40 protein-coding genes and 2 pseudogenes are annotated in these 44176 nt (G+C 43.8%); 20 read left to right on the top strand and 22 right to left on the bottom strand.

The features are described from left to right. Positions 1-53: 53 nt before the first annotated feature. Positions 54-761, bottom strand: a complete 708-nt coding sequence (locus tag QUA44_RS24745) for a LuxR C-terminal-related transcriptional regulator (protein WP_333255207.1) — start codon at positions 759-761, stop codon at positions 54-56. 105 nt (positions 762-866) lie between these two features. Between QUA44_RS24745 and QUA44_RS24740 the strand changes: the two genes are divergently transcribed. Both QUA44_RS24740 and QUA44_RS24735 read left to right on the top strand, forming a co-directional pair. Next, a complete protein-coding gene (locus tag QUA44_RS24740) occupies positions 867-1700 on the top strand; it encodes a sulfurtransferase (protein WP_333255208.1) in 834 nt (277 codons plus the stop codon). Positions 1701-1735: 35 nt separating this feature from the next. Beyond that, positions 1736-2170 (top strand): MAPEG family protein, encoded by a 435-nt coding sequence (locus QUA44_RS24735; RefSeq protein WP_333255210.1) that lies wholly within the window; start codon positions 1736-1738, stop codon positions 2168-2170. Between the two features lie 180 nt (positions 2171-2350). On the opposite strand, the gene QUA44_RS24730 is transcribed toward QUA44_RS24735, so the two are convergent. After that, positions 2351-2617 carry a hypothetical protein gene (locus tag QUA44_RS24730; protein WP_333255212.1) on the bottom strand — a complete coding sequence of 89 codons (267 nt, stop codon included), beginning with the start codon at positions 2615-2617 and terminating at the stop codon, positions 2351-2353. A 143-nt stretch (positions 2618-2760) separates the two neighbouring features. Here QUA44_RS24730 and QUA44_RS24725 point away from each other — a divergent pair, with 143 nt between their 5' ends. Both QUA44_RS24725 and QUA44_RS24720 read left to right on the top strand, forming a co-directional pair. After that, on the top strand, positions 2761-3609 hold the full coding sequence (locus tag QUA44_RS24725) for a hypothetical protein (RefSeq protein ID WP_333255214.1): 849 nt from the start codon (positions 2761-2763) through the stop codon (positions 3607-3609). Between the two features lie 84 nt (positions 3610-3693). Next, positions 3694-4521 carry an ATP-binding protein gene (locus QUA44_RS24720; RefSeq protein WP_333255216.1) on the top strand — a complete coding sequence of 276 codons (828 nt, stop codon included), beginning with the start codon at positions 3694-3696 and terminating at the stop codon, positions 4519-4521. Positions 4522-4537: 16 nt separating this feature from the next. Here the strand turns inward: QUA44_RS24720 and QUA44_RS24715 are convergent, their stop codons facing one another. The 6 genes from QUA44_RS24715 to QUA44_RS24690 all read right to left on the bottom strand — a co-directional run bounded on the left by QUA44_RS24715 (position 4538) and on the right by QUA44_RS24690 (position 9368). Beyond that, on the bottom strand, positions 4538-5623 hold the full coding sequence (locus QUA44_RS24715; protein WP_333255218.1) for an MAE_28990/MAE_18760 family HEPN-like nuclease: 1086 nt from the start codon (positions 5621-5623) through the stop codon (positions 4538-4540). Positions 5624-5638: 15 nt separating this feature from the next. Then, positions 5639-6889, bottom strand: a complete 1251-nt coding sequence (locus QUA44_RS24710; RefSeq protein ID WP_333255220.1) for a DUF262 domain-containing protein — start codon at positions 6887-6889, stop codon at positions 5639-5641. Positions 6890-7016: 127 nt separating this feature from the next. After that, positions 7017-7493, bottom strand: coding sequence for a DUF2656 domain-containing protein (locus QUA44_RS24705; protein WP_333255222.1), 477 nt, complete (start codon positions 7491-7493; stop codon positions 7017-7019). Positions 7494-7501: 8 nt separating this feature from the next. Further along, positions 7502-8383 carry a HEAT repeat domain-containing protein gene (locus QUA44_RS24700; RefSeq protein ID WP_333255224.1) on the bottom strand — a complete coding sequence of 294 codons (882 nt, stop codon included), beginning with the start codon at positions 8381-8383 and terminating at the stop codon, positions 7502-7504. A gap of 9 nt (positions 8384-8392) precedes the next feature. Next, positions 8393-8656, bottom strand: coding sequence for a hypothetical protein (locus QUA44_RS24695; RefSeq protein ID WP_333255226.1), 264 nt, complete (start codon positions 8654-8656; stop codon positions 8393-8395). A gap of 127 nt (positions 8657-8783) precedes the next feature. After that, positions 8784-9368, bottom strand: a complete 585-nt coding sequence (locus QUA44_RS24690) for a phycobiliprotein lyase (protein ID WP_333255227.1) — start codon at positions 9366-9368, stop codon at positions 8784-8786. A gap of 140 nt (positions 9369-9508) precedes the next feature. Between QUA44_RS24690 and QUA44_RS24685 the strand changes: the two genes are divergently transcribed. Further along, complete coding sequence (locus tag QUA44_RS24685; protein WP_333255229.1) at positions 9509-10339, top strand: pentapeptide repeat-containing protein; 831 nt, start codon at positions 9509-9511, stop codon at positions 10337-10339. 2 nt (positions 10340-10341) lie between these two features. Here QUA44_RS24685 and QUA44_RS24680 read toward each other — a convergent pair whose 3' ends face one another. Then, positions 10342-11094, bottom strand: a complete 753-nt coding sequence (locus QUA44_RS24680; RefSeq protein ID WP_333255231.1) for a phycoerythrobilin:ferredoxin oxidoreductase — start codon at positions 11092-11094, stop codon at positions 10342-10344. Positions 11095-11101: 7 nt separating this feature from the next. Next, positions 11102-11836, bottom strand: coding sequence for a 15,16-dihydrobiliverdin:ferredoxin oxidoreductase (locus tag QUA44_RS24675; protein ID WP_333255232.1), 735 nt, complete (start codon positions 11834-11836; stop codon positions 11102-11104). 245 nt (positions 11837-12081) lie between these two features. Between QUA44_RS24675 and QUA44_RS24670 the strand changes: the two genes are divergently transcribed. Beyond that, positions 12082-12660: a phycobilisome protein gene (locus QUA44_RS24670; RefSeq protein WP_333255234.1), complete on the top strand. Its 579-nt coding sequence runs from the start codon at positions 12082-12084 to the stop codon at positions 12658-12660. Positions 12661-12691: 31 nt separating this feature from the next. Here QUA44_RS24670 and QUA44_RS24665 read toward each other — a convergent pair whose 3' ends face one another. The 6 genes from QUA44_RS24665 to QUA44_RS24640 all read right to left on the bottom strand — a co-directional run bounded on the left by QUA44_RS24665 (position 12692) and on the right by QUA44_RS24640 (position 18087). Next, the gene (locus QUA44_RS24665) at positions 12692-13348 is read right to left on the bottom strand and encodes a HEAT repeat domain-containing protein (protein WP_333255236.1); all 657 of its coding nucleotides are present in this window, start codon (positions 13346-13348) and stop codon (positions 12692-12694) included. Between the two features lie 555 nt (positions 13349-13903). After that, positions 13904-14671, bottom strand: a complete 768-nt coding sequence (locus QUA44_RS24660) for a phycobilisome rod-core linker polypeptide (RefSeq protein ID WP_333159585.1) — start codon at positions 14669-14671, stop codon at positions 13904-13906. 235 nt (positions 14672-14906) lie between these two features. Beyond that, positions 14907-15674, bottom strand: a complete 768-nt coding sequence (locus QUA44_RS24655) for a phycobilisome rod-core linker polypeptide (RefSeq protein ID WP_333255238.1) — start codon at positions 15672-15674, stop codon at positions 14907-14909. A gap of 111 nt (positions 15675-15785) precedes the next feature. Then, positions 15786-16670, bottom strand: coding sequence for a phycobilisome linker polypeptide (locus QUA44_RS24650; protein ID WP_333255239.1), 885 nt, complete (start codon positions 16668-16670; stop codon positions 15786-15788). Between the two features lie 227 nt (positions 16671-16897). Beyond that, positions 16898-17500, bottom strand: coding sequence for a chromophore lyase CpcT/CpeT (locus QUA44_RS24645; protein WP_333255241.1), 603 nt, complete (start codon positions 17498-17500; stop codon positions 16898-16900). Between the two features lie 50 nt (positions 17501-17550). Continuing rightward, complete coding sequence (locus QUA44_RS24640) at positions 17551-18087, bottom strand: phycobiliprotein lyase (RefSeq protein ID WP_333255243.1); 537 nt, start codon at positions 18085-18087, stop codon at positions 17551-17553. 234 nt (positions 18088-18321) lie between these two features. Between QUA44_RS24640 and cpeB the strand changes: the two genes are divergently transcribed. The 4 genes from cpeB (at position 18322) to QUA44_RS24620 (ending at position 21668) form a co-directional block, all read left to right on the top strand. Further along, positions 18322-18876, top strand: a complete 555-nt coding sequence (gene cpeB, locus QUA44_RS24635; RefSeq protein ID WP_333255245.1) for a C-phycoerythrin subunit beta — start codon at positions 18322-18324, stop codon at positions 18874-18876. A 76-nt stretch (positions 18877-18952) separates the two neighbouring features. Next, complete coding sequence (locus tag QUA44_RS24630; RefSeq protein WP_333173666.1) at positions 18953-19447, top strand: bleomycin hydrolase; 495 nt, start codon at positions 18953-18955, stop codon at positions 19445-19447. Positions 19448-19618: 171 nt separating this feature from the next. Further along, positions 19619-20908 (top strand): HEAT repeat domain-containing protein, encoded by a 1290-nt coding sequence (locus tag QUA44_RS24625; RefSeq protein ID WP_333255247.1) that lies wholly within the window; start codon positions 19619-19621, stop codon positions 20906-20908. Between the two features lie 145 nt (positions 20909-21053). After that, positions 21054-21668 carry a HEAT repeat domain-containing protein gene (locus QUA44_RS24620; protein ID WP_333255249.1) on the top strand — a complete coding sequence of 205 codons (615 nt, stop codon included), beginning with the start codon at positions 21054-21056 and terminating at the stop codon, positions 21666-21668. A 292-nt stretch (positions 21669-21960) separates the two neighbouring features. Here the strand turns inward: QUA44_RS24620 and QUA44_RS24615 are convergent. Next, positions 21961-22110, bottom strand: a pseudogene (locus QUA44_RS24615) (ArsR family transcriptional regulator); the annotation flags it as partial. 718 nt (positions 22111-22828) lie between these two features. On the opposite strand from QUA44_RS24615, the gene QUA44_RS24610 reads away from it, so the two are divergent. Both QUA44_RS24610 and QUA44_RS24605 read left to right on the top strand, forming a co-directional pair. Then, positions 22829-23152, top strand: a complete 324-nt coding sequence (locus QUA44_RS24610; RefSeq protein WP_333119678.1) for a hypothetical protein — start codon at positions 22829-22831, stop codon at positions 23150-23152. A gap of 22 nt (positions 23153-23174) precedes the next feature. Further along, positions 23175-23381: a hypothetical protein gene (locus QUA44_RS24605; protein WP_333255251.1), complete on the top strand. Its 207-nt coding sequence runs from the start codon at positions 23175-23177 to the stop codon at positions 23379-23381. A 400-nt stretch (positions 23382-23781) separates the two neighbouring features. Here the strand turns inward: QUA44_RS24605 and QUA44_RS24600 are convergent, their stop codons facing one another. Together QUA44_RS24600 and QUA44_RS24595 are read right to left on the bottom strand one after the other, a co-directional pair. After that, positions 23782-26289 carry an ATP-binding protein gene (locus QUA44_RS24600; protein WP_333255253.1) on the bottom strand — a complete coding sequence of 836 codons (2508 nt, stop codon included), beginning with the start codon at positions 26287-26289 and terminating at the stop codon, positions 23782-23784. Between the two features lie 460 nt (positions 26290-26749). Next, positions 26750-27496 carry a LuxR C-terminal-related transcriptional regulator gene (locus QUA44_RS24595; protein WP_333309982.1) on the bottom strand — a complete coding sequence of 249 codons (747 nt, stop codon included), beginning with the start codon at positions 27494-27496 and terminating at the stop codon, positions 26750-26752. A 184-nt stretch (positions 27497-27680) separates the two neighbouring features. Between QUA44_RS24595 and QUA44_RS24590 the strand changes: the two genes are divergently transcribed. The 3 genes from QUA44_RS24590 to QUA44_RS24580 all read left to right on the top strand — a co-directional run bounded on the left by QUA44_RS24590 (position 27681) and on the right by QUA44_RS24580 (position 30031). Then, positions 27681-28109 carry a DUF6220 domain-containing protein gene (locus QUA44_RS24590; RefSeq protein ID WP_333255257.1) on the top strand — a complete coding sequence of 143 codons (429 nt, stop codon included), beginning with the start codon at positions 27681-27683 and terminating at the stop codon, positions 28107-28109. A 9-nt stretch (positions 28110-28118) separates the two neighbouring features. Continuing rightward, positions 28119-28547, top strand: a complete 429-nt coding sequence (locus QUA44_RS24585; protein ID WP_333255259.1) for an MAPEG family protein — start codon at positions 28119-28121, stop codon at positions 28545-28547. A 515-nt stretch (positions 28548-29062) separates the two neighbouring features. Next, positions 29063-30031, top strand: coding sequence for an IS110 family transposase (locus QUA44_RS24580; protein WP_333255263.1), 969 nt, complete (start codon positions 29063-29065; stop codon positions 30029-30031). Between the two features lie 224 nt (positions 30032-30255). On the opposite strand, the gene QUA44_RS24575 is transcribed toward QUA44_RS24580, so the two are convergent. Next, on the bottom strand, positions 30256-31248 hold the full coding sequence (locus QUA44_RS24575; protein WP_333255265.1) for a Rieske 2Fe-2S domain-containing protein: 993 nt from the start codon (positions 31246-31248) through the stop codon (positions 30256-30258). A 52-nt stretch (positions 31249-31300) separates the two neighbouring features. Here QUA44_RS24575 and QUA44_RS24570 point away from each other — a divergent pair, with 52 nt between their 5' ends. Beyond that, positions 31301-32110: a TetR family transcriptional regulator gene (locus tag QUA44_RS24570; protein WP_445243697.1), complete on the top strand. Its 810-nt coding sequence runs from the start codon at positions 31301-31303 to the stop codon at positions 32108-32110. Positions 32111-32198: 88 nt separating this feature from the next. Here QUA44_RS24570 and QUA44_RS24560 read toward each other — a convergent pair. Further along, positions 32199-33307, bottom strand: a pseudogene (locus QUA44_RS24560) (IS630 family transposase). Between the two features lie 167 nt (positions 33308-33474). On the opposite strand from QUA44_RS24560, the gene QUA44_RS24555 reads away from it, so the two are divergent. From QUA44_RS24555 to QUA44_RS24545, 3 genes are all read left to right on the top strand, one after another. Further along, positions 33475-34821, top strand: coding sequence for an AAA family ATPase (locus QUA44_RS24555; RefSeq protein WP_333255267.1), 1347 nt, complete (start codon positions 33475-33477; stop codon positions 34819-34821). Beyond that, positions 34818-35504: an HNH endonuclease gene (locus QUA44_RS24550; protein ID WP_333255269.1), complete on the top strand. Its 687-nt coding sequence runs from the start codon at positions 34818-34820 to the stop codon at positions 35502-35504. Before QUA44_RS24555 ends, QUA44_RS24550 begins: the two co-directional genes overlap by 4 nt. 616 nt (positions 35505-36120) lie before the next feature. Next, the gene (locus QUA44_RS24545) at positions 36121-38151 is read left to right on the top strand and encodes a bifunctional serine/threonine-protein kinase/formylglycine-generating enzyme family protein (protein ID WP_333255271.1); all 2031 of its coding nucleotides are present in this window, start codon (positions 36121-36123) and stop codon (positions 38149-38151) included. 76 nt (positions 38152-38227) lie between these two features. Here the strand turns inward: QUA44_RS24545 and QUA44_RS24540 are convergent, their stop codons facing one another. Continuing rightward, complete coding sequence (locus tag QUA44_RS24540; protein WP_333255273.1) at positions 38228-40003, bottom strand: DMT family transporter; 1776 nt, start codon at positions 40001-40003, stop codon at positions 38228-38230. A gap of 667 nt (positions 40004-40670) precedes the next feature. Here QUA44_RS24540 and QUA44_RS24535 point away from each other — a divergent pair. Beyond that, positions 40671-44006 (top strand): amino acid adenylation domain-containing protein, encoded by a 3336-nt coding sequence (locus QUA44_RS24535; RefSeq protein WP_333255275.1) that lies wholly within the window; start codon positions 40671-40673, stop codon positions 44004-44006. The last annotated feature ends 170 nt before the right edge of the window (positions 44007-44176 follow it).

Below are 44176 nucleotides of genomic sequence, written 5' to 3'. Positions count from 1 at the left end.
CTTCGCTTACGCTGTGCTTATCTTAACGGGGAATTTTCCTTAAGTATTTCTGCTTAGTTCTCAACTGGGATGCTCCCCATTTTTACACTTGGCAAATGGTGTTTTGTCGCGGAAAGCTGTGCAACCATTTCTGCACGAGACGAAACTTCAAGCTTGCGGAACATTCGCTTCAAAGCTTGCTTCACCGAATTCTCAGTAATCCAAAGTTCCCTGCCGATTTCTGCGTTGGTTCGCCCCAAAGCAACCAATTCGGCAATTTGCAATTCACGAGGCGTTATGCGTGAGGTCTTGAAAGGTTGGTGTTGAAATCGCACGGTTGCAGCCCAAACAGACAAATGCAAACAGATCGCACTCAAATCGGCTAGATTTTCTGTATCAAAGGCGGGCATTGACCGATCGCGGGTGCAACCTACTGCACCCACTAATTGACCGCGACTGACAATCGGCCCCGCCATCACGTGCCAATGATCGGGTCGGGGACAAATTATTGTCCAAACCTTGGGAGACGCCACCAATGCTTCATGGACAGGAGCATGGCGCTCCGCTAAATAACGCACAACAGGATTATGTTCGATCGATAGCCCAATTTGCAGTGTTTTCTGAAGCTTACTATCTAACAACGGCAGTCGATCGAAGAAAAAGATTCCCGATCGTTTAGCTGCAAAATACTCACCGATTTTGGGCACGACTTGCGATCGCAAATCTTGTTCGTCCTTTACCCGGTCGATCGCTTCAAATAAAAGCTGTAAGGGACTTTTCATGGTCATGATTGCTTGATTGTCAAAAAGAGTACCCGATCGAGGACTGGGCAAGCCAATCTACCTATCCTAATCTTAGCTAAGCGTGCCAAAGATCGGAGAAAACCAATGTCCCAATATGCTCATCCTGAAGTTTTGGTCGATACGCAATGGCTCATGGATCATCTTAACGATCCAACCGTGCGGGTGATTGAAGTGGATATGAGTCCAGAACCGTACAAAAACGCTCATATTCCCGGTGCTGTGTTCTGGAATATCTTTACAGATTTGCTAATACCCGATTTCAGCATGAATCTCGATACAAATGCGATCGAAAAATTGCTTTCGCGATCGGGAATTTCCTCTGAAACAACTGCGATCGCCTATGGCAGCTATCCTAACACAGGAGCCTGGATTTTCTGGCTTTTGAAAACCTTTGGACATGACAAAGTGTATGTTCTCAACGGTGGATATCAGAAATGGGTTGCAGAAAGTCGCCCACTGGTATCGGAGTTATCCAACTTCGCACCCGCACAGTATCATGCGAAATCCCCCAATGCTAATTTGCGGGTGTTACAACCAGAGGTTCACGCATCTTTGAATCGGACGGATTGCGTGTTGCTAGATGTTCGCACCCCTGAAGAATATCGTGGCGAATTATTCATGATGAAGCCACCAGAAGGAACGGAACGCGCGGGTCATATTCCAGGGGCAGTAAATCTCGAACACATCCTAGCTCTGAATGAAGATGGAACTTTTAAGTCACCAGAATTGTTACACACCCTTTATGGCAGCCAGGGCATTACGGCTGATAAAGAAGTGTTTCCTTACTGTGCCATTGGAGGAAGATCGGCGTGTACCTGGTTTGTTTTAAAGTATTTACTAGGTTATCCCAATGTGCGAAATTACGACGGCTCGTGGAACGAGTGGAGCCGTCTACCAAATGTGCCTATCGAGCATTAACTACAATGTTCTACTAAGTTAATATCGAGGTAAAAATGACGCAAGATACAATTTTCAGTCCCTTCTTTGCAACAGTGTTTCTCACATTCCTCGTCTGGGTGTATATGTACATCCGCCGTATCAGTTTTATCACGAGTAGAAAGCTCACCCCGAAAGAACTTGCTGTACCGGGCGCACTGGCACAAATTTCGCCACCAAGCGTATCCAATCCATCGGATAACCTAAAAAACCTGTTCGAGATTCCGGTACTTTTCTATGCGCTTGTCCTATACCTGTTCATCACAAAGCAGGTGGATACAGTGTATGTGAACGCCGCGTGGGTCTTCGTTGTATTTCGCACCTTGCATAGCGCTGTCCATTGCACATTCAATCTCATCATACTTCGGTTCTACCTCTACCTATTTGCCACCCTCGCCGTGTGGTTCATCGCGATCCGCGCAGCACTTATCCACTTTGGCACAATTGATTAACCTCGCTCAAATGAGCTAGAAGTTATTAACAGTCAGCGAACAATGAGCGTGCAGCCGAAAGCCCGCCTTGTTTCTGCCTGTGTGTTCGGGGTTTTGCGGGGCCGTCTGCCACTGAACCGAGTCCTTAGCTCGCGATCGCAATACCCAATACTTTAAAAATACCCGTAGATCGATCGCCCTTCAATTCGGTGCGATCGCTCTTTTAGTTTCTAGCCTGATTATTCTGCCAAGAGTCCGATCTTTGTCAAGGGCGATCGCACGATCGCAAGTTTTGATTCGATCGGGTTCTTGTAGGCAAAAAACATAGCAAGAAAACCCCCCAATTAGGTTTAAAAATGCGGTTTGGGGAAATTCGTTAAGGCCCAGAAGCATTCTCATCCGGCTGATATCGTTACCGATCGCGATTTTGGACGGAATTTTCCCATGTGATATCAAATCCGTTAGCATCGTCCTGTATTCATCTCTATGTTCTGGTAGGTTGCCAGAGGCGATCGCTCAAATGGCTGAACTATTAAAATCTGACCCCCGTCCCGGAGGGATGCCGCGTCAGGATGTGGAGATTAACACTGAGCTCGTAACTACAGCAATCAATGAATAAAAATTATGACGAAATTCCTGCATCCCATAGCTTGTCGCAGCGCTTGCTGGTTAGCGTTGGGTTGTCGATTACCACAGTTGGACTGGCAACCCTGGGACTTAACTATCGGCTGATGCAGTCTGACTTAGAAACGCAAGTTCATAACCGGGCTCAATCAATTACACAATCTCTGGAGTTTTCTACAGAAGGCTTACTAGAGTTGGAGAATAAAAGCATTCTGCGACGGGTTGTGCAAAATTTTGCCACGATGCCCGGTGTGCTGGAAATTGCGATTGTCGATCCATCTGGAATAGCGATCGCCCGCAGTCCTCAGAATACGACTAATGAGGCATACACTGCGATCTATCCACAACTCGCGATCGCGATCGATCGGGCGGCAACCGCAGGCATTGAAGTCAGGCAAGATATCGTCGTGGACAACCAGCCTGCGATCGCCCAAATTCTGCCTTTTAGCAGTACCTTGTTTGGCGCCTCTCAACGGCGAGGAGTGGCGATCGCCCTACTCGATCTCAACCAAATGAAGCAAGCAGCCGACAGAACCTTCATTACCTCAACATTGTCATTGCTAGTTGGCATCATCACAATTTTGTTAATTATGGGGATACTCCTTCAGAAGAATGTATTGCAACCCTTGCGCGACTTAAACGAAGCAGTTTCTCAAAGTAAAAAAACTGGCATCTTCCCTATGCCAAAGACGATTCCAGCTCACGAAATTCAATTTTTAGCAACCACATTTGAGGAAGTATTCCGACAATTGGAAATCCACGAGCAACTCACCGCTGAAATAGCTCAACGGAAACAAATAGAAGTCACATTACGCGATAACGAAGCCAGAGAATGAGAAAAATCTCAGCAACTTGAGCAGGAAATTGAGAATTTAAAACGAACGCAACACAAACTGATTCAGACACAAAAAAACTCATCCTTGGGGCGATTATTTGCAGGAGTAGCCCATGAAATAAACAATCCGAGCGGCTTCCTTCCTAGCTATCTAATTCATGTACAAGATTATGCTGAAAAGCTATTAAATTTGGTAAACCTATATCAAAAGCATTATCCAAACGCGCTTAGCGAAATAGAGAAAGAAGCCGAAAATATTGAGCTGGATTTTTTGCAAGATGATTTACCTAAAATTCTGAGTTCAATGAGAACTTGTAGCGATCGCATTCGCCAAATTGTGGTGTCACTCGGCAATTTTTCCAGGATAGATGAGTCAGAATTTAAAGAAGTTAATATCCATAAAGCAATTGATAGCACGCTGTTAATTTTGCAACATCGTCTCCAAGCCCGGCTAGAACATCCAGAAATTAAAGTCATTCGAGACTATGGTGATTTACCGCTAGTTGAGTGTTATGCCGGACAACTTAACCAAGTATTTATCAATATTTTGGCAAACGCTATTGATGCACTGGAAGAAAGAAATACTCAACAAGTAGCTTGCGCGATCGAGAAGCACCCATGTTGTATTACAATTTCTACCTCGGTGGTAGATTCGGAATGGGTGAAAATTGCGATCGCCGATAATGGCAATGGAATTCCCGAATCAATTCAAACACAGATATTCAATCCATTTTTTACAACAAAGCCTGTAGGGAAGGGAACCGGAATGGGAATGGCGATTAGTTATCAGATTATTACTGAAAAACATGGTGGGACGCTTAGGTGTTTTTCCACGCCAGAAAAAGGGACGGAGTTTGAGATTTGTATTCCGGTTCAGCAGCAGGAGTTGACGATGGGGAAAGTTTCGGTATAATTAATATTTAGACTACTTAGTATGTAATGTTGGTGGCTGGCCTTATTTTTTTTATGTAAAATGTTTGAGTTTCTTTGATTTTATGGTCAACACGTACAGCAATATTTTTTTTTTCGGAAATTGTAAGTTTTTGATATTTTATCTTATCTAATTCAATGTCCAAAATAGGCTTTTTGTAGAATCTGCCATCTGTGGTTTTAATGATCAACATATCCCCAACTTCGATCGTGTAATTTTCTATTTCAAACGCCAATATTTGACTGCAAAATATTTTAACCACTTTTTCGATATTTTTAAAACTATGTATTGATTCTTGTTTAATAAATTTTTCAAATAATGTTTCAAAAATAGCTTGACAATACAGTTCTAAAAATTGAATATAAGGTTCTAATTCAGAGATATTTAAAATGTCCAATATTTCCGAACCGTGAGCAATTTGATTTCTCCTTTCAACTAAGTCATTAATTTTATAGTACAAAATATCTTTTTCTTTATTGGAAATATCATTAGGTGCTAAACCAATTTCCCTATTGAGGCTTTCATTTTTAATTAATTCAGTGTTCAAATCTACATTTAAAGGTTTAAATAATTCTACAATTTTATTATGCTTTAAGTTGCCAGATGAAAGAACAAATGCTTCTGTATTTATTTGATAGTTTGTAAGATTGACAATACAATGATTTAATTTTCTTAAAACCTCCTCTTTTGTAAGATTTTTATATTTTGCAAGTTCTCTATTTATAATAATATCTATTAGTTTTAAAGAAAGTTCAAAATGATTATCCCTAATCTTTTCATCTATTTGGTTATATTCAGGTACTAAACTGGAAAGTGAATCAAGATATTCCTTAACCCAAGTTTCAACATATTGTTCCAACAGCCCGTAAAGTGAAATAATCGCTGCCTTGTATTCAAATACCCGTTTTTCTATTCTAAAGCTTTTCTCATGTTTTTTTAGGGTATTCAACAAAGATTTTATTTCTTGATTATCCTCTTCTAAAACAGCATAGCCAACCACATCATTTACATACTGAATGTGTTTCAAATATTCTCGTATTTGATTTACATCTGTTTGGAAGCTATTCAATGATGTTCTATTCATAATTTATACCCAAGTTTATGAAATATATTCTTTTAGAAAGTTTTGAAAATAGTCTATGCGAGATTGCACTTCCTTTCGACTGTTATATTTTCCATCAAAAAGAACTCTATTTCTCCGTCCCTCATCTAACCCCTTCTTATTTGAATATTTGTTTTTCTTGATTGTTTCCGCGTTTTGTATGATGCGATATTTATTTTCCAAATTTCGTGAGAAAACCTGCATCAAAGGATCGTAAATAGTCTTTCTAGGTGTCTTAGATTGAGATTCTTTCTTATTTCCAGGAGCCAAAAACGCATTCTCACCAAAAACTGTATAAACTAGCTCAATAGTTTCGATAAATATAGATTCAAGTTGATTCAAGACTTCATCCGGCCAGCTATTTGCTTCTTTCAAATAATTATCTAAAAATTCATCAATAGGGGTTCTTAGTGCATCTAAATGTCTGTAAGCAAAAAATCGTAAAACTAATTCAACATCTTCCATTTTACGATATAGTGTTAATCTAGTTGAAGCAGTTGATTCTCTTAGCTGTTCTTCGCTTTGAAGTAGTAAATCTTCTACCTCGCTTTCCAAAGGTAGTTTCCACATTTCACGAAAGTGATCGTTCTGAGCAAGTTTCATGCACAATTGATTAAATCTGCCATTATGTAAAGCATTTCTTGTTTCTTGTGGGGTTAGTTTCTCCCCACCACTATTCAATCTTTCAAAAACTATTCGCTTGAGATATTCTGCTTCTTGTTGGCTTTTTGCTGTTTCTTCTAACAACACCATAGACGATAAATAACGCCTGTCTATACCTCGTTTAACTTGTTCAGGTAAATCATGATATTTTCGACCATTAAGAGCCTGCCAATATTCTAATCCTTCTAACTCAAATGTTCCTTTATAAAAATCATAAATAGCTGTGAGCCTTTGTTGTCCATCCATTACTTCATAAATAGAATACTCTACTTCATAAAGAAAGATAGGCGGAATAGGTACATTCATGATAAATGATTCTATTAAACGAGATTTACGAGTGTTATCCCACCTTTTTCTACGTTGGTACTCAGGATTTAGGAGATATTTTTTACGGTCTCCCTGCTTGCTATCAAGCATATTTTCTATCGTGTCAAGTGGATAACGAGCTTGCTCAGTAACAATTCTGATCTCACCTTTCTTGTATTTTTCGTTAATTTCTTCGTCTGAAAGAGAGGTTTGAGAGTTATCAAGTTTATTCTCTGTGCTAAATGTTTCGCCTGGAATTAAGTAGCTATTTAGGCTCATATTTACCCTTCCTGTTTTTTCTGGTTTTTATCAATACTTATCTTGCGATAATATTGTTTTTGTCTGATGCTTTGTGTTTATTTTAGCCGGATAAATCGAGAAGCGATAGTCCCCACTAAAAACACCTTTACCCTTTTCTCCTTTCAACCTTAAAAACATCCTCAATACTTTTCCCCGCCGTTTTATCCTCCCAGCCCATAGCCATCAAAAAACTTTCAGCAGACTGAGTTTCCACCACATCAACCCCCCATTCTCCCGTTTGCAGCGCATCAGCATCGCTAGTCAATGGTGGAGTCTTCTTCAATCCCGCTAAAATCAAAATATCAGGAAAAAAATCATCAATTTTCCCCTGACTCATCCGCTTATCCACCAAACTTTGAGCGCAAAATTCTCCCACTTGAGGCGGAGAAAAAGCATCAGTAGAAAACAAAACTTCTACCATCCAATGACCGTGATTTAATTGACGACACTTAATCTCAGGATATTGACTTAAACCCTCAGCAAATACCCGAGTAAATTCTTCCCTACTTAAGGTGGGAAAAACACCCTCGGGCCTATCAAAATTATGAGAAAGCAACATCCGCCCCGTTCGCGATTCAGTCATACTTTTAGTTACTTAATTTGAGAAATCGCCAACTTAATCACACCTTGAATCGCCGCTTCTGACTCCTTTTCCAATGCAGCTTGTAGCGGTTCAATTGCAGCCCGATCGCCCACTTTCATCAAAGACAAAGCCGCCGCCCTGCGAGTTTCCCCATCACCACGATCCAGCAACTCAATCAGATTAGGAATTGCCGGTTTATAAGCCAGATTTCCTAAAGCCGCCGCCGCCTCGCAACGCACATCAACATCAACATCCGTCAGAGACTTAACCAAAATCTCGAATAATTCATCCTTCGGTTCTTCCTGTGCAACTTTGGCGATCGCACCCACCACCGCACCGCGCACCACAGGCGAATCAGAGGCGATCGCCCGATACAAATACTCCTTCGCCCCCGCCCCAATAAAAGCCAACGCCCAAGCCGCATGACCGATCGTACTCTCAGGCAAATCAGTTGACCCTAAAATATCCAACAAAGCCTGCACAGACGGCTCCCCAATCCTCGCCAACGCCCCAATTGATGAACCCTTAACCACCGTATCCTCATCATTTAAAAGAGAGTGAATTAAATTAGGAACCGCAGTTGGATCGGCAATCAAAGTTATAGTTTTAGCCGCAGCCCGCCTAACTACTACATTAGCATGATTAGCCAAAGCATCTAATAAAAAAGGAGTCGCCGCTTCCCCAATTTCAGCCAAAGTTTCAGCGAAACGCAGTCGAGTCATCCCCCGCGTATCTCCCAAACATTCAACCAACCGCTTCAACAGATTGGAATCATTAGCATCGAAAGTATCTAAATCTATTTTTTCAGTAACTTCCCGAAGAAAAGCATCTGTTTCAGCGTGAGCCAATAAAATTGGATCTGCCTCAGCTTGAGCATTAGAATTGACCATAATCATCACCTAATTATTAGTAGTTAGAGCCGCCAATTGAGCGCGAAGAGTCTCCAATCCAGCATCAATCTTAGCAAGTTCCGGCTCAATTTTAGCCATCGCCGGCTTCTGAGGTAATTTTGCCTTTTGTGCCGCAGTCATCGTTTCATTAACCAAACGTTCGCGATATTTCTCAAATTCAGCAATTACTTCTGCCAATTCTTCAACATTAGTCGTTGAATTTTCTACAGTTTCATCATTACCAGATGGCATCAATTCTTCATTCTCAGACATAGTTTTAATAGTTTAATAATTAGTCCGCGTAGGCGGACTTTGCGTGTGTAGCCGCGATTTCAATCGCCGGGATATTGGGGACTTTGTGTGTGTAGCCGCGATTGCAAGAGACTGGATATTTGGGACTTTAAGGTGACAGCACACCCACCCCAGAAAACCTCAAGCGATTGTGTTCCAACATCTCTTCTAAAGCAGAATGAGAAACACAACGACGCTCAGAACAGTATGCCATTTGTTTAACCCCATTAATCATCTGCACAGTCATCACCCGTACCCGAAAATGATCGTTAATAAACCAACAGCGTTCCTGTCCTTGATTAGTCTCATATTCCGTCTCAATAGTCAACACCCCATCATCCGCAAAATGGTAAACACCGATGACCGGAATACCTTCAACATAGCCTCGATTTCGCAGAAAATTGCCCGTTCTCGGATTACTAGGATTAGGCACATCTACAAGAATAGCAGCATAGTTTTCGTTCGGGACAGTATCATCTAAATTATCCTGCCACATAAAACTGCATCCCCCACTAACTAAAGCGGGATCGACATTCTGCTGTTGACAAACGTCTAAAATTCTGGGATCGTCTATTGACAAAACGTCAACGATCACATTAGATTCTCCCGATTCATCAGCCGCAGCAGTATCAAAATTATGGACTGTTCGCTGAGTAAACCAAACGCCCTCACTCTTGCGAAAAAAATCCATCATAGTCCTTGGCGGTGTTAATAGCATTTCTGATTTTGGTTAAGAAAAATAAACAAACGTCTGTCTGGAATCCATCAAATTCTAGGATAAATGACACAGGACAATTTTAACCAACTCGCTCAATAAATTTTCAGAAAAACATAATGTCACCTCGTCAACACTCGTCTTTCCTCTCCGAACCCCTTTCTGCAATAGAAATCTTACCAGCCATTCAGCAAGGCAAAAGTCTAGCTCAAACCAACCTCGCGGGAATCAACCTCAGCCAGATGGATTTATCTGGTATTGATTTCAGTGGAGCAAACTTGATTGGGGCAAACCTTAGTCAAACCAATTTGCAAGGGGCCAATCTCAAAGGAGTTGATTTACGAAGGGCCAATCTCAGAGATGCCAATTTGAGTGGAGCGAATTTACAAGAAAGCTATCTTTTTCGTGCAGATTTACAGGGCTGTAATTTAGTCGATGCCAAGCTACAAGAGGCAAAATTAAAATTAGCTCAATATGATGCTCACACCCTGTGGCCAGAAGGATTCAATTACAAAAATGCGGGAGCTATTGGTCCCCAAGCCAATCTCAGTGGATCTTTTCTAAATACAGCTTACCTCAGAGGCGCAGATTTACACGGCTGTAATCTGCGAGGTGCCTATCTCAGTGGAGCCGATTTAACTGGGGCAAATTTAGAGGGAGCCGCCTTAAGTGGGGCGAGTCTTCAGAATGCCTTTCTGACTGGTGCTTATTTACGGAATGCTATCTTAATTGGAGTCGAATTACAAGGAGCAGATTTACGAGGGGCTGACTTAACCGGGGCCAATTTAGAGCAATTAAAGAGTATTGCTGGCGCAGATTTTACCCTAGCACAAGGACTCACCCAAGAGATGAAAGCCATGCTTTGTAGTCGCGACCCCAAAGAATTAGGAACGTGGAATGCTTTTACTCGTAACAATACGGCTCAGAGTCTTCGCTCTCATGTAGGATAAATTTACACTGATTGTTGAACTTCTGGAATGTGGCGTTCTAAATCGAACAGAAAACCGTGAATATATTCCTCAGTCCACTCCTCACCATAGAAGCGCGTAAACATTCCTCTAGCCGGATCTTTTGCAGCACGATAATTAATATAACGTCGCTGTGCCTCAAGAATCTCTCCAAGTCGCTGACTATCTGTGACAGGTTGCGATCGCTCAACCAAATCGAGATAAGCTTGAAGATAATCCTTAAAAGCTTCAAAGACCGTAGTTTGCACAGCCTCTGTTTCCTTGGGACGAGTCCAAAGAAAAGCAGGAGAAAAGAAAGGTTTTGCCTCGTCAGGAAAATCTCCTCCCCAAGGCAAGTCCTTTTGATAAGTGTTGAAAATCGGTAAAATCGGCTCTGAGTATTGCTTCTGGTAAGCCGCATCGTGAAAAAGAGGCTGCATATCTAAAGCAATTAAATGTCCCCCCGGCAAGGTTACTAAGTCCGCACCAAAAAAGGGCAAGTCATAATTTAACTGGGGAAAAATGACAAAATTAAGTACCTGGAGAGCATCACCACCCTCAACATGAGCCGCCCGAATTTGCCGTAATTTTGAGGACTTAAAAGCATGACTTGTCGTCACAACCAACTGCTCTTTTTTCCCTTTTCCAGTTATAGCTTCCTTCCGTTCAAAACCTTCGGGAATGGGATAGGGAGCCAAGTCAAGTCGTGCTTTTAGAAGTGGGATAGCGTAATCTAAGAAAGGCTGATAAAGAGTCATTTTTAACTTATCTTACCCCCGCTGGAACTGCTAAGGGCACAGCATCTTCAAACAAAAACTCGTACAGAAATCGCTCTGACCATTCATGCCCAAAATAGCTGCCGAATAGCCCTGATGCTGGATCGCGTTCCGCACTATACTGATCGTAATCTTTCTGTGCCTTGACAATCCGCTGCATCTCTTCTGGAGTGTTAAGCGGGGAGGCTTGCTCTAGCATTTGCCAATACAACTGGACATATTCTTGATAGGCTGGAAACAAACGAGTTACAACTGTTTCTGCATCAGTTTTAGCAAAGAGCAAGTTCTTAGAAAAATACTGGTTCGCATCGTAAAACTTCATTTCTAAGTCTTGCGTTAAATCTTTGTATTTCTCCTTAAGTGCGCTCATTGGCCCGATATACTTGTCTATGTAGGCGCGATCGCGGAATAAAGGTTGAAAATCCAAGACCACCAAGATTTTCTTCTGCCCAAAGGCTAAAAAATCAATTCCTAGCAAAGGCAGATCGTAATTATAATTCGGATAAATGACACTATTGAAAATTTGTGCCGTTTCTCCAGCATCAATGTAGGTGTAACGAATTTTTCGCAATTCGGGACATTGATAGCACCAACTTTGAATCGTGGCGGGATTTTTGCCTCTTTCACTCACCACCGATTCCAACCCAGAGGGAATGGGACGACTCTCTAGAGCAAAACGTCCAAACAGTTCTTTTTCTAAGAATTCCTGAAACGGCTTAAACATAGATTAAAATCTAGCTCCTTCAATCTTTCCCTCAAAACAAGATCATACGGGATTACCTTAAATCTTGTCTCTGTATTTGACAAACAAAGTAATATTTCGTTACACAAATCTGTTGTGTGCTCAGGATTACCCAGAAAAATCGCGTACCAGCCATCATTAAACGGCTGCATTTGTAATAAATCTTAATCAACCCGCTCATAATTTTAGTCTATCCTAGTAAATTAAGTGAGTGTAATTTAATAAATATGCAATTAAGTGAAAGAGCCAAGCAATTAATTCCCCAAGCGAGAATTGTCAGTTTTGCCACTTGGAAAAACTTATATTCAGATGAAGTAATTGCCATTTTTCAAGATGCTGACAATCAAAGTCGATATCTCACAGATGAGGATTTAGAACGCATTAAAAATCTTCATCCTCATCTCTCTTTAATGCTAGAAAAAGCCAGATTATTGCGAGAGCAAGCTCCTAATATTGTTGCTGATGCGAGGAAAAAGGTATTAGCGGACTTTCCCGATATCACTGAGCCTGGTAATGACCTTTATCCTCCCGAACGTGCTGAAGCCTGTTGGCGAGATTTTTGGCAGTTCCTACGCTGTATCACCTATGGAATTGCAGGTAACAATCCTCAATTTACTAGCCAAGAAGGACTAAAAAACATGGAGCTACTGTATCAAGAATTGCGGGTTCCTGTTTCGGCGATGCTCTGTGGACTAGAACAGTTGAAAAAAGTTAGTTTGCAGCATTTTAATTCTGAAGACCAGGATTTATTGAGTCTCTCTTTTGACCATTTAATCAGTGGGTTAAAAACTTTTAGTCAAGCTTAATCTACTAAACAGTATCAGAACTATTTATTGTCTATAGCAGATTTTCTAAAGCAGCAGCAACGACTCGATGATTGAAGTCTTGCCGAAGTTGACTCAAGATTTCCTTAGCCTGCGGATCATCAAAACGTTGCAAAGCAGAGGCGACGTGCTGACGCATACCTTCATACTCCGAATTAGCCAGCATTAATAACTGAGAAAGTGCAGCCGGTTCCTGAGTAGTTCCGGCTAATGTACCAAGTGCATCCACAGCCGCTTCCTGGGTGGTCATATCTTCGCCAGCTAAGGCTTCCATACAGACCTCAAAGAGCTCGCTTTCGCACTCCATATCAACCAAAACCGCCAGAATACTACGACGAACCAACCAGTGGTCATCCTGAAAAAAAGTCGAGACTAAATGAGATGCAGCACATCGACCAAACAGCGAAAGAGAATTAGCAGCTTCAGCTCGCACATTCGGCGTATTATCAAATTTCATGATTTGGAGCAATGCGGCGAAGGATTCAGCGGTTTGTTGTGTCCCAAATGCTCTGCTGACAAAGGAACGTACTAAGAATTCCGGGTCATCGAGTTTGGCCTTGAGCAAGGGAACGGCAACCTCTGGTTGATAATCCTTGAGAGCCGCGACGGCCTTGAGTCGATACTGAAAATCAGGATTGTTCAGAGACGTTTCAATTTCGTGAATATCCATAGTCACAACAAAGTATAATTTTTCTTTATTTTAACCAAAAAGTTCCTAATTATGCAAATAATCAAAGATATTTTAATAATTAATAACCTGGGCGGTTGTTATAGCTAAGCTCTTTGATCAAATCGAGTCTGAAAACAGCCGTACTTGAACCAATATTGTCGCAGTTCATGATGAGGTGTATGCAAACTGGCTTTAGCCTGATAGAGAATCACTTGTCGATGATTTCCCATCCAAAGTCGTTTGGCTGGTTCAACAGAAATTAAGCACCCTCCTAGACTGTTAACACATTCCTCAAATCGCTCAACTGCTGGATAGTCTAAAGTTTCAAAAACTAGCAATTGACCGCAAAAAATTAGGTGACGACTTCTGATCCAAGCCTGAATTTTTTTACAAGCTATTGGGGGTAGCATCTTTCAGATTCTCAGCTTGAAAACTGAGTCATTTATTTTTATTCTCAACTGTTGCATAGAAGAAAAAGAGCGAATAATAAACTCGCTCTATAGAAAGCAGGAGATACCAAACTTTAATGAAGACAAAGGTGAAGTCTAGGTAAATTTAGCCAACTTCAGTAATACTGAGAATCTTGCCTCCCATTTTCTGAATATTTTTAATTTGCTTAGACATTTGAGCATAGCTGACTTCATAGCTGATATTGCTCACTCTGACCTTAGCACCACCAGACTTAGCAGCAGTAATCCGAAAACGTTTACCAGTTGTGCTAGAGGCTCCACTGTTACCAACGCTAGAAAGTTTAATTTTCTGAGGCAGATTGCTAGCAACTGTAGCAATTAATTGAGCTTGATTACTACTATCGCTAGTAGCTGCTCCTCCCAGCAAAGAAAGCATCCGATTAAACCCGACATTCTTGATACCAGTTTGGCTGCGAATGTTCCGAGGATAAGGCACAATATTCTCGCCAAAGTTCTGGCTGTAATCGTCACTATCGATATAAGAATCGATTTCGGCTTCATAGCCTTGACCGTTACAAATTTGGACGTGCTCAGAAATCTCCGTCTGTTCTAAAGGAGCGCGACCCAGTAAATGCTTGCAGTTTAACTCGATGAACCGATAGGCAGAATTGGTGTTAAAAAATAGAGACTGATAGAGGTCTGATTTTGCCACTTGTCTGACAAATTCACGCACCGTAATATCACCATTGCGAAGCAAGGATTCAGCACTGGTGAGACGCTGACTTTCCATCAGGTGAGCATTTCCTAACACCTGTCGGTAAGCAGCACGAATAACGACTTGTAAATCGTCTTCCGTTGCATTGGAGCGCAGTTCTACTGGGTCACTGACGAAAGCTGCTGTTAAACTGGACATTGTTTTTTCCTAACGTTAATTAAAGAAAGTTTGATTGAGAGTGTAAAAAAAAGTTACTGTTGGTTGAAATAGCTTGACAGAGGCGAACACATCTGTTAAGGATTACAGAAAAACTATCGGTTTCTATCGTTATCGCTTTCATAATTGCGAGGGTGATAAGATAAAAATCGCGATTGTTTCAGAGAGGGATAGAGAAGTAAATTTTTACTTCCCTACCCGCTAGTCACTCTATGCCTTAAGCAACTTCTGTGATGCTGACAATTTTGCCACCTGCACGATGAATTCGCTGAATTTGCGGAGTCATATTCGCACCGGATACCAGATATTCAGTGTTACTTAGTCGGCGAGGACTATCAAATTTAGACCCCTTGACTAAAATCTTGAATGTCTTTTCGGTGGCATCTTTGTAAGCGCTGATCCGACCGCCTGTTGTTGGTAAAGTAATCTTGTTACCGCTATTGCCAGCCACAAAATCTACTAAGCGAGAAGCGGTAAAAGCACTATCAACTCCTGCATAACCTTGATACAGGGAAAGGGTACGATTGTAGCCGACTTGCTTTTGTCCGACTTGACTTTTTGCCCCTTGATAATAAGGGACTGTATTCTCGCCAAATTTTTCCTGATATTCTGGACTATCGAGATAAGAATCAATTTCTGCCTCGTAGCCTTCTTGGGTACACCGACAAATATGCTCAGAAAGTTCCTCTTGAGCTAAAGGAGCGCGACCCAACAAATGTTTGAAGTTTAGCTCGACAAAGCGGTAAGGAGCGCAGGATTCAAAATACCGACGGCGATAAAAGTCAGATTTAGCCACAGCGCGGACAAATTCTCGTACTGTTATCGTGCCATCGCACAACTTGGATTCTGCAATCGTCAGGCGTTCACTTTCCATGACATGGGGATTGCCCAATACTTGCTTGTAAACAGCGCGAATTACCGCCTGTTTATCATCGGAGCTGCTCGTAGCCCAAAGTTCTACTGGCGCATCTAAAACGACACTCATTGAGTTTCTCCTAAGAATAAATAACGCTTCAAAACAGAGAATTAGGGATTGTGAAAAACACGCTCAGGGAGATAATTCCCCAAGCCGTTAAGGCAGAAGTTTGAGCGGTTGTTAGTTGACAGCAGTGATGCTGGAAATTACGCCGCCTTGTTTGTGGATGCGTTGATATTCTTGCGAGAGCCTATCAAATGGTACGAGATAGGCTTGATTGCTAGAGCGAAATTTAGAGACTCGGTTCATCACAGTGGTTGCTGAAGAACGATATCCAGTCACAGTAATGCGATAAACTTTGCCTTCTGCTGAGGCGCCTAATCCAGCACGAGTACGTGAATTGATACCAGACTCTTGGAATGCCCAACCATCTCCAACTGCACCACCTGAAGGGGGAACTATGGGTAGAGGGGTTTGCTGAATCACGAATTTATTCAGAACAGGGGTTTTTCCAGAAAGACTGCCCTTGAGGTCGCTACTGGAAGCTCCCCGCAACAGAGCAAACATATGAGTAAACCCAACCATATTTTGTCCTGGCTGGGTTTTGTAGCCTCGGAAATAGGGAACGATATTTTCCCCGTAGGCATTTTGGTATTCATCACTGTCGAGGTAAGAATCAATTTCTGCCTCGAAGCCTTCAGTATCTAGAATGGTGCTATGTCCTCTCATTTCTTCTAAGCCATCAGGAGCCCGACCTAAAAGATGTTTGAAATTGAGTTCAATAAACCGATAGCGAGGACAAGTATCGAAAAAGCGAGAGCGGTAAGCGTCTGATTTTGCCAGAGCGCGGACAAATTCGCGCACACTGAGTTCACCACTTTTGAATTGGGATTCAGGAATCGTCGCTCGTTCACTTTCCATGACGTAAGCATTTCCCAAAACTTGCCGATAAACGGCACGAATAATGGTTTCTACTTCTTCTTCTGAACGTCCTGGCATCAGTTCTAAACGGGGTGTTTCTTCAAATAAACTGACTCCAAGTCGAGATGCAGGTCCAAAAACCATTGAAAAAATCTCCACAATTGTATTACATGAAAAACTACCATACTTAGACGTTCTATTAGAAAACTTAACATAAGTTAACATCAGGTCTAATCTGGGAGCTTATTTGTACTACAGAAAGAGGTTGAGATATTGGCTCGGAGTCTCTGAATTGCAAAAATTTTGCTGTAGTACGAAATCAAGGATTGTAATATATGGCGAATGTGAGTTGAAATTATTAAGCCGATAAGTTATAATATGTGAGGTAACTCATTGGCAAAACTTTGACGCTTTTCAAAATGTAGAGAGCCAAAAGCCGACCCCCAAACCTGTTGATGGGTATTCACATCCAGACCTTGATCGAGGCTACTCCAAGTTGTTTCTGTAATCTCGACATCACTAACTAGGTAGGTTGAACAACCTCTTTTTTCAATGAGACAAAGGTTTCCAGGTTCCACACTGCCTCGAAACATTTTGCCGTCTCTTTTAAAAATCATGGAACAGTGATAGCGTCGTTGCAGACTATCTGGTTTAATAGTTTTGAGAATGCTTAATTCTCGTGCGGCTCCGGCGTACTGTATTGGGTCTTCGAGGCTATAATTTTCAATATAAATCTGATCTCCCTGGTCAATTAAGCGATGAACTCCCTGACGATAGGGAGTCCACAGATCGTGATCGTAAACCTGTTCAGAGTAAAAGCCAATGGCATTGAAAAATTCAAAGGGTAAGGGACGAAAAAATATCCGAATATGGGCAAATTGTTGTGGGTGTTCAAAGGATTGTTGATAGTTACTAAAATCCCCAGCCATCCACTGAGCTAAAGTGATTAAATCATTGCTTTTAACTGAATTCATATGCTAAAAAGAAGGTAGAAGAAAGTTTATGAATAGCAATTTGTAATTCACTAATTTCCTGACAGCGAACGAATCTCTGAGGAAAATGATGCCGTTACTACCCCACTTCCGGCACTGGTTTTAATTAGTGAAACACGAAACCGTAAATTAGGATTAGCAAACCAGATTTTTTCTTCTGCTGCGGCGTGTTCGTAGCTAGTCAACAGGACAAATGTTCCATCCTCTGTGATGTGATAGTCACTTGCTGCGGCGATAGTTTCAGCATAACCTTGATCTCGTAATAACTTACCCCGATTAGGTACATTTGGATCGGGGATTGGTACTAGAATACAACTCCCCTTAACCTCAGAATTCTCATCCCAATCTGACTCACCCTCCCAACTCATTTGAAAAGGGATTACGGCTTGGGATGGGTCAACCTTATACAATTGGCAGAGCTCAATTACGGCCCGATCGCCCGGCGAGATAGCAACGATATCAATGACTGACTGCACAGCTTCAAAGTGTCTGAAAGTCAAATGATGGGCGCTGCGCTGCGATCGCCACCGTCCTAGAGAATTTTCAACAAACTGCTTAATATTGTTCATGGAAAACATTGTACAGGGGCAAGAGCCAAAATATTCTTGTCTTCAGAACTCCACTTTTTGCGCGCCTGTCCACGAAAAAAAGTGCTTTTAGCCACAAAAGTAACAAATTGTTACTTTGTTTCTCAGGAATGAGACAGAGGAAACACCCCAGAGATATATTCAAAACCATTAAGTTAGTCACCAAGTTGACCAACTCAAGTTCAGAAATAATTTTTCTAAGTTAAGGAGAACTCAATGCTTGACGCTTTTTCAAGAGCTGTAGTTTCAGCCGATGCCAGCACCTCCACCGTCGGTGATATTAGTGCTCTGAGAGCTTTCGTTGCCAGCGGCAACCGACGCTTGGACGCTGTAAACGCGATCGCCAGCAATGCTAGCTGCATGGTTTCTGATGCTGTTGCCGGTATGATCTGCGAAAACCAAGGCTTGATTCAAGCTGGTGGTAACTGCTATCCTAACCGCCGCATGGCTGCTTGCTTGCGCGATGCAGAAATCATTCTGCGCTATGTCACCTATGCTTTGTTGGCTGGTGATGCTTCTGTTCTTGATGACCGTTGCTTGAATGGTTTGAAAGAAACCTACGCAGCTTTGGGCGTGCCCACCACCTCCACCGTGCGTGCCGTTCAAATCATGAAGGCTCAAGCCGCTGCTCACATCCAAGACAACCCCAGCGAAAAATTTGCTGGTGCTAAGCTCCGCAAAATGGGTAGTCCTGTAGTAGAAGATCGTTGCGCTAGCCTAGTTGCCGAATCTTCCAGCTACTTCGATCGCATCATTTCGGCACTGAGCTAGTCCGTTGCTAATCGCAATTCGCTCAGCAAAATAGAAACTACGCTCGCTGTCAAAATCACTTTAGGAGATTTAAGAAATGAAATCAGTTCTCACCACCGCTATTGCCTCTGCTGATGCAGCAGGCCGCTTCCCTAGCACCTCAGATTTAGAATCAGTTCAAGGTTCTATCCAACGCTCTGCTGCTCGTTTAGAAGCTGCAGAAAAACTAGGCAACAACCTCGACGCAGTTGCAAAAGAAGCTTATGATGCTTGCATCAAAAAGTATCCTTACTTGAACGAATCCGGTCAAGCTAACTCCACCGATACTTTCAAAGCAAAATGCCATCGTGACATCAAGCACTACCTGCGCTTGGTCCAATACTGCTTGGTTGTTGGCGGCACAGGCCCTCTGGACGAATGGGGTATTGCTGGTCAACGCGAAGTTTATCGCGCTTTGGGCTTGCCTACTGCTCCTTACGTTGAAGCATTGAGCTTTGCTCGTAACCGCGGTTGTGCTCCTCGCGATTTGTCTGCTCAAGCTTTGACTGAGTACAATGCTCTTCTTGACTACGCGATCAACTCCCTGTCCTAATTAACTGACAGGTTTGTAATGTCGTGACTGGGTAGTTTGTACCCGACAAGTCTAGGAACTCTTGGCTCGTTGCTTTACCGATTTTGGTGGGGTAAGGGTAAAGAATTCCTAGGCTTGTTATTGTGTTTTAATAGGCATATCATATTATAGTTATTGCAGAGTGCTAATTTTATGGATAAACGCTTTTTTAGTTTTTTTAATTTAACGGAAGACCAGGCGATCGCCCTTTTAGATACGCCCCAAGCTGAAATCGGGGAAGAGGATTCCCGCTACATAGCTGCTTCCCACTTGATCAACTTCTCAACAGATCGATCGATCGCAGCACTGATGCGAGCTGTACAACAAACCGATCCGGTGCTGGAAAACCGGATTGTGCGCCGCAAATCGGTGGAAACCTTGGGAAGACTGCAAGCTATGCAAGCATTGCCGGTGATTCGCACTTGTCTGGCGGATGATGACTGCTACACGGTGGAAAATGCAGTTTGGGCGATCGGCGAAATTGGCACTCAAGATGCCTATATATTAGCAGAAGTTGCTCAATTGCTGGATAAACCGGGACAAACCTACCGGGTAATTATCCACACCCTGACTAAATTAGATTATCAGCCAGCCGTAGCCAGAATTCGCAGATTTGTCGATGATATTGACCCGCCGACTGCTAGTGCTGCGATCGCCGCAATTTGTCGCTTAACCAGAGACTTTTCTCAAATGGGAAAAGTTGTCGCGATGTTGCAACACAAAAATGTCCTTGGGCGCAGATTATCTATTCAGGATTTGATAGATGCGCGTTACTACGCTGCAATTGGCAATATTGCCAGATGTCCGGTATCTTTAGTCTTTCGGCTCAGAGGAATTAGGATGTTAGCAGAAGCAGGAATTGCTGACAAAACCCTTACCTTTGCCACTATTAAACCACATTTGGAACAAACCTTAAGAGACTATCCAGCCGATTTGGATTTAGTACATAGTTATGAAAAATTACCAGACTTACCGTTTTTGATTCGCCAATTATACGAAACAGATTTTGGACGTTGCTATTTAGCCGCTAAAACGATACTTGAAAATTACTCAGAGGATGCACCAGCAGCCCTGTTTGCGACCTTTGCTGAAGAAGCAAATAATGACTATGGAGCGCATTTTCATGTGGTAAAATTGTTTGGTTGGTTAAAACATTCTCCAGCCTACGATTTGTTATTGGAAGCATTGCATCACCCCCAACCCCAGTTTCAGAAATCCCGTGCAGCGGCGGCGATCGCCCTGGGGGAACTGGGAGAACAACGTGCTATTCCAGAATTGAAAGCCTGTCTGGAAACTAAAATCTGGGATTTGAAGTATGCTGCATTAATGGCACTAGAAAAACTTGGTGATGTCAGCGGTTATGAAATTGCGGAGGCAGACCAAGATTGGTTGGTTAGAGCTAAAGTAGATGCTCATACTTCTGTAACATCCGAAATATCTTAATAGGGCATAGGGCATAGGGCCTAAAAGCATCGGGCATACCTCACCACGCTTGAGAACCGCCATACAACAGTCAACAGTTAACAGTCAACAGTTAACAGTTAACAGTCAACAGTCAACAGTCAACTGCTATAAAACCCCAAAAACCATGACAACAGATGCTTTGTTTGAACAACTAAAACACCCGAATCCTCATCTGCGCGATCGGGCAATGTTTGAAATTGCCGATTCCCGCGATGAAAATACAATTTCTCGACTGGTGGGCATTTTAGATCAAGAAGATGTCACCTATCGTCGGGCGGCGGTAAAAGCCTTGGGCGTGATTGGTGAAGATGCCGTGCCATCGGTGGTTGATGCATTGTTAAACAGTGATAATGTGACTGTGCGAGGGAGTGCGGCGAAGGTATTGGCACAAATTGCGATTAATTATCCAGATTTGCCGTTTCCTGAAGCGGGCTTGCAGGGATTAAAAAAGGCGATCGACGATCCGAATCCTGTGGTTAATATTGCTTCAGTGATGGCTTTGGGGCAGATGGGTTCCTCTGCTTTTGAGATTTTGGTGGAGTCGCTGAATACAACGGATAATGTGGCGGTACAAGTGGCGATCGTGAATGCTCTTGCTTCTGTGGGCGATCGACGTTGTGTAGAAGTTCTCACCACATTTGCAAATGATGAAGCCGTGGATTCCTATGTGCGGGAATCGGCGACAAGTTCTTTATCGCGGTTGGATTTGGTGATGAATTATAAGCGTGCAGATAGTTAGATTTAGTGACATTTTTAGCACCACTCTTGAGCGCACACAGCACTTGCAGCCAATGCGATCGCGGTTAGAGTTGACGCAATCTGTCGAGCTTTTTTAAATGTTGTGACTGTTCTTGCGATCGAGTTTCGAGCTTCTGACACACAAGTTCGCATAAATCAAAAATCATCGGGTGAGTGATTTGAGAGTAATACCATTTTTTTAAAGGTGTGATAGAGATAAAATACCGCCAGACCTTGATAATTCTGTCTTTGAGTTTTACATAAGTCTTGCATAACTTTAAAAAAATGGTATAAACACTGACTCCCTGCGGTGGCCGTTGAACGATGCCTGCCGGGGTCAAAATCTTGAGGTGCTTGGAAAGATTGGCTTGCCCCAGCCCTGTTTCCTCAATGATTTCAGTGACTTTTTTGACCCCACTCTTGAGCGCACACAGCACTTGCAGCCGACTGAGCTCTGATCAAATTTTGGGCGTTGCTGATTCACGGTATGAATCAACTTTTCGCTTGATGTTACAAAACTCATCATACTTGGCTGATAGCAATTGGGAAATTTTGAATTCATGTATTCAGCAACACCCGAAATCTATGTGAGTAAGTAGTGGAACACAATTAATTACACAAAATTTTGGCTACAAGCCTTCCTCCGTAAAGAAGCTGTATGTAATTAATTCTGTGCGATTACTTAACACGGCTTTGCTGGTTTCAGAGGTGAGGGGTGAAACCCTATAGAACTCATTTGACATCTTTGAGTTTTTGGGTTGGGTGACGAGAAATATAAAGATAAACTGGTTTCTGAGATTTACGCAAGGGCCAAAAAACCGGGTTTCTACGAGTTTTTGGTTGGGTGACGAGAAATATAGAGAGAAACCCGGTTTCTGAGATTTACGCGAATAGATCTCAAATGGGTTCTAGATGAATTCGCTAACAGTCTCGAATAACAGCGAATACTAACCGGACTGCAACTCATGCTAAAAACCATCGAAGGCATTTGCCTCACTTGCCAAATAATCCTATGATGGTGCATCATGATCTTGGTGATTGTTTCATTCTTCTAACTCAGTTAATATGCGATCGCTTGTCTTGACTCTAGCTCTCATATGTTTAGCTACCCCCGCTGTTGCCACAACCTGCGAGGAAAGCTTTCAAAAAAAGGGGGACTTTTTGAATGGTGCCGCCTTTTCTGCACGTGTTCAGGTGGAGGGGTTATCGATAGAGAGAGCATTTTCCCAATTACGACCAATTTTGGCCCGCGAGGGCATCAAGACTCTCAGCACGGATCTGAACTTAGGTGTAATGAAAGCCGAAAATCCCGCCACAGCATTTCAGCGTGCTTTGCCAATTGACGTATTTGCCTCAATGGACGGCAATCTATTAAATGTTGAGATGATCTTTACCCTTCCGAGTGGGGTGGGTGCAAGTAAAGACACTGTGAAAGGATACTTGTGTGGTGCACTAAATCAATTGCTGCCTCAAACTACAAAGTAATATTTAATCATTCATTGGATGAATGGTAGTTTCCCACGCTCGATCGCAATACCCCATACTTCAAAATTACCTGCGGGCGATCGCTCTTCAATTCAATGCGATCGCACTTGCGGGTTTCTATCCTTATTGTTATGCCAAGAGTGCGATCTTTGTCAAGGGCGATCGAGCTTCTAAGATGCTTACCAGAAAAAATTGGTTTAAAGCCTCTCCCTTAAAGGCGAGAAATTAAAAGAAAACTATTCATTACTCCAATCCTCTTCCTTCTAGGTAGGGTTTGCTGAAAAAGCCCACAAATCGAATCTAGGTGCCAAACAGCTTGAAAAATGGGAGATTCGGAGATGGGTTCCCAAATTTACTCCACAATTTTCCACCGAAATCCAAGGATTTTGAGCCAAAAAACGTCATAACCTTGCACTTTTTTGTGTTTAAAAATCTTGAAACCCTTGGCAGTCATAGCTTGTAGTTCTATTCAGCAAGCCCTAGGTAGAGGTCGCACTCATCTGTCAACTGTCAACTGTCAACTGAATGAAGGCTTCAGATCGAGCAGTTGGGGGTAATTGACACCCCGATCGATTATTGTACTGCCTCAGATTGTTCAAGGGCTGCACTGAACGCGAAGTGGTTAAGATTCAACAGCGATCGATCGGGAATCCTGAAATTGTCTGTTGCTGAATGGGGATCTGAATCACAAACTCAGTACCTGAGCCAGGTGTAGAAAAACACTTGATTTTACCGCGATGCTTTTCAGTAATGATTTGATAACTAATCGACATTCCCAAACCCGTACCTTTACCGATCGCTTTGGTGGTAAAAAAGGGGTCAAAAATGCGCTGCTTCACTGGTTCTGGCATACCGATTCCGTTGTCAGCGATCGCCACCTCCACCCATTGATTGTCGATCGCAGAAGTCCGAATCCTAATCTGGTTCGGGGTATCTTTAAGCTCCTGATAGGAGCGTTTGGTATTCATCTCATCTAGGGCATCCAGGGCATTGACCAAAATATTCATGAATACCTGATTTAGTTGTCCGGGGAAACATTCCACCTTCGGCAAAGTGCCATAGTCTTTGATTACTACCACACCTGGACACTCTGGTTTATCTTTGAGCCGGTGTTGCAAAATCAGCAATGTACTTTCAATTCCCTCATGAATATCAACATCTTTGAAGTCTGCTTCATCCATACGAGAAAAGTTTCGCAACGAGACGACAATACCGCGAATTCGCTCGGTTCCTACCCTGATAGATGAAATTATCTTTTGGATATCTTCAGTGAGGAATTCCAAATCGATTTCCTCTGCCATTGCTTGCACGTCTGGATCGTTGCTGGGATGGCGCTGTTGATAGAGTTCGATCATCTGCAGCAGATTTTGGGTATATTCGTCCAGGTGAGTAAGATTACCGTGGATGAAGTTGACCGGATTATTGATTTCATGGGCAATTCCCGCAACCAACTGTCCCAAGCTAGACATTTTTTCGCTTTGGATAACTTGCATCTGAGCTTTTTTCAGTTCGTTTAGGGTCGTCTCCAGTTCTTTAGCTTGTGCAGTCGAGGAGATTGCTAGTTCTTCGATCGCAGCAACCTGGGGCAGACTTGTCCAGCAAGCAATTGCCACTCCCACAAATGCCAGCGTCATCAACACAATAATCAGCAGATAGGGATTGTTAGTTCCGGCTTCTACCCGCAGCCAGGATCTGATCAGCCAACTGATCGTCGCTGTACCACAAATCAGCGCAATCAAAATTGCAACCTGAAACACTATAAAATCTTCGTTTTTAGGAGGAGTTACTGGCTTGGTATGGAGTCGATCCCACCACGGTAAGTGCAAAGGTGCCCAAGGAATCCACCCAATTGCAGCGTCGATCGCTATCACTACTAACGGCAACAGCAATCCGAGACCAAAATCCATCCATCCCCAGGCAACACCACCCACCGCCAGGGAAATGAACTCCACCACCAGCAATGCTAAGGATAGTCGCCCCCAACGCACGACTGGATCGTGGCGCTGCATCCACAGCCCCAAGTGGAACCCCATGATAGAAATGAAAAAACTCACCCCTGACACCACGACAATTCGAGTGGTGTTGCCCCAGACTAAAAATCCTAAACTGCAGATAAAGGTTAGCAGCAGCGCGGGTTCTAGGGAACCCCGACGGGACGCTGCGCCAAACACTGGAGACAACAGCCCATCCTGCGCGAGTTGGAAAAGGATGCGGGGCGTATTGCAAACGCTAGTCGCAGATCCCAACAAACAGCTAGCCGCAACCAGCAATGTGACTATGACAGGCGCAGCGTCTCCCCAGAAAGGCTTGGCAGCCAACAAGAATTTGCCGTACAAATTGCCTTCTAAATCGGGAGTGGCTGCCAACTGCACCAACACTAAAGTGCCACCGACAAACACCAGAGGCATGAACCAGGCAACCCAAGACAGGGCCTTGAGGGTGTCTTTTGGGTGGAGACTGTCTGCTACAAAGGATGAAGCTGTGTCACAGCCATAGAAGCTATAAGCGGCAAACAAGTACCATTTCAGCCAGTCCTTGACACTGATGGCATCAATCCTGCTGGGCAAGAGTCCGGGGCTTTGGGGCTCCAAGGCAAGCCAGCCTAAACCCTGAACGCAGAAGAGGAGTAAAAAGCCGATCGAAGGAAAGATAAAAAAGAGGTGCAGAATCGCCACGGCGCGGGTGCCACTGAATGCTAAAAAGTAAGCGATCGCAGTAAAACCGATCTCAAACACTTTTTCTGGAATATTCAGCCCCATCGGCTCTAAATGGAATTCGATCAAATTTGTAATGACGATCGCATTAATGGGCGGAAAGGAAACCCACCCCAAGAAGTAGGCAATCCCCAAGTAGCGGGAAAGGGCAGGGTAACGATGAAGCAATCGCGTGATGTAATTTGGCGTTCCCCCAGATACATCTGGATATTTCTCACCCAAACTCTGAACTTGAAGGTTAAACAGAATTCCGACGATCACACCAGGAATCCAGACCAACAGCGATGCAGAGCCAATTTCTGCTTGCATCAACGGCGCTAAGTTAAACCACATCAGATATCCAACCACACTAAACCCCCAAGCTTCCGCAGAGGACATGGTGCGCCGGAGGCGATTCAGAAATGGCACACGATCTATTTCCATAACAAACAGATAGGGGTAATCCTATTGTGATACAAGTGTAATTTCCACAATCAAGAAAAAAACAAATACCTAGTGTTTCCTTCTAGGGATGAAGATTATAAGCTCGATCTGATGTAGCGGTGAAAGATTGAGGCAATGAGTTGAGGTTGCTAGCGATCGTACTTTCGATCGCAATAACTCGTTGGAACTGATATCTTCCACGAGTTGCAATAACCCTTTCACGGGCGGGATCTCATGCCCACCCCACAAGAAAATTCACTTACTTTTTGTGGAACAGGTCGAAAAGCCTGTTAAGCGAGAAGGGTGAAATATTTCAGTTGAAACTGACTCAATAGAGTCTTTTCACTTTGTTTAATGTGCTGTTAGCTAGCTATCGCAATACCCCATACTTCAAAATTATCAGTAGAGCGATCGCTCTTCAATTCACGCTCGATCGCTCTAGGGGTTTCTAGCGTTAAGTTTATTGGTGGGTGTTCTGCATCAAGTTGGATGGAGACATTTTTACACTTGGCAAATTATATTTGGTTGCCGAAATCTGTGCAACCATTTCTGCACGAGACGAAACCTCAAGCTTACGGAACATTCGCTTCAAAGCTTGCTTCACTGAATTCTCAGTAATCCAAAGTTCCCTCCCGATTCCTGCGTTGGTTCGCCCCAAAGCAACCAATTCGGCAATTTGCAATTCACGAGGCGTTAGGCGTGAGGTCTGGAAAGGTTGGTGTTGCGATTCCCTACGGGATAGCTTCGCCGCGCGTACTGTTGCAGCCCAAACAGACAAATGCAAACTGATCGCACTCAAATCCGCTAGATTTTCTGTATCGAAAGCGGGCATTGACCGATCGCGCGTGCAACCCACTACACCCATTAATTGACCACGACTGACAATCGGCCCCGCCATCACGTGCCAATGATCGGGGCGGGGACAAATTATTGTCCAAACCTTGGGTGATGATGTCACTAATGCTTCATGGACAGGAGCATGACGCTCCACTAAATAACGTGCAACAGGATTATGTTCGATTGATAGCGCAACTTTCAATGTTTTCTGAAAATTGCTATCTGCTAAAGGAAGTCCATCGAAAAAAAAGATTCCAGATCGTTTAGCTGCAAAATACTCGCCGATTTTGGGCACGATTTGCGATCGCAGCTCTTGTTCATCCTTCACCTGGTCGATCGCTTCAAATAAAAGCTGCAAGGGACTTGTCATGCTCATGGTGTCAACCGATTTTAGATTTTAGATTTTAGATTTTAGATTTTAGAATTGACCCCACCTATGAATCCGGGGGCTTGTAACAAAATTGCTTGATTGTCAAAAAGAGTACCCGATCGAGGTCTAGAAGCATTGCAACACTCGAATTATATTATCCTTGTAAACTCCAAAGCAACTTGACATGATAACCAGTTTGGAAATAGAGCCTGATGGCACTCCCACACGTGGGATACTCATCAGCTTTTATGTGACTTCAATCATCTTTAATGTCTGCTTGATTGCTCAGTTATTAACGGTGGGAGTTGCCTACTTCAATAATCCTGCATGGTGGAATATTCATGTTTGGTTCGTGCGAGGGTACAGTGGGCTGTCATTAGTATTACTGGGATGGTCGTTAATAGCCCCCTTCTCACGCAGAATACGACATCTCGCCGCAAGTTTGCCAGTGCTGCTTGGACTACAATTTTCCAGCATTCATCTCACAAGTCCTCTTCACCTCGAAATACTCCATCCTTTCATTGGATTTACATTATTCTATGTTTCTTCAAGCCTTGTACATTCCATAGGGCGCACTTTCTCGCCCACCAACAATCATAACCATCAAATTTGAGAGGTAGAAATGACGCAAGATACAATTTTCAGTCCCTTCTTTGCAACAGTGTTTCTAACATTCTTAGTCTGGGCATATATGTACATTCGCCGTATCAGTTTTATCACCAGTAGAAAGCTCACCCAGAAAGAACTTGCTGTACCGGGTACACTGGCACAAATTTCCCCACCAAGCGTATCCAATCCATCGGATAACCTCAAGAACCTGTTCGAGATTCCGGTACTTTTCTATGCGCTTGTCCTATACCTGTTCATCACAAAGCAGGTGGATACAGTGTATGTGAACGCCGCGTGGGTATTCGTTGTGTTTCGTACATTGCATAGTGCTGTTCATTGCACATTCAATCTCATCATACTTCGGTTCTACCTCTACCTATTTGCCACGCTCGCGGTGTGGTTCATCGCGATACGCGCAGCACTTATCCACTTTGGCACGTAGGTACGCTATTACTGTGGGTCGATCGCTCTTCTATTCGGTGCGTTAGCGAAGCCCGCCCCTTGTATCTTAAAAGAGTGAGTTAGTCGATCGCCACGTCATTGATTCGATCATACCGATAATCAGGCGATCGTACCGACAAGTGGGCGCTCGAGCCGACAAGTGGGCGATGGTACCGACAATCAGGAGATCGTACCGACAAGTGGGCGATCGTACCGATGATCAGTTGATCGTACCGATCGACGAAGTGAATCTAAAGAAACAAGGAAAGTTTTGTAGAAACGGTTCTGTAACAGGCGAAAGTGTGAGCAAGAGGACATCAGAAATCGGTGAAGTTGGCCCGCCCCTTAGACTAAACAAGTCTGTTGTGTAGATAAGCTCCCATTACTGATGACAGGCGCACCAAGCACAGGCGGTATCTTAGGCTCTCGCTCTGAGCGAGAAAGCCTGCATTCACAAGGTTAGTATTAATTGCCTGTCAAGTTCTTTAATAGATCGGAGTACATGGAGAGCAAATAATGACAACAGTCTTAGGCATAGACATCAGTAAAAAAGACTTTTATGTCTCATTACTGACCGAAAGTCGTGCGACTAAACCCAAAAAGTTTACGAACAATACTCAAGGTTTTGAGAGTTTACATAACTGGCTCAAACAACAAAGTGTAGTCGAACTCCATGCTTGCATGGAAGCCACTAGCATTTACGGCGAAGCCTTAGCCGAATTCCTTTATGGGCTTGGCTTTCAGGTAAGTATCGTCAATCCGGCTCGTATTAAAGGGTTTGCCAAAAGCGAACTTCTGAGAACTAAAACAGACTCCGTAGATGCAGCACTGATTGCTCGTTTTTGTGCGGCGATGAAACCATCATTATGGACACCTACTGCACCCGAAGTCAAGGAATTACAAGCCTTGTTACGGCGACTCGAATCAGTCACAGAAATGATGACGAGCGAACAAAACCGTTTGGAAACAGCTACGCCAACAGTTGCTGCCCTTACCCAGGAACATTTGGACTATCTAAAACAGCAAGAACAACTAATCAAAAAACTGATTAGTGACCATTTTGACCAACACCCAAATTTAAAACAACAGCGCGAGCTGTTAACCTCAATTCCTGGCATTGGCGATTTAACAGCTTCTATATTATTAGCTGAAATTGGTGATGTTTCCGATTATGATAATGCTCGTCAATTAGCAGCCTATGCTGGTTTAACTCCCAGCGAACGTACTTCTGGGACTTCAGTTAAGGGCAAAACTCGTTTGTCTTGTACCGGAAACGTCCGACTGCGAAAAGCTTTGTATATGCCAGCGGTAGTGGCTATGCGTTATAACCCTTTGTTGAAAGCGATGAGTGAGCGATTATTGGGTCGTGGAAAGGTGAAAATGCAGGTAATTGGTGCTTTGATGCGGAAGTTGGTGCATTTGGCTTTTGGTATTTTAAAGTCCCAAAAGCCTTTCGACCCTAATTATGCGATCACTACCCCTTGACAGGTGAAGACAGTATCTACGGGGGCTACGCCAACGAAGAGGATCGCCCTTTTAGTTTTTAGTCTTAATTTTTCTTGTTTCTATACTTGGTAGAATACAATAGAATACTAACGGAGCATTCGCTTCAAACCTTGCTTCACAGAATTCTCAGCAATTCAAATTTAATTCCCAATTTTACTGCTTAAGCTATCGGTATGGCATGACGCTGAAGCCATCTTCAGTATCTACCTTGAAAGATTAGGCTCCTTCACATTTGGAAAGCTTTCAAAGTTGCGTCGTACCCAGTCCATCCCCACTTCATTATTGAGTTTAATTTTCTGAGGCGTATCGGGATAAATTTTTCCTAAAATATCCGCATCTTGATCCACGACAACTTTGCCAAAATTGAGATACGTCCCCCCCAACACCTTAAATATAGGATGCTTTGCTTGACCGAACAGCAAAATATAAGTCCGTGTTCGATTCTCGGATTCTGGTACGAATATATGACACTGTGCAGCTTTGCCGAATGGCATTTCTCCATGAAAAATTACTAGAGATGGGAAATGATTTTCTAGGTGTGCTTTAATGGTGCTGGGCAGTAGCAATAAATCTGGCTTTCTGAGCTTTTCTGCCAAGCTGTAAGGGGCAGTAGGCATATCGTAAAACGCATGGGATTGATGTCCTTCATCAATGAATTGATGAAATTCCACATCGGTAATCCTAAACAAGTCCCGGTGAGTGCCGTTTTGATGATTATAGTCGTGCATATTTAGCAGCATGGTCAGCAAATCCGTCTCGATACTGCGATCGGCGGTATGCCCGATGAAGTAGTAAGTTTCTGCGATTTCCTTGAGCACATTGGGAATGGGGACTTGCGGCTCGTATCCCCCATAAGACCAAATGAAGTCATCTTGAATAATCAGCTCTAACGGTTTTAGTAAAGGCAATGTTTTTTTATTAGATCCGGGTAATACGGTGCAGCCTTCAGCATCAAACTTCAGGGCATGGAACGGGCAGACGACACCGCTTGTGCGATCGCTTTCGGCTTCGCACCATCCTTCTGACAGCATTGCTCCCATGTGCGGACAGGCGTTGGGCAAGGCATGGATGGTTCCGGCAAGATCTTTCCACATCACATAGTCGGTGCCATACAAGGAAATTTTGCGAGGTTGGTTCGCTGCCAGCATCGACTTATGTGCCAACAACCAAGGTGCACCGGGAAGCATAGACTGCATGGTGTTCTCCTTTAGACATAAAATTGTGAGAGATTTGTCGCTTTTCTAGAATATGACAGAATATTCGCATTCGTCAAGCAGTTTGCGCCGTCAACCGAAACAGCAGCGGGGTAAAGAAAGAGTCGAAAAAATCTTGGATGCAGCAGCAGCAGTGTTTGACGAGGTGGGCTATTCCGAGGCGACTACCCATCTAATTGCAGCAAAAGCAGGGACAGCCATCGGTTCTCTGTATCAGTTTTTTCCTGATAAAGCTGCCATTTTTAATGCAATGGAGCTGCGTCATGCCGATCGCGTTAAGGCGATGTGGGCGCAGGCGAACACAGCGGAAATCGTTCAGTTACCGCTGCGCGAAATGATTTATACCCTGGTTACTGCTGTTGCAGAGATGTTTGAACAGCCTGTATCGCGGGTGGTGTTCGTGCAGTTTTATATAGCGCGCGAGATTTTCCAGTCGATCGATGAAAGTATGACTCAGGAAGCGATCGACTTTATGGCGAGTCTGTTGAAGCAAAGAAATCCCAGCTTGGGGGAGGCGCAATGCAGCCTGTTAGCGGAGGTTTGCGTTCACAGCAGTAATGCTGTCATTCTGTCGGCACTTCGCAACCGGGATCGACAGCATCGCCAACAACTGGTACAGCAGATTGAGGACTTGTTGGTGTCGTATTTAGAGTCGTATGTGGGGGAAGGTCGGTCAAGCAATGTAATGAAAGTAATGAAATGTCCTCATTGTCAATCGGAGCAGTTGTCCAAAAACGGTTATCGACGGGGGAAGCAGTGCTATCGCTGTAAGGAATGCGGCAAACAGTTTGTAGAGAATTCCAGGCGATCTACTATAGCAACCGCCACATCGATCTTGACATAAATAACTTCATGAATAGATCCCGCGATCCCTCGATCGAGAAACGGTTTGATTCGGGTACTATAGCGATCGCAAATCATTCGTAAATTAATTAAGGATTCGATCGAGCAGCAGTTCCATTGAGTGTTGGTTCAAAAATACCAAATTTGTGTAACTTGGGAAAGTCAAAGCTTTGTGACTGTATGGTAAAATTGAAGAACCATTTAACCAAGGAAAAAGAACCGATCCGATTCCCAAACTTTCTCACCCAAGTCTTGGCATGAAGCCAAATATCTTCGACTGGATTCTGCTCGCCTAGCATTAGGAGCAAACAAGACACAAGTTAAAGGCCATTCATCCCGCTCCTTACCTTGATTAATTTCTTCTAGGTAAGCTTTCATTTCTTTATATTTGTGATAGCTGGCTCCATCCCAAATAATCAAATGTCTAGCTTCGGGATTTAAAGATTGTAAGTCTTTTAAGAAAGCCACTGTATTCTCAGAATTTGCCGTTGCATATTCTCGCAGAACAAACTGTGAAAGTTAAATAATTTACTGCGCCATAATAAGTTTGTTTTTCTCTCTGATTTACCAGTGGTATTTCTATTCTCTCGTTGCGCCTTCCCCAAAGATAACCACAGACATCTCCCCACAATAGATGACACTCATCAATCAAATACACCACAAGCTTTCTCGATTCTATAGCCCAGCGGTGTTCTTCCAGAATCTCACAGATTTCTTGGTGCTTTTTTTTGACGAGTTCTTCATCACGTTTTGGATTCTTTTTTTGAGATTTTTTCCAGCTAATTCCCGCTGAATTAAAAAGTTGGTAGTAGCTAGTTTTTGATTGAAATTCAATCTGATATCGCTCGGCTATATAATTTGATAATTCGGATAAATCCCACTGGTTTTTATTGGTTAACCATTGGATGACTTCCGCTCGTTCTTCAGGCTTAAGTTGTCCCCGCGAACCCTGATGATTTAAGCGCAACCCTTCAATTCCATGCAACGCATAATTGATTTTCCACTTACTGATAAATGGAGATGATACTCCCAATATCTTTTGAATAGTTTCGCGGCGGACCCCTTCAATTAACATGCGGATAGAAGCAGCTCTTTTAAGTTCTCTTGGGTCGGGATTGCTGGCAATAAAATTTTCGAGTTCCAATAAAGCTTGGACTTCATGCTCCACAAATTTTTCTGCCGATTTCTTTTGGGACATCTCAACTCCTACTGAGATTTACGTCCTCATTATTATACATGATTGGTGATTTACAATTCATTTGCGATCGCTATATGTAACTGTCAACTGTCAACTCTCAACTGCTATACGATGATTTCTATGCTACAAATTACAAGCTGAATACCGATCGACAGTGGGACATTACCATGAGAATTGACCGAGTAGAAATCGAAAACTTCAAGAAATTTTCAGACTATACCCTTGACTTGCATCCCCAATTTACCTTACTAGTTGGGGACAATGGCACAGGTAAAACGACGATCCTGGATGCTTTGGCGATCGCGGCTGGAATTTGGCTGGTCAACTCCCCCGACACAACCCTCAACAATAGCCGCCGTAACATTCTTCCCTCAGAAATCCGCTTAGAAGCGATCGAATCCGACACCATCACCCAATTTATAGAACGAAAACCCGTCCAGATTAAAGCGATCGGCACGATTAACAGTCAGCCAGTCCAATGGCTCAGACAAATCAAAGCTAACGGCTCTAGAACCTCCAACACAGAAGCCAAACAAGCTCTAGAAATTATCTCCACTTTATTTCAACAGGTTGAAGCAGGCGAAAAAATCTGGCTACCCATCGTCGCGTACTACGGCGCAGGTCGAGCTTGGCTACCCTCCAACCAACGCGATCCCAAAGCAACTACCCACACCAGCCCCGCCCGCCGTTGGGATGCCTTCTATGACTGCTTTGAAGAACGGATTAGAATCGCCGATCTCCATACTTGGTTCCAGAAAGAAGCGATCGCTTCAGTCAATCGACAGGGACAAATGCGCCCTGGTTACAAGGTTGTAAAGTTTGCTATTTTGCGTTGTATTCCCAACGCAGATGACCTATGGTTTGACCCAGAGCGATCGGAAATTGTTGTTTCCATCCAAGGCAACCCCCAGCCCTTTAGTAACCTTAGTGCTGGTCAAAAAATGATGGTAGGTCTAATTGCCGATATTGCCATCAAAATCGTTACTCAAAATGCCTCTTTCCTAACCGAAGAGTCGGATATGTCTAGTCAAAAATCGCCTCTGATTTTGCAACAAACATCAGGGCTAGTCCTAATTGATGAAATAGATGTACATCTCCATCCGAAATGGCAACGTCAAGTGGTAGATGACCTCAAAACGACATTCCCATCAATTCAGTTTGTTTGCACCACCCATTCACCCTTTATTATTCAATCGATCGGTCAAGGTGAGTTGAGAAGCTTCGAGATTGAAGATATAGAGTTTCTAGAATACGAAAACCAATCGATCGAAGACATTGCCGAAGATATTCAATTGGTAGAAGTTCCGCAACAAAGTTTAAAGGCTCACGAACTAAATGAAGCCACAGAAAGATATTTTGAACTACTCCAAAACCCAGAAGAAAGCCACTCTGGGCAACTAGAAGCAGCAGAAGCAGCCTATCGCCAAGCAGTGGAACCCTTCTCCAGTAATCCTGGATTAAGTGCATTGCTCAAGCTGGAGGCAATGGCTAAGGCTAAGGAGAGATCCCAATGAGACCTGTGGAACGCGGAGTAGCCCCCAAAATCTATATCCGATATCAAGATGCGATTGGAGATCTTGAAGGACGATTAGGCATCTATTGCAGCTATTGCGAACGTAGTCTCCCTGTAGGTCTGGCAGTCGAGCATATTATCCCCAAAGTTTTGCATCCAGAGCTGGAAACTGAGTGGACTAATTTTTTATTGGGTTGTCCCAACTGCAACTCGGTTAAAGGCGATCGAATCGTTGAAATTGACAACTTTCTCTGGCCAGATCGTGATAATACTTTGCTTGCTTTTGTTTACTCAAAAGGTGGGTTTGTGCGGTTAACCGATAATATGAATAACCAGCAGAAAACTAAAGCGCAAGCATTGCTATATTTAGTAGGTTTACAACGGCATCAAGCCTCTGGTTGGGATAGGCCAGCACCAAGGGATAAACGATGGCAGCAGCGTGAAGAAATATGGACAGCAGCAGAAAAATGTAGAGATCTTTTTGAAACTTTAGATCGATGCGTTCAAGCTAGAGATCTGGTGCTGGAATTTGCTCAAAGCAAGGGTTTCTTTTCTGTATGGATGACAGTATTTGATAATTATCCCGATATGAAGAGAGAATTGATTAAATTGTTTCCAGGCACTGCCATGTCCTGTTTCGATTCAGATGGAAAACCGATCGATCGCCCAGCTTCGATAATCTAGGAAATATTGCTATTAAAAGAACTTCTGAACGAGCCTTTGAAAATGCGATCGAAGATGTCCTCCCAGGACCGATCGCCATTAGAGGGAGGAGGACGCATCCTTCTGTCAGCATGGCACCGAGGGAGAGACAAAACAGATGCTACACGTTGGCTTTGCCAAATCGTTGCAGAATGTTAAAGAAATTTTATTGTGTTTGATGAGAATGATTAGACTGAAACTATAGCAGTTCTCAGTAACATAAGGTACGCCTCTAGATGAGTCGATACAGATTCTGAACGATCGTAATGAATATGTACCAGATGGCAATCCAAATATCAACGAACATTTTTTCAGGCATCCCTCAAATTATAAGCTGCGGGTCAAGTTGGTTGCTAATTGCACTGAGTGCGTTGCTAAAATCGGTCGATCGCGCTGGCATTTTTGGCCCTCAAATCGCTTTCTTTGGATTAATTGACGTTTTAAATTCTGCCTTCTACTTTCTCCATTGGGGCTAAACAAGCGGGGGGTAATGCCCTCCCTATGGTCAATTGTCAATAATCAATTATTAATTGTTAATATTCCATGAGGAAGCGTAAAAGATATATCATAATCTTAACCGGATCATTTCTTCCCAGATATGTTCTACTGTTCTAATCCCAAGTGTTCTAATCCTTTCAATCCCGACAATTCTAAATTCTGTCAAAGTTGCGGAGCTCAAGGCCTCAACCCTCTATTCAGAAACCGCTACCGCGTGATTCGACTGTTGGGCGAAGGGGGATTTGGCAGAACTTATGAAGCGGTAGATACGGATCGCATGGACGATCCCTGCGTAATTAAGCAGTTTGTACCCCAATTTCAAGGAACCTCCGCACTTGAAAAAGCCACAGAATTGTTTAAGGCAGAAGCGAAACGACTTTACGAACTCGGTGAACATCCCCAAATTCCTCGATTAATTGCTTATTTTGAACAAGACAAGCGACTTTATTTAGTACAAGAGTTGATTGAGGGGCAAACTTTACTAGCAGAATTAACTCAGCAGGGTGTTTTTAGCGAAGAAAAAATTTGGCAGTTGTTGGCAGATGTACTGCCGATTTTGAAATTTGTGCACGATCGCAATGTCATTCACCGAGACATCAAACTTGAGAATATCATGCGCCGCCGCACCTCTGTTAGCTCATCCCTGCCAAAGGCGGGAAATTTTCGCAATTCAGCTTTCCGAAGAGGAGGGCGCGGAGAGTTAGTTTTGATAGATTTTGGCATTTCCAAACAAGTAACGGGCTCCCTGATGAGCAAAGTAGGCACGACGGTAGGAACGCCCGGATATTCGCCGGTAGAACAAATGCGCGGTCAAGTTTTCCCCGGAAGCGATTTGTACAGTTTGGGAATAACTTGCCTGAGACTGCTAACTCAATGTTTGCCAAAAGTTGATGGTTCCGATGACCTTTACGACGCGATAAATGGCAACTGGATTTGGAGAGAACGGTTGCCCGCCGGCACAAAAGTCAGCAGCGAGTTGACAAAAATTTTAGATAAGTTAATTGAAGATTATCTCAAAAATAGATATCAATCTGCTGATGAAGTAATCAAAGCTTTAAATCTCTATTCTTTACCTCCCCAACCCCCTTTTGTCCAGGGAGGACAACTTGCTTTAAATTCTGCTGTGACCAAGGGAGGCCCACTTGCTTTAAATTCTGCTATGACCAAGGGAGACCCACTTGCTATTAATACTCCGCTAAATAACAGCGGGCAAATTAATAGCAATATCTCTGTCAATAGCAGAGAAAAATCTAACACCAATCCGCCTCCGAACAAGGCAGCGCAGAGAATATCCGCTGTCAAAAGCACCTTTGAATTTCAGGTGGTGACAGTAGACAAGCGCGGGAAGCAAACTAATGTTAACAGCGGTCAAGCGCGTTTTTTTGAAGAACATCTTGGTAGCAGTACACTGCTGGAAATGGTATCTGTTCCTGGCGGTACTTTCCTCATGGGTTCTCCAAAAAATCGGGGTGACAGCGACGAAAAACCGCAGCACCCAGTAACTTTAGGATCTTTCTATATTAGCAAATTTCCCGTCACTCAAGCCCAGTGGAAAGCAGTGGCGGCGCTGCCGGAAATTAAAATATTTCTCAATCCCGATGCTGCCCGTTTTAAAGGTGCAAATCGACCTGTAGAAAATGTATCTTGGTACGAGGCTGTGGAGTTTTGCGATCGACTTTCTCGCAAAACGGGTAAGAATTATCGCTTGCCTAGCGAAGCCCAATGGGAATATGCTTGCCGGGGACAAACTACGGGGCCGTTTCACTTTGGGGAAACGATTACCAGTGAGTTAGTAAATTACAACGGGAATTCTAATTACGCTGATGCGCCGAAGGGAGTTTATCGCTTTCAAACGACAGATGTTGGCAGTTTTAAACCTAATGCTTTCGGATTGTACGATTTCCACGGAAATGTTTGGGAATGGTGCGCGGATTCTTGGCACAATAATTATAACGGTGCGCCTGCTGATGGTAGCGTTTGGGAGTCTGACGCGGACTGTTCGCTGAGGTTGTTGCGGGGGGGTTCTTGGAACGATCATCCTCCGAATTGTCGCAGCGCGTGTCGCCTTAGATATCAGCCGGATTGTAAGGCTAGTATTGTGGGTTTTCGAGTGGTTGTTTCTGTTGTTTAATCTTGTCTCCGCACAGAGAAACCCGGTTTCTTGAAGAAACCGGGTTTCTGAATGGCCGATCGCCCAAATTCTTGCCCTAACTAGCCTTCTTTTGAGGAGCGAGTATGCGTTCCACACTCATAGCAGCCACGCTCAACGTCACCACAGCCATGCCGAGAATTGCCACAGGCTGCAACTTCTCATTGATAATTAGAAAACCGAAGAGTGCAGTCATCGCCGGCCCCAAAGTGCCAATTACTGACGCTAAGGCTGCCCCCGCAAAGCGGATGGCAAAATTATTCAAAAGATAGCTAAACAGCGTCAGCACCCCTAAAACAACACCTCCCACAATCAAACCAGGCCAAACATTGGGGTCGATTTTAGGAGAAAAATTTTCCGACAGTGGCACCCACAAACTCAGGGAGGAAAATACAAAAATCGCGGCGAAATTAACTAAACTAAAAGGAATTGGGTGCAGCTTGCCCGCGGCCATTTGCGTCAGCAATACGTAACCTGCAAAGGTAATCCCAGAAGTCAGTGCCGCCGTGACTCCCACCCCGACATTGCCGCCGCCCGGAGCTTGGGCCGCAAAACTCGGCCACCCAGCTAAAATCAGACCTGCGGTAATCCCGACGATCGCGAAAAAGCCGACTTTGCTAGGGCGAGAGCCAAACAAGATCCAAGAACCTAGTACGGTGACGATCGGGTAAATAAAGAAAATCGTAATCGCAATCCCGGCTGGAATATTGCCGATCGCCAAATAAATCAAAACCTGAGACAAAAACAGAAAAAATGCGCTTCCTAAAACCTTGCTCCACAAAGCTCGATCGCCCGACTCAAACAACCGCCTAATATCTTTCCACACAGAAGGATACAGAAATGTCGCCAATATCGGCATCAAAGCCATCACCACGATCAGCCGCATCAACAAAATCAACAAAGAATTTCCAAAACCTGGAGTCACCACCCCCGGAAATTCAAACAACCCAAAAACCATCCGAGGATTTTTGCTTTTAATCAGAATTCTCAAACAAACATTAAACAGCGACAATACCACCGCCGAAGACAAAGCCAGCACCAAACCTGTCTGTACTTGAGAAGATGCTTTAACAGTTGCAGCAGGCGCTGAAGAAGGCTGTGGCACGGGTTCTCGTGGCGTTTCCACAGGTGTTGGCTGCAGAAATTGCGGGCGGACAGAATTAACAGAATTAGTTGATTCCTCGACATAAGAATCTTGAGCATCGAAAGGATTCTCAAGATATGCTTCTTCTTCTTCGAGTTCTTCCCTGATGCGGTTTACGAGATTTTGTAACAGCTCTTCCCCTTGCAGTTCCAGGGTTTTCATGTTGTTGAGCCGCACGGAAAGCTCGCTTTCGTAACTGGTTAAATCTTGTTCCAGCATCTGGAAACTGCGATCGATCCTTTCATCCAGCGCCGCCAGCAACTCCGAAGCTCGTTCGTCGTAGTTGCTCGGCGGCAGGGGTATCGGGAACTCGCCGCTGGGAATCGGGCTGCTGAGAGAATTCCCTGAGTTAGCGCTGAGTTCGTTGAACCGCTGCACCAACAAATCCTGCAAATTGTGAGCCAAAACTTGAGCCAACTGCTTCAGCCACAATTGCTGCTGCTGAATGTATCGCCCAGACAGAGATTCCATTTGCTGAGACTGCAATTTGCGATATTGCTCTCTCAGGCCTTCAATATCGTCAATCAAGTGATTTTTTTCAGTTTGCAGCCGTGTAATGTCTTGATTTAACTGGCCTTTGACATTTTCATGCAAAGCGTCCAGTTCTTGCATTACTGAGTGGAGGACTTCTTCTGCTGATTGTGCATCCTCTGGCTCGCCCTTTGACGAGTATACGTTCCGCTGCGCCATTAGCCTATAACCTCTAATTTAAACTGCACGTTCAGTGTTCTTAAGTATTTTGCCTGCATCAGGTCGCAAGTTTATAGTGAGTTGATCTAAAAGATTGCGAACACTGTTTAATCAATAGTAGTCGCTAAGCTAGAAATGTGAGAAAATTGCGTGAAGCAAAGCTATCCCGCTCTTAATCCCCCCAAGAACACTTTGTGCAATTAGAAATCATACTATAGCAATCCTCGCATCAGTTGTAAAAATATGTAGGGTAGTGCTAAGAGTGCCTACCCCAGCCTGCATCGGGGCAACCACGGGGGGTTTGCCCCTACAAGAATTACACAAATCATTGAGGATTGCTATACAGCTTGACCTCTCCACGGATTGCTCCCGGTAATTATCGCATCTAACTCACCCGATTGCACCCGAATCACCAGCCTCATGACCCCTTCTGCGACTAAATTTGATTGGGGGGTGGCACTCCTAGCCCCTCAACGGATAACTTGATCCTGCGGCCAGAAATCCGGTTTCTTTTGCCCGCCCTTCTCCCGCACTCCCGCACCCAGGTTTATTATATTAAAGGTTCCGATCTTTTGCTCGCGAAAGTTTTAAGAGACGATCGCACCGTCAAAAAGCCACCCCGCGCCATCAAAAAATTAACACATCCCATCCCCTAAGAGCAACAGATATGGCATCAGAAATTTATGACAATTCCTTTACAAACGATCGACAAAACCTAAATATTTCCTCCGAAGCCGAAGTGTTTGTCTTTCCGGCATCATTTGCCCAGCAGCGCTTATGGTTTCTCGACCAATTCGCACCGGAAAACCCTTTCTATAATGTAGTAACAGCACTGCGCTTAACTGGTTCCCTCAACTTAACAGCCTTAGAGCAAACCTTCAACGAAATAGTGCAGCGACACGAAACTTTGCGAACCACTTTTGCAGCGGTATCAGGTCAACCAGTGCAGATAATTTCTCCCGCTTTTAAGACTAATTTAAAAGTATTAGACTTGCAATATTTGCCGCCAGAACAACGGCAAACAGAAGCAAAAAAACTCTCCGCAGCAGAATCTCTTTGCCCTTTCAATTTATCCACCGGGCCGCTGATGCGAATCACCATCCTGCGGCTGACAGAAACCGAGCATATTCTATTGCTAAATATGCACCACATAGCTTCCGATGATTGGTCGATCGGGGTGTTAATTCGAGAACTGGAGGCAATCTATACAGCTTTGATAAATCAACAGCCATCTCCCCTACCAGAATTATCACTTCAATATGCCGACTTTGCCGAGTGGCAGCGCCAATGGCTGCAAGGTGAAGTATTAGAAACTCAGCTAGCTTATTGGCGGCAGCAATTGCACGGGATTTCGGCGTTAAATTTGCCCACAGATCGCCCTGCACCAGCTAGGCAAAATTATCGGGGGAAAACTCAATATTTAGAACTGCCAAAAAAGCTGAAGGACGCACTTTTAGCGCTCTCGCAGCGAGAAGGAGCGACTTTATTTATGACATTGCTCGCTGCATTTCAAACTTTGCTTTACCGTTACTCGCAACAAGAAGATATTGTTGTAGGTTCGCCGATCGCCAATCGCAACCGCAGCGAAATTGAAACATTAATCGGTTTTTTTGTCAATACTTTAGTGCTGCGAACAGACTGCTCGGGAAACCCGACATTTCGAGATTTTTTGGGCCGGGCGCGGGAAGTAACCCTGGGAGCTTACGCTCACCAAGATTTGCCTTTTGAGAAGCTAGTCGAGGAATTGCACCCAGAGCGATCGTTGAATCGCCACCCGCTGTTTCAGGTAGTATTCGGCCTGCAAAATGGGCCTGTGGACGAGCTAGAATTGCCCGAGTTAAAGTTGAGCTCTTTTCATTTAGAGACTCAAACAACCCGCTTTGATTTAGAGCTGCATTTGTGGGAAGCTTCCGATAAGTTTAGGAGCAGATACGGTGAACAGTGGCAAGATTCGGAAGGCCTGAGAGGCGTAGCTGTGTACAATACGGATTTATTTGATGAAGTTACGATCTGCCGGATGCTGAGGCATTTTAAAACGCTGCTGGAAAGCATTGTGGCTAATCCAGAACAAGGAATCGCTAACTTACCTTTATTGAGGGAGGATGAAGTGAATCAATTATTCAGAGAATGGAACGATACTCGGACAGATTATCCTCAAAATAAGTGCATTCATCAGTTATTTGAGGAGCGATCCCTGCAGCATCTGGAGGATGTCGCCCTAACTTTCGACAGCCAGCACCTGACTTACAGAGAACTCAACAGTCGCAGCAACCAACTGGCGCGCTACCTACAAAAACTGGGCGTGGGGGCGGAGGTTTTAGTGGGGCTTTGTGCAGAGCGATCGATCGACCTAATTGTCGGGATGTTGGCTATACTGAAAGCGGGAGGAGCTTACCTACCGTTAGATCCGAGCTATCCGCGCGATCGGCTAAACTTGATGCTGGAAGATGCTCAAGTTAAAGTATTGTTAATTCAGGATAAATTGATTGAGAATTTCAGAGACTTCTCACACTCGGTGATTTATTGCGATCGCGATTCCGAACAAATCGCCAAAGAAAGTGCAGAAAATCCCGCCAACACCATAACAGCAGACAACCTAGCTTACGTTATTTACACATCTGGCTCCACAGGAAAACCCAAGGGAGTTGCTGTCACCCACAAAGCAGTAAATCGGCTGGTACTCAACACCAACTATATAAAAATAGAACCTACCGATAAAATTGCCCAAGCATCAAACGCTTCATTCGATGCAGCCACCTTCGAGATTTGGGGAGCCTTGCTTAACGGCGCTCAACTCGTGGGAATTAGCACAAATATTACCCTTTCGCCTCATGATTTAGCCTTAGAACTGCTCCAACAAAACATCACCGTTTTGTTTTTAACAACAGCCTTATTTCAACAAATTGCTAGAGTTTTACCACAAGCTTTTAATTCGCTGCGCTGCTTGCTGTTTGGCGGAGAAGCGGTGGATATAAGATGGGTGAAAAAAGTTATAAAACACAATCCAACCACTAAATTAATTCACGTTTACGGGCCGACCGAAAATACAACTTTTTCGGCTTATTATGAGGTGCAAGACGTATCAGAAACCGCAACATCTATCCCCATCGGCCGCCCTCTTGCCAACACGCAAATTTATCTCCTGGATGCGGATTTGCAGCCGGTGGCGATCGGTGTTGCAGGCCAATTGTACATAGGTGGTGATGGACTGGCGCGAGGCTACCTCAACCAACCTGATTTAACGGCTGCTGCATTCATTCCTAATCCTTTTAGCAATAAACCTGGTTCGCGTCTTTATAAAACAGGTGATTTAGGTCGCTATCGGGTTGACGGCAACATAGAGTTTTTAGGTCGCGTTGATAACCAAGTAAAAATTCGCGGCTACCGCATCGAATTGGGAGAAATTGAAGCGGCTTTGTGCCAGTATCCACAAGTGCGCGAAGCAGTAGTAATTGTGAGGGAAGACATCCCAGACGATAAACATTTGGTAGCTTATGTTATTCCTGACGGCATCAATGAACAATCAGAAAGTCAAAATCTAAAATCAAGTGACTTGCGCCAATTTTTGAAAGAAAAGTTGCCAGCATATATGGTGCCTTCAGCTTATGCAGTGTTGGAGTCTCTGCCGCTGACGCCCAACGGTAAAGTCGATCGCCGAGTATTACCTAAGATAGATACAGATAGCGAAGATATAACAGAAAATTATGTAGCGCCTCGGACAGATCTCGAAAACGCGATCGGGAAAATTTGGGCTAAGGTTTTGAACAAACAGCAAGTTAGTATCTACGATAATTTCTTTGAACTAGGCGGGCATTCCCTGCTAGCAACTCAGTTGATTTCTCGCATTCGGGACGCTTTGCAAGTCGAGTTACCAGTCAGCAGTTTGTTTGAGGCTCCGACTGTGGCGAGTCTGGCAAAATACATTGAAACAATGCGCTGGGCCGCGAAAGGTTTGGATACTCCCAGAACAGACGCAAATGAGCGCGAAGATGTGGAATTTTAAAGCCGCCACAGCCAGAACCTACAAGGTTTTAACTCAATACCTTTGAGTTAAGCCCGATCCCCCCTAGCCCCCCTTAAAAAGCTATGCTTTATAACTGTAGTTTAGACTAAAAAATGATTGCAGCCAAAAGTAGCCGCCTTAGAATATCCGGCAAGCTGTTACTCAAAAAC

Origin of the sequence: Microcoleus sp. N9_A2 (assembly GCF_036701775.1) — a bacterium.
GTDB lineage: Bacteria > Cyanobacteriota > Cyanobacteriia > Cyanobacteriales > Microcoleaceae > Microcoleus.
Note: the sequence above shows the minus strand (reverse complement) of the source record. Positions and strands in the feature narration are given on the sequence as shown.

What these genes read in the sequence shown, in the direction of transcription:
- QUA44_RS24695 (WP_333255226.1), bottom strand. Translation starts at nt 8,656, where the DNA reads ATGTCTGAGAATGAAGAATTGATGCCATCTGGTAATGATGAAACTGTA.
- QUA44_RS24685 (WP_333255229.1), top strand. Translation starts at nt 9,509, where the DNA reads ATGTCACCTCGTCAACACTCGTCTTTCCTCTCCGAACCCCTTTCTGCA.
- QUA44_RS24580 (WP_333255263.1), top strand. Translation starts at nt 29,063, where the DNA reads ATGACAACAGTCTTAGGCATAGACATCAGTAAAAAAGACTTTTATGTC.
- QUA44_RS24710 (WP_333255220.1), bottom strand. Translation starts at nt 6,889, where the DNA reads ATGAGCCTAAATAGCTACTTAATTCCAGGCGAAACATTTAGCACAGAG.
- QUA44_RS24630 (WP_333173666.1), top strand. Translation starts at nt 18,953, where the DNA reads ATGAAATCAGTTCTCACCACCGCTATTGCCTCTGCTGATGCAGCAGGC.
- QUA44_RS24690 (WP_333255227.1), bottom strand. Translation starts at nt 9,368, where the DNA reads ATGATGGATTTTTTTCGCAAGAGTGAGGGCGTTTGGTTTACTCAGCGA.
- QUA44_RS24650 (WP_333255239.1), bottom strand. Translation starts at nt 16,670, where the DNA reads ATGGTTTTTGGACCTGCATCTCGACTTGGAGTCAGTTTATTTGAAGAA.
- QUA44_RS24550 (WP_333255269.1), top strand. Translation starts at nt 34,818, where the DNA reads ATGAGACCTGTGGAACGCGGAGTAGCCCCCAAAATCTATATCCGATAT.
- QUA44_RS24555 (WP_333255267.1), top strand. Translation starts at nt 33,475, where the DNA reads ATGAGAATTGACCGAGTAGAAATCGAAAACTTCAAGAAATTTTCAGAC.
- QUA44_RS24590 (WP_333255257.1), top strand. Translation starts at nt 27,681, where the DNA reads ATGATAACCAGTTTGGAAATAGAGCCTGATGGCACTCCCACACGTGGG.
- QUA44_RS24730 (WP_333255212.1), bottom strand. Translation starts at nt 2,617, where the DNA reads ATGCTAACGGATTTGATATCACATGGGAAAATTCCGTCCAAAATCGCG.
- QUA44_RS24575 (WP_333255265.1), bottom strand. Translation starts at nt 31,248, where the DNA reads ATGCAGTCTATGCTTCCCGGTGCACCTTGGTTGTTGGCACATAAGTCG.
- QUA44_RS24570 (WP_445243697.1), top strand. Translation starts at nt 31,301, where the DNA reads ATGACAGAATATTCGCATTCGTCAAGCAGTTTGCGCCGTCAACCGAAA.
- QUA44_RS24600 (WP_333255253.1), bottom strand. Translation starts at nt 26,289, where the DNA reads ATGGAAATAGATCGTGTGCCATTTCTGAATCGCCTCCGGCGCACCATG.
- QUA44_RS24620 (WP_333255249.1), top strand. Translation starts at nt 21,054, where the DNA reads ATGACAACAGATGCTTTGTTTGAACAACTAAAACACCCGAATCCTCAT.
- QUA44_RS24625 (WP_333255247.1), top strand. Translation starts at nt 19,619, where the DNA reads ATGGATAAACGCTTTTTTAGTTTTTTTAATTTAACGGAAGACCAGGCG.
- QUA44_RS24545 (WP_333255271.1), top strand. Translation starts at nt 36,121, where the DNA reads ATGTTCTACTGTTCTAATCCCAAGTGTTCTAATCCTTTCAATCCCGAC.
- QUA44_RS24705 (WP_333255222.1), bottom strand. Translation starts at nt 7,493, where the DNA reads ATGACTGAATCGCGAACGGGGCGGATGTTGCTTTCTCATAATTTTGAT.
- QUA44_RS24725 (WP_333255214.1), top strand. Translation starts at nt 2,761, where the DNA reads ATGAATAAAAATTATGACGAAATTCCTGCATCCCATAGCTTGTCGCAG.
- QUA44_RS24665 (WP_333255236.1), bottom strand. Translation starts at nt 13,348, where the DNA reads ATGGATATTCACGAAATTGAAACGTCTCTGAACAATCCTGATTTTCAG.
- QUA44_RS24700 (WP_333255224.1), bottom strand. Translation starts at nt 8,383, where the DNA reads ATGGTCAATTCTAATGCTCAAGCTGAGGCAGATCCAATTTTATTGGCT.
- QUA44_RS24640 (WP_333255243.1), bottom strand. Translation starts at nt 18,087, where the DNA reads ATGAACAATATTAAGCAGTTTGTTGAAAATTCTCTAGGACGGTGGCGA.
- QUA44_RS24585 (WP_333255259.1), top strand. Translation starts at nt 28,119, where the DNA reads ATGACGCAAGATACAATTTTCAGTCCCTTCTTTGCAACAGTGTTTCTA.
- QUA44_RS24645 (WP_333255241.1), bottom strand. Translation starts at nt 17,500, where the DNA reads ATGAATTCAGTTAAAAGCAATGATTTAATCACTTTAGCTCAGTGGATG.
- QUA44_RS24735 (WP_333255210.1), top strand. Translation starts at nt 1,736, where the DNA reads ATGACGCAAGATACAATTTTCAGTCCCTTCTTTGCAACAGTGTTTCTC.
- QUA44_RS24605 (WP_333255251.1), top strand. Translation starts at nt 23,175, where the DNA reads ATGGTAGTTTCCCACGCTCGATCGCAATACCCCATACTTCAAAATTAC.
- QUA44_RS24595 (WP_333309982.1), bottom strand. Translation starts at nt 27,496, where the DNA reads ATGACAAGTCCCTTGCAGCTTTTATTTGAAGCGATCGACCAGGTGAAG.
- QUA44_RS24670 (WP_333255234.1), top strand. Translation starts at nt 12,082, where the DNA reads ATGCAATTAAGTGAAAGAGCCAAGCAATTAATTCCCCAAGCGAGAATT.
- QUA44_RS24715 (WP_333255218.1), bottom strand. Translation starts at nt 5,623, where the DNA reads ATGAATAGAACATCATTGAATAGCTTCCAAACAGATGTAAATCAAATA.
- QUA44_RS24680 (WP_333255231.1), bottom strand. Translation starts at nt 11,094, where the DNA reads ATGACTCTTTATCAGCCTTTCTTAGATTACGCTATCCCACTTCTAAAA.
- cpeB (WP_333255245.1), top strand. Translation starts at nt 18,322, where the DNA reads ATGCTTGACGCTTTTTCAAGAGCTGTAGTTTCAGCCGATGCCAGCACC.
- QUA44_RS24745 (WP_333255207.1), bottom strand. Translation starts at nt 761, where the DNA reads ATGAAAAGTCCCTTACAGCTTTTATTTGAAGCGATCGACCGGGTAAAG.
- QUA44_RS24535 (WP_333255275.1), top strand. Translation starts at nt 40,671, where the DNA reads ATGGCATCAGAAATTTATGACAATTCCTTTACAAACGATCGACAAAAC.
- QUA44_RS24660 (WP_333159585.1), bottom strand. Translation starts at nt 14,671, where the DNA reads ATGTCCAGTTTAACAGCAGCTTTCGTCAGTGACCCAGTAGAACTGCGC.
- QUA44_RS24675 (WP_333255232.1), bottom strand. Translation starts at nt 11,836, where the DNA reads ATGTTTAAGCCGTTTCAGGAATTCTTAGAAAAAGAACTGTTTGGACGT.
- QUA44_RS24740 (WP_333255208.1), top strand. Translation starts at nt 867, where the DNA reads ATGTCCCAATATGCTCATCCTGAAGTTTTGGTCGATACGCAATGGCTC.
- QUA44_RS24655 (WP_333255238.1), bottom strand. Translation starts at nt 15,674, where the DNA reads ATGAGTGTCGTTTTAGATGCGCCAGTAGAACTTTGGGCTACGAGCAGC.
- QUA44_RS24540 (WP_333255273.1), bottom strand. Translation starts at nt 40,003, where the DNA reads ATGGCGCAGCGGAACGTATACTCGTCAAAGGGCGAGCCAGAGGATGCA.